Origin of the sequence: Sphaerisporangium sp. NPDC088356, assembly GCF_040685555.1 — a bacterium.
In the GTDB taxonomy this organism is placed as follows: domain Bacteria; phylum Actinomycetota; class Actinomycetes; order Streptosporangiales; family Streptosporangiaceae; genus Sphaerisporangium.
In genome coordinates this window covers 1-57273 of sequence record NZ_JBFBIK010000032.1, presented here as the reverse complement: position 1 = coordinate 57273, position 57273 = coordinate 1, and the positions used below count along the sequence as shown (strand labels likewise).

The 57273-nt window shown below is 70.2% G+C and carries 50 protein-coding genes and 1 pseudogene (1 of these 51 only partly in view); 23 read left to right on the top strand and 28 right to left on the bottom strand.

The genetic code is table 11. The features are described from left to right. Positions 1-596, top strand: the final stretch of a protein-coding gene (locus tag AB0O34_RS14925) for a sensor histidine kinase (protein ID WP_363915899.1). 1066 nt of this gene lie to the left of the window's left edge; the window shows 596 of its 1662 coding nt (coding positions 1067-1662); its start codon lies beyond the left edge, outside the window; it ends in the stop codon at positions 594-596. Next, complete coding sequence (locus tag AB0O34_RS14920; protein WP_363915898.1) at positions 593-1267, top strand: response regulator; 675 nt, start codon at positions 593-595, stop codon at positions 1265-1267. Before AB0O34_RS14925 ends, AB0O34_RS14920 begins: the two co-directional genes overlap by 4 nt. Before the next feature lie 48 nt (positions 1268-1315). Here AB0O34_RS14920 and AB0O34_RS14915 read toward each other — a convergent pair whose 3' ends face one another. The 4 genes from AB0O34_RS14915 to purN all read right to left on the bottom strand — a co-directional run bounded on the left by AB0O34_RS14915 (position 1316) and on the right by purN (position 5485). Next, on the bottom strand, positions 1316-2167 hold the full coding sequence (locus AB0O34_RS14915) for a bifunctional methylenetetrahydrofolate dehydrogenase/methenyltetrahydrofolate cyclohydrolase (protein WP_363915897.1): 852 nt from the start codon (positions 2165-2167) through the stop codon (positions 1316-1318). Positions 2168-2233: 66 nt separating this feature from the next. After that, the gene (locus AB0O34_RS14910; protein WP_363915896.1) at positions 2234-2959 is read right to left on the bottom strand and encodes a DUF899 domain-containing protein; all 726 of its coding nucleotides are present in this window, start codon (positions 2957-2959) and stop codon (positions 2234-2236) included. Positions 2960-3227: 268 nt separating this feature from the next. Continuing rightward, entirely contained in the window at positions 3228-4775 is a 1548-nt protein-coding gene (gene purH, locus AB0O34_RS14905; protein ID WP_363915895.1) for a bifunctional phosphoribosylaminoimidazolecarboxamide formyltransferase/IMP cyclohydrolase, read from the bottom strand. Beyond that, the gene (purN, locus tag AB0O34_RS14900; RefSeq protein WP_363915912.1) at positions 4772-5485 is read right to left on the bottom strand and encodes a phosphoribosylglycinamide formyltransferase; all 714 of its coding nucleotides are present in this window, start codon (positions 5483-5485) and stop codon (positions 4772-4774) included. The genes purH and purN overlap by 4 nt, the downstream gene beginning before the upstream one ends. 82 nt (positions 5486-5567) lie before the next feature. On the opposite strand from purN, the gene AB0O34_RS14895 reads away from it, so the two are divergent. Together AB0O34_RS14895 and AB0O34_RS14890 are read left to right on the top strand one after the other, a co-directional pair. Continuing rightward, entirely contained in the window at positions 5568-5975 is a 408-nt protein-coding gene (locus AB0O34_RS14895; RefSeq protein WP_363915894.1) for a hypothetical protein, read from the top strand. 140 nt (positions 5976-6115) lie between these two features. Continuing rightward, complete coding sequence (locus AB0O34_RS14890) at positions 6116-6412, top strand: UBP-type zinc finger domain-containing protein (RefSeq protein WP_363915893.1); 297 nt, start codon at positions 6116-6118, stop codon at positions 6410-6412. Between the two features lie 43 nt (positions 6413-6455). Here AB0O34_RS14890 and AB0O34_RS14885 read toward each other — a convergent pair whose 3' ends face one another. The 5 genes from AB0O34_RS14885 to AB0O34_RS14865 all read right to left on the bottom strand — a co-directional run bounded on the left by AB0O34_RS14885 (position 6456) and on the right by AB0O34_RS14865 (position 11500). Next, on the bottom strand, positions 6456-8180 hold the full coding sequence (locus AB0O34_RS14885; protein WP_363915892.1) for a DUF6350 family protein: 1725 nt from the start codon (positions 8178-8180) through the stop codon (positions 6456-6458). A gap of 266 nt (positions 8181-8446) precedes the next feature. Next, the gene (sucD, locus tag AB0O34_RS14880) at positions 8447-9334 is read right to left on the bottom strand and encodes a succinate--CoA ligase subunit alpha (RefSeq protein ID WP_363915891.1); all 888 of its coding nucleotides are present in this window, start codon (positions 9332-9334) and stop codon (positions 8447-8449) included. After that, positions 9334-10512, bottom strand: a complete 1179-nt coding sequence (gene sucC / locus AB0O34_RS14875; RefSeq protein WP_363915890.1) for an ADP-forming succinate--CoA ligase subunit beta — start codon at positions 10510-10512, stop codon at positions 9334-9336. The genes sucD and sucC overlap by 1 nt, the downstream gene beginning before the upstream one ends. A 290-nt stretch (positions 10513-10802) precedes the next feature. After that, entirely contained in the window at positions 10803-11069 is a 267-nt protein-coding gene (locus AB0O34_RS14870) for a zinc ribbon domain-containing protein (protein ID WP_363915889.1), read from the bottom strand. After that, positions 11066-11500, bottom strand: a complete 435-nt coding sequence (locus AB0O34_RS14865; RefSeq protein WP_363915888.1) for a MarR family transcriptional regulator — start codon at positions 11498-11500, stop codon at positions 11066-11068. The genes AB0O34_RS14870 and AB0O34_RS14865 overlap by 4 nt, the downstream gene beginning before the upstream one ends. A gap of 161 nt (positions 11501-11661) precedes the next feature. Between AB0O34_RS14865 and AB0O34_RS14860 the strand changes: the two genes are divergently transcribed. Next, positions 11662-12540: a hypothetical protein gene (locus tag AB0O34_RS14860; protein WP_363915887.1), complete on the top strand. Its 879-nt coding sequence runs from the start codon at positions 11662-11664 to the stop codon at positions 12538-12540. A 40-nt stretch (positions 12541-12580) separates the two neighbouring features. Further along, positions 12581-13465: a hypothetical protein gene (locus AB0O34_RS14855; protein ID WP_363915886.1), complete on the top strand. Its 885-nt coding sequence runs from the start codon at positions 12581-12583 to the stop codon at positions 13463-13465. 219 nt (positions 13466-13684) lie between these two features. Here AB0O34_RS14855 and pcrA read toward each other — a convergent pair whose 3' ends face one another. Continuing rightward, a complete protein-coding gene (pcrA, locus tag AB0O34_RS14850) occupies positions 13685-15925 on the bottom strand; it encodes a DNA helicase PcrA (protein ID WP_363915885.1) in 2241 nt (746 codons plus the stop codon). Positions 15926-16092: 167 nt separating this feature from the next. Here pcrA and AB0O34_RS14845 point away from each other — a divergent pair, with 167 nt between their 5' ends. After that, positions 16093-16821: a PIG-L deacetylase family protein gene (locus AB0O34_RS14845; RefSeq protein ID WP_363915911.1), complete on the top strand. Its 729-nt coding sequence runs from the start codon at positions 16093-16095 to the stop codon at positions 16819-16821. Here AB0O34_RS14845 and AB0O34_RS14840 read toward each other — a convergent pair. From AB0O34_RS14840 to AB0O34_RS14820, 5 genes are all read right to left on the bottom strand, one after another. Beyond that, complete coding sequence (locus tag AB0O34_RS14840) at positions 16785-17603, bottom strand: CPBP family intramembrane glutamic endopeptidase (protein ID WP_363915884.1); 819 nt, start codon at positions 17601-17603, stop codon at positions 16785-16787. The two genes, AB0O34_RS14845 and AB0O34_RS14840, sit on opposite strands and share 37 nt — an antisense overlap. After that, complete coding sequence (locus AB0O34_RS14835) at positions 17600-17866, bottom strand: WhiB family transcriptional regulator (RefSeq protein ID WP_363915883.1); 267 nt, start codon at positions 17864-17866, stop codon at positions 17600-17602. The genes AB0O34_RS14840 and AB0O34_RS14835 overlap by 4 nt, the downstream gene beginning before the upstream one ends. 110 nt (positions 17867-17976) lie before the next feature. After that, positions 17977-18663 carry a neutral zinc metallopeptidase gene (locus AB0O34_RS14830; RefSeq protein ID WP_363915882.1) on the bottom strand — a complete coding sequence of 229 codons (687 nt, stop codon included), beginning with the start codon at positions 18661-18663 and terminating at the stop codon, positions 17977-17979. Positions 18664-18708: 45 nt separating this feature from the next. Beyond that, the gene (locus tag AB0O34_RS14825; protein WP_363915881.1) at positions 18709-19341 is read right to left on the bottom strand and encodes a response regulator transcription factor; all 633 of its coding nucleotides are present in this window, start codon (positions 19339-19341) and stop codon (positions 18709-18711) included. Between the two features lie 37 nt (positions 19342-19378). Beyond that, positions 19379-20566, bottom strand: coding sequence for a PspC domain-containing protein (locus tag AB0O34_RS14820; RefSeq protein WP_363915880.1), 1188 nt, complete (start codon positions 20564-20566; stop codon positions 19379-19381). A gap of 202 nt (positions 20567-20768) precedes the next feature. Between AB0O34_RS14820 and AB0O34_RS14815 the strand changes: the two genes are divergently transcribed. From AB0O34_RS14815 to AB0O34_RS14790, 6 genes are all read left to right on the top strand, one after another. Beyond that, positions 20769-22355, top strand: coding sequence for a PspC domain-containing protein (locus AB0O34_RS14815; RefSeq protein WP_363915879.1), 1587 nt, complete (start codon positions 20769-20771; stop codon positions 22353-22355). Further along, on the top strand, positions 22345-22521 hold the full coding sequence (locus tag AB0O34_RS14810) for a hypothetical protein (RefSeq protein WP_363915878.1): 177 nt from the start codon (positions 22345-22347) through the stop codon (positions 22519-22521). The genes AB0O34_RS14815 and AB0O34_RS14810 overlap by 11 nt, the downstream gene beginning before the upstream one ends. 230 nt (positions 22522-22751) lie before the next feature. Next, positions 22752-23204: a nuclear transport factor 2 family protein gene (locus AB0O34_RS14805; RefSeq protein ID WP_363915877.1), complete on the top strand. Its 453-nt coding sequence runs from the start codon at positions 22752-22754 to the stop codon at positions 23202-23204. 208 nt (positions 23205-23412) lie between these two features. Further along, positions 23413-23901 (top strand): (2Fe-2S)-binding protein, encoded by a 489-nt coding sequence (locus AB0O34_RS14800; RefSeq protein WP_363915876.1) that lies wholly within the window; start codon positions 23413-23415, stop codon positions 23899-23901. Positions 23902-23951: 50 nt separating this feature from the next. Further along, complete coding sequence (locus tag AB0O34_RS14795; protein WP_363915910.1) at positions 23952-26303, top strand: xanthine dehydrogenase family protein molybdopterin-binding subunit; 2352 nt, start codon at positions 23952-23954, stop codon at positions 26301-26303. After that, a complete protein-coding gene (locus tag AB0O34_RS14790) occupies positions 26300-27301 on the top strand; it encodes a xanthine dehydrogenase family protein subunit M (protein ID WP_363915875.1) in 1002 nt (333 codons plus the stop codon). Before AB0O34_RS14795 ends, AB0O34_RS14790 begins: the two co-directional genes overlap by 4 nt. A gap of 5 nt (positions 27302-27306) precedes the next feature. Here the strand turns inward: AB0O34_RS14790 and AB0O34_RS14785 are convergent, their stop codons facing one another. Continuing rightward, the gene (locus AB0O34_RS14785; protein WP_363915874.1) at positions 27307-28548 is read right to left on the bottom strand and encodes an ATP-binding protein; all 1242 of its coding nucleotides are present in this window, start codon (positions 28546-28548) and stop codon (positions 27307-27309) included. Between the two features lie 360 nt (positions 28549-28908). Continuing rightward, positions 28909-30540 (bottom strand): hypothetical protein, encoded by a 1632-nt coding sequence (locus AB0O34_RS14780; RefSeq protein WP_363915873.1) that lies wholly within the window; start codon positions 30538-30540, stop codon positions 28909-28911. Positions 30541-30802: 262 nt separating this feature from the next. On the opposite strand from AB0O34_RS14780, the gene AB0O34_RS14775 reads away from it, so the two are divergent. The 4 genes from AB0O34_RS14775 (at position 30803) to AB0O34_RS14760 (ending at position 36494) form a co-directional block, all read left to right on the top strand. Continuing rightward, on the top strand, positions 30803-31339 hold the full coding sequence (locus tag AB0O34_RS14775) for an ATP-binding protein (protein WP_363915872.1): 537 nt from the start codon (positions 30803-30805) through the stop codon (positions 31337-31339). A gap of 134 nt (positions 31340-31473) precedes the next feature. Next, entirely contained in the window at positions 31474-32511 is a 1038-nt protein-coding gene (locus AB0O34_RS14770) for an SRPBCC domain-containing protein (RefSeq protein WP_363915871.1), read from the top strand. A 225-nt stretch (positions 32512-32736) separates the two neighbouring features. Then, positions 32737-35421 (top strand): CDP-glycerol glycerophosphotransferase family protein, encoded by a 2685-nt coding sequence (locus AB0O34_RS14765; RefSeq protein WP_363915870.1) that lies wholly within the window; start codon positions 32737-32739, stop codon positions 35419-35421. Next, the gene (locus AB0O34_RS14760) at positions 35418-36494 is read left to right on the top strand and encodes a glycosyltransferase (RefSeq protein ID WP_363915869.1); all 1077 of its coding nucleotides are present in this window, start codon (positions 35418-35420) and stop codon (positions 36492-36494) included. The genes AB0O34_RS14765 and AB0O34_RS14760 overlap by 4 nt, the downstream gene beginning before the upstream one ends. A gap of 90 nt (positions 36495-36584) precedes the next feature. Here the strand turns inward: AB0O34_RS14760 and AB0O34_RS14755 are convergent, their stop codons facing one another. Together AB0O34_RS14755 and AB0O34_RS14750 are read right to left on the bottom strand one after the other, a co-directional pair. Further along, positions 36585-37628, bottom strand: coding sequence for a sulfotransferase (locus tag AB0O34_RS14755; RefSeq protein ID WP_363915868.1), 1044 nt, complete (start codon positions 37626-37628; stop codon positions 36585-36587). Next, entirely contained in the window at positions 37625-38887 is a 1263-nt protein-coding gene (locus tag AB0O34_RS14750) for a CDP-alcohol phosphatidyltransferase family protein (RefSeq protein ID WP_363915909.1), read from the bottom strand. The genes AB0O34_RS14755 and AB0O34_RS14750 overlap by 4 nt, the downstream gene beginning before the upstream one ends. A gap of 236 nt (positions 38888-39123) precedes the next feature. On the opposite strand from AB0O34_RS14750, the gene AB0O34_RS14745 reads away from it, so the two are divergent. Continuing rightward, on the top strand, positions 39124-41046 hold the full coding sequence (locus AB0O34_RS14745) for a glycosyltransferase family 2 protein (protein ID WP_363915867.1): 1923 nt from the start codon (positions 39124-39126) through the stop codon (positions 41044-41046). Positions 41047-41141: 95 nt separating this feature from the next. Then, complete coding sequence (locus AB0O34_RS14740; RefSeq protein ID WP_363915866.1) at positions 41142-41867, top strand: polysaccharide deacetylase family protein; 726 nt, start codon at positions 41142-41144, stop codon at positions 41865-41867. Here the strand turns inward: AB0O34_RS14740 and AB0O34_RS14735 are convergent. Further along, positions 41864-42157 (bottom strand): hypothetical protein, encoded by a 294-nt coding sequence (locus tag AB0O34_RS14735; RefSeq protein ID WP_363915865.1) that lies wholly within the window; start codon positions 42155-42157, stop codon positions 41864-41866. The genes AB0O34_RS14740 and AB0O34_RS14735 overlap by 4 nt on opposite strands. Before the next feature lie 591 nt (positions 42158-42748). Between AB0O34_RS14735 and AB0O34_RS14730 the strand changes: the two genes are divergently transcribed. Then, positions 42749-42979: a DUF397 domain-containing protein gene (locus AB0O34_RS14730; protein ID WP_358546794.1), complete on the top strand. Its 231-nt coding sequence runs from the start codon at positions 42749-42751 to the stop codon at positions 42977-42979. A gap of 87 nt (positions 42980-43066) precedes the next feature. On the opposite strand, the gene AB0O34_RS14725 is transcribed toward AB0O34_RS14730, so the two are convergent. From AB0O34_RS14725 to guaA, 4 genes are all read right to left on the bottom strand, one after another. Further along, positions 43067-43549, bottom strand: coding sequence for a GDYXXLXY domain-containing protein (locus AB0O34_RS14725; protein ID WP_363915864.1), 483 nt, complete (start codon positions 43547-43549; stop codon positions 43067-43069). Next, the gene (locus tag AB0O34_RS14720; protein WP_363915863.1) at positions 43546-44244 is read right to left on the bottom strand and encodes a DUF2157 domain-containing protein; all 699 of its coding nucleotides are present in this window, start codon (positions 44242-44244) and stop codon (positions 43546-43548) included. Before AB0O34_RS14720 ends, AB0O34_RS14725 begins: the two co-directional genes overlap by 4 nt. A 154-nt stretch (positions 44245-44398) precedes the next feature. Next, the gene (locus AB0O34_RS14715) at positions 44399-45610 is read right to left on the bottom strand and encodes an acyltransferase (RefSeq protein ID WP_363915862.1); all 1212 of its coding nucleotides are present in this window, start codon (positions 45608-45610) and stop codon (positions 44399-44401) included. 110 nt (positions 45611-45720) lie between these two features. Next, positions 45721-47271 carry a glutamine-hydrolyzing GMP synthase gene (gene guaA, locus AB0O34_RS14710; RefSeq protein WP_363915861.1) on the bottom strand — a complete coding sequence of 517 codons (1551 nt, stop codon included), beginning with the start codon at positions 47269-47271 and terminating at the stop codon, positions 45721-45723. Between the two features lie 244 nt (positions 47272-47515). Between guaA and AB0O34_RS14705 the strand changes: the two genes are divergently transcribed. Beyond that, a complete protein-coding gene (locus AB0O34_RS14705) occupies positions 47516-49573 on the top strand; it encodes a beta-propeller domain-containing protein (protein ID WP_363915860.1) in 2058 nt (685 codons plus the stop codon). 119 nt (positions 49574-49692) lie between these two features. On the opposite strand, the gene glpD is transcribed toward AB0O34_RS14705, so the two are convergent. Together glpD and AB0O34_RS14695 are read right to left on the bottom strand one after the other, a co-directional pair. After that, complete coding sequence (gene glpD, locus AB0O34_RS14700) at positions 49693-51378, bottom strand: glycerol-3-phosphate dehydrogenase (protein ID WP_363915908.1); 1686 nt, start codon at positions 51376-51378, stop codon at positions 49693-49695. Between the two features lie 644 nt (positions 51379-52022). Then, entirely contained in the window at positions 52023-52793 is a 771-nt protein-coding gene (locus AB0O34_RS14695; RefSeq protein ID WP_363915859.1) for a DeoR/GlpR family DNA-binding transcription regulator, read from the bottom strand. Positions 52794-52912: 119 nt separating this feature from the next. Between AB0O34_RS14695 and AB0O34_RS14690 the strand changes: the two genes are divergently transcribed. Both AB0O34_RS14690 and nagA read left to right on the top strand, forming a co-directional pair. Further along, positions 52913-53812: a sugar isomerase gene (locus AB0O34_RS14690; protein ID WP_363915858.1), complete on the top strand. Its 900-nt coding sequence runs from the start codon at positions 52913-52915 to the stop codon at positions 53810-53812. Further along, complete coding sequence (gene nagA, locus AB0O34_RS14685) at positions 53809-54942, top strand: N-acetylglucosamine-6-phosphate deacetylase (RefSeq protein ID WP_363915857.1); 1134 nt, start codon at positions 53809-53811, stop codon at positions 54940-54942. The genes AB0O34_RS14690 and nagA overlap by 4 nt, the downstream gene beginning before the upstream one ends. 195 nt (positions 54943-55137) lie before the next feature. Here nagA and AB0O34_RS14680 read toward each other — a convergent pair whose 3' ends face one another. Together AB0O34_RS14680 and AB0O34_RS14675 are read right to left on the bottom strand one after the other, a co-directional pair. Continuing rightward, positions 55138-56256: a GuaB3 family IMP dehydrogenase-related protein gene (locus AB0O34_RS14680; protein WP_363915856.1), complete on the bottom strand. Its 1119-nt coding sequence runs from the start codon at positions 56254-56256 to the stop codon at positions 55138-55140. A gap of 98 nt (positions 56257-56354) precedes the next feature. Continuing rightward, positions 56355-57152, bottom strand: a pseudogene (locus AB0O34_RS14675) (IMP dehydrogenase); the annotation flags it as partial. Positions 57153-57273: the final 121 nt, after the last annotated feature.

Genomic DNA, 57273 nt, shown 5'->3' with positions numbered 1-57273 from the left:
ACGAGGCGATCGCCTACCTGCGAGAGCTCGCCGAGGACCCTCTGGCCACCGAGTACGGCGACGCCGGGCGGCTGCGCGACCCGTACATCCGGGGGCTGCTCGCCGCCAAGACGGCCGTCGCCTCCGAACGCGGGGTCGACCTGCGGCTGAGCGCCGACTCGTTCGTCCCCGCCCAGCTCAGGGCCCCGCTGGACGTCGTGACGATCCTCGGCAACCTGGTCGACAACGCGACGGCCGCCGCCCAGGCCGGCTCGCGGCGGCCCGCCTGGGTGGAGGTATCCCTGCTAGCCGAGGCCGACATCCTGCACATGGTCGTGGTCGACAGCGGCGACGGCGTGCCGGCGGAGGCCGTGGACCGGCTGTTCGACCAGGACTTCACCACCGCGGCCGACGACGCCCGTCCGCACGGCGTCGGCCTCGCGCTCGCCCGGCGGCTGACCCGCCGCCACTGCGGCGAGCTGTCCCTCACCCGCGCCTCGGGCGCCGACTGCGGGGCCGTCTTCGTCACCCGGCTCCCCGGGGCCATCGAGCCGCCGCCGCCCTCGCACGCGCCCGCCGAGCCCGGCTCCGCCCTCCCGTCCGGCGGCGCACCGTGATCGGCGTGCTGGTCGTCGACGACGACTTCCGGGTGGCGGACCTGCACGCGCGTTATGTCGGGCGCGTGCCCGGGTTCGAGGTCGTCGGCGTCGCCTACAGCGCCGCCGAGGCCGTCGAGCTGGCCGAGCGCCTGCGCCCCCACCTGGCGCTGCTCGACCAGTACCTCCCAGACGCCTCGGGCACGTCCATCGCCCCGCGCCTCGGATGCGACGTGATCATGCTGACCGCCGCCGCCGAGCGGGTCGTCGTACGCGAGGCGCTCCGCCGGGGGGTGGTGAACTACCTGGTCAAGCCGTTCTCCGAGGCCGACCTGGCCGAGCGGCTGCGCGCGTACGCGCGGTTCCACGGGCAGCTGGGCGGCGACCACGCCCTCGACCAGTCGGAGATCGACCGCGCCGTGCGGGTGCTGCACGAGGGCGACCGCGTGGACGCGGCGATCCGCAAGGGACGTTCGAGCCAGACGGCACGCCTGGTCATCGACGCCGTGCGCGACGCGGGCGAGCCCGTGACCGCCACGGACGTCGCCTCCCAGCTCGGGCTGTCACGCGCGACGGCCCAGCGCTACCTCTCCGACCTCGCTGCCGACGGCCGGATCACCGTGGCCCTGCGCTACGGCACCACCGGCCGCCCCGAACACCTCTACCGCTGGCCTGCCTCACCTCAGAAGTGAGCGGACTACCGGACCCGGCGGCCCGCTCTCATCCCGAAGGCGAGAGAGCTAGCGGGCGCGGCGCTCGGCGGCCTCCACGACGTTGGTGAGGAGCATCGCGCGGGTCATGGGGCCGACGCCGCCGGGGTTCGGGGCGACGAAGCCGGCGACCTCCCTGACGCCCGGCGCCACGTCGCCCGCGAGCTTGCCGTCGACCCGGGAGACGCCGACATCCAGCACGGCGGCCCCCGGCTTCACCATCTCGGGGGTGATCAGCCCAGGGACACCGGCGGCGGCCACGACGATGTCGGCCTCGCGCACCCGGGAGGGAAGGTCGTGGGTGCCGGTGTGGCACAGGGTCACGGTGGCGTTCTCGGTGCGGCGGGTGAGCAGCAGGCCGAGCGGGCGGCCGACCGTGATGCCACGGCCGATGACGGTGACGTCGGCGCCCTTGATCTGCACCCCGTACTCCTGGAGCAGCACCACGATGCCGCGCGGCGTGCACGGCAGCGGGGCGTCCACCATGTGGACGAGGCGGCCGAGGTTGATCGGATGCAGGCCGTCGGCGTCCTTCGACGGGTCCATGCGCTCGATCAGCGACTGGGTGTCGAGGTGGCGGGGCAGCGGGAGCTGCACGATGTAGCCCGTGCAGGCGGGATCGGCGTTGAGCTCGTCGATCGCCGCCTCCACCTCGGCCTGCGTGGCGGTGTCGGGAAGATCTTTGCGGATCGAGGCGATGCCGACCTCCGCGCAGTCGCGGTGCTTGCCCGCGACGTAGATCTGGCTGCCCGGGTCGTCGCCGACCAGAATCGTGCCGAGACCCGGAGTGATGCCCTGGGTGGCGAGCCTGCTCACCCGCTCCGCCAGATCAGCCTTGATCTTCGCCGCGGTGGCCTTGCCGTCGAGAATCTGCGCGCTCACAACTCGCCATCCTCCCATGCCGCCCCCTCGGACGACGCTCTGAGGGGGCGGAGCTCGGTCGAGGGATCAGTGACAGGCGGCCGGCTCCTCGCCGTCGTACCGGTCGTGGTGGGGGAACTCGTTGACGTACTTCTGGCGGCCGAGCGGCGTCAGGTCGAGGTAGTTGTAGGTGTTCAGCAGCGCCTCGGGCCCGCGCCCGTACGTCGAGTAGGTGTGGAAGACGCGGTCGCCGTCCCTGAGGAAGACGCTCAGGGCGTGCCCGTCCCCCTGCGTGAAGAACTCCATGCCCTTGCTCTCAAGGGTGGCCTTGTCCATGTAGTTGTACTCCACCGGAGCGACGGCCTCGTCGTTGCTGGCGTGGAAGTCGTAGTTGAAGTCGCCGCCCTCGGAGGAGTACCACGGCACGCTCCAGCCCATGCGCCCCCTGAACCGCTCGATGCTCGCCAGCGGCGCCCGAGAGACCAGCGCCAGCGAGGTGTCGCAGCTGTGCAGGTGCCGCAGGTCGCCGACGCTGTCGACCAGGAACGAGCAGCTCGTGCACCCCTGGTCGGTGTCGTGGAGCCACATGAAGTGGTAGACCATTAGCTGGCGGCGGCCGTCGAACAGGTCGATCAGGCCCGCCTTGCCCCCCGGCCCCTGTAAGACGTAGTCCTTGTCGATCTCGACCATGGGCAGTGCCCGGCGCTCGGCGTGGAGGGCGTCCCTCGCCCGGCTGGCCTCCTTCTCCTTCACGAGCAGCGCCTTGCGTGCCTTGAGCCATTCGTCGCGTGAGGTGATCGTCGGCAGTTCCACGGGGTTCTCCTTCGGACGTGAGTCGAACGGCACCGGCGCCATCTGTACGGGTAGACCCTGCGGACGGCGCGAACTCGTCGCCGCCCCGCTCTATAAGGTAAACCGGCCGCCCCTCGCCCTAGGGGCACCCCTGAAACGGGCGCCCCCGGGCCATGTCCTTCGACAGGCACGGGGGCGCGGATGTTGTCCCGCGACACGTTTGACCACGTAAGCCCACACTCGCTTCCAGGGGGCGGGCGGCGGTCCGCGCCCCCTGGAGCGGACACCATCAGTGGAAGAAGTGGCGGGTGCCCGTGAAGTACAGCGTGATCCCCGCCTTGGAGGCGGCCTCGATGACCTCCTCGTCGCGGATCGACCCACCGGGCTCGACGACGGCCGTGACCCCGGCGTCGATGAGCACCTGAAGCCCGTCGGCGAAGGGGAAGAACGCGTCGGAGGCCGCCACGGACCCCCGGGCGCGGTCACCGGCGCGCGACACGGCCAGATGAGCCGAGTCGACCCGATTGACCTGGCCCATGCCCACGCCCACCGTGGCACCGTCGCGCGCGAGCAGGATCGCGTTCGACTTCACCGAGCGGCAGGACTTCCACGCGAACGCCAGATCGGCGAGCGTCTCGGGCGAGGCCGCCTCCCCCGCCCTGAGCTCCCACGTGGACGGGTCGTCGCCGGGGGCGTCCACCCGGTCGACCGTCTGGACGAGCAGGCCGCCGTCGACGCGGCGGAACTCCGCCGGGTTGGACGGGCCGGCGGGGCAGCGCAGCAGCCGGATGTTCTTCTTCCTGGTCAGCACGGCCAGCGCCTCGGGAGCGAACGAGGGCGCCACGACGACCTCGGTGAAGATCGGCGCGATCTGCTCGGCCAGCGCCTCGGTCACCTCGCCGTTCACCGCGATCACACCGCCGTACGCCGACACCGGGTCGCACTCGTGCGCCTTGCGATGGGCCTCGGCGACGTCGGCGCCCACCGCGAGCCCGCACGGGTTGGCGTGCTTGATGATCGCGACGGCCGGCTCGGAGAAGTCCCACGCGGCCCGCCAGGCGGCGTCCGCGTCGACGTAGTTGTTGTAGGACATCTCCTTGCCGTGCAGCTGCTCGGCGTTCGCGAGGCCGTCCCGGCCGCCGGAGTACAGCGCGGCGCCCTGGTGAGGGTTCTCGCCGTACCGCAGCACGGCCCTGCGCTTCCAGGCCGCGCCCATGAAGGACGGCCAGGCGCTCTCGTCGTCGGTGGCGTAGACGCCGGCGAACCACGAGGCCACGGCCGTGTCGTACGACGCGGTGGTCGCGTAGGCCTGGGCGGCGAGACGGCGGCGCTGGGTCTCGGTGAAGCCGCCCTCCTCGATGGCCCTCAGCACGTCGCCGTACCCGCGCGGGTCGACGACCACGGCGACCGTGCCGTGGTTCTTGGCCGCCGCGCGGATCATGGCGGGACCGCCGATGTCGATCTGCTCCACGCACTCCGGCGCGGACGCCCCGGAGGCCACCGTCTCCTGGAAGGGGTAGAGGTTGACCACGACCAGCTCGAACGGCTCGATCTCCAGCTCTTCGAGCTGCTTGACGTGGGAGGGGTCCGAGCCGTCGGCCAGCAGGCCCGCGTGCACCCTCGGGTGCAGGGTCTTGACCCGGCCGCCGAGGCACTCGGGGAAGCCGGTCAGCGACTCGACGGGGGTCACCGGCACGCCGAACGAGGCGATCTTCGACGCCGTGCCCCCCGTGGACACGATCTCGACGCCCGCGGCGTCCAGAGCCCGGGCCAGCTCCTCCAGCCCGGACTTGTCATATACCGTGATCAGCGCGCGCCGGATGGCGATGCGGCTCACTTCGTGCTCCTCCCTGTTTCCGGGACGTCCAGGGCTCCTGGACGGGCCGGAGATTGCGACTGGCTCAGCGAAACCGGCTCGCCCGGAGCTTCCGGCACCGGGTCGGCGGCCGGGCCCAGGCGGGCGTGACGGCCCGCCACGGTCCAGCCGTCCCGGGCCATGCGGCCCACGACCTCGACGAGCAGGCGGCGTTCGACGATCTTGATGCGCTCGTGGAGCGCGTCCTCGTCGTCTCCGTCCAGCACGGCCACGGCCTCCTGGGCGATGACCGGGCCGGTGTCCACGCCCGCGTCGACGAGGTGGACCGTGCACCCGGTCACGCGCACACCGTACGCGAGCGCCTCGGCGACCGCGTGCGCGCCGGGGAACGCCGGCAGCAGGGCCGGATGGGTGTTGACGACCGAGAAGGCGTGGAGCACCTCGGGGCCGAGGATCTTCATGAAGCCCGCCGAGACGACGAGGTCGGGCTCGTGGGAGGCGATCTCCGCACGGAGCGCCTCGTCCCAGGCCGCTCGCGACGGGAAGTCGGCCAGCTTGACGACGAAGGTCGGGAGGCCCGCGCGCCGCGCGCGGGCGAGGCCCTCGATGCCGTCACGGTCGGCGCCGACGGCGACGACGCTAGCGCCGTATGCGTCAGCAGCGGCGGCATCCATCAGGGCCTGTAGGTTGGTCCCCGAACCGGAGACGAGGACGACGAGGCGAGCCGACAGGGCTGCACTCCTTCGGGGCGACGTTGACGGGTACGGCTGTCAGCGTATCGGCCCGCTCGCTCCAAGACGCAGAGGAGGTCAGGTGCTACCACCCGCGGAGACTTCGGGGGTCGAGGTCGGGCGCCGGGCGCTACTGCTTTCGATAGGCGCGCTGGCGCTGACACTGCTGGTTCCCGTGATGGGCCTGGCCCTGGGCGTCTTCTCGATCATCGTGTGCTTCCGGGCGTGGCGGACGCAGTCCGCGAAGCGCCGGCCCGTGATCATGCCTGCGGTGGGGTTACTGGTCTCGATCGTCTCGATCGTCATGGCGGCGTCGGTGGCGTGGTTCCAGATGTACTTCAGCGGCGAGCTCACCGCCTACACCGAGTGCATGAAGGGCGCGGGCACGGCGACGTCCCAGCAGGCGTGCGTCACCGGGCTCGAACAGGCGATGGAGCGCAGGCTCCCGTTCATCCCAAAGGGCAGCCTGCGATTCCCCTTCGCTCCATAAATCCTCGGATCGGGCCACCGCCGAGACGGACGCATCAGCCTTTATATGGAGATATCCCGGTAACGAGTGTCGGCATCCGCCGGGTCGCTCCAGGTCGACCACGTGACCCGTGCGCATGCCCGTGAAGCCAAGGAGAACCTGTGAACGTCTGCACGCACCTCGAACTCATCCGCGACGTCGAGCCGCACACCGTCCTCGGCTGCGAGGAGTGCCTGGCGACAGGGTCGCGATGGGTCCACCTGCGCACCTGCCTGACCTGCGGGCACGTCGGCTGCTGCGACTCCTCGCCCAACCGGCACGCGACCCGCCACTACGCCACCATCGGGCATCCGATCGCCGAGTCGTTCGAGCCCGGCGAGGACTGGGCGTGGTGCTACCCCGACGAGATCCTGTTCGAGCCGTCCCCGAGCGGCGAGGGATCACGCGCCCACGCCTAGCCTGCCCGGTGGTCGCGGGCCGTACTCCGGCCGCGTCCGGCGATCAGGGGTCGCGGTCCCACGCGTACGGATCGACGTAGATGATGTGACCGCCGCGGTCGTCGGACTCGTCCACGATGTCGCGGCGCGGCGGCCGCGGCTCCTCGCGCTTGCCGTCCGCCTTGCCCTTCGCGGCGGCCGGCCTCGTGCCCGGCGGCCCCTTCTTCGCCGGGCCCTTCCCCGTGACGAGCCCTTTGCCCGCGGGAGCCTTCCCCGGTATGGGCTCGAAGGTCTCGGCCGCGGCGGAGGCGTGCTCGTCGGCCCAGTCGGCGCGGATCACCGGGATGGGCTGGGTGTCGGCCTCCGTGGCGTCCATCCAGTGGCCCGGAAGCCTGCTGGTGGCCGGGGGTGTGGCCAGCTTCACCTTGCTCGCCACCTTGACGATGGCGTCCCCGGCCTTGCGTACGGGTGCCGGAGCGGGGACCCGGGCGCCGTGGAAGATCAGCCACCAGTTGGCCAGCCCTGCGGAGATGCCCGCGGCGACGCCGACCTCCAGGGCGACAGACAGCGCCACCTCCCAGGCGGAGGGCCCCACGGCCGACAGGCGAGCGCCCCCGAGCGGGCCGCCCGCGAGCGCCGCGAGCGTCCCGGCCGACAGCCCGGTGGCGAGCCCGCAGACGAACCCCCACAGCGGCGCCGACTCGAAATGGGGGGTCGGCGCGATGCGCGCCACGACCACCCCCGCGACCGCCCCCGCCAGGAACGGGATCGCGAGCACTCCCATGATCCACGGAGACGTCACGCCCGAGTCGGGCAGCCCGCCGAGTATCGGCAGGGCCGGCATGGTGCCGAGCTGGACCCCGGTGGGCGCGACGAGAGTGCCGGTGCCGAGAGCGAACCCCGGCCCGCTGATGTACGCCACGCCCCAGATCACGAAGTTGATGAGGTAGAGCGTCTGCACGAGCAGCAGGAGCAGCCCGCCGATGAAACCGGGTGCCAGCAGCTCCGACAGCCGCTGGATCTGCCCGAAGTTCATGACGACCGCCGCGAGCACGAGCACCAGCCCCGCCGCGAGCATCGTCGTGAGGGCGACGGCCGTGCCGACGACGACCGACCTCGCGCGCTCGGGAAGCAGCCGGAGCATCGAACGCCAGGGACCGATGGTCCGCGCCGTCGCCAGCGACCCCGCGACGAACGCCAGCACGAGGTGGCTCAGCAGGGCCTCTCCCACGAACGGCTGGGTGACGTTGTTCTGCGCCACCAGCGCGATCACCCCGGCGAGCAGCGCGTACGGCGCGGCCAGCGAGATGCCCGCCTGGGCGATCAGCACGAGCTGGGCACGGCGCCGGGCGTTGGCGAGATCCTTGGGGCTTCCCTTCGGCAGCCGGGCCGGCAGGCGCAGCCGCAGGTCGGCGTCCCGCGCCATCCAGATCGCCGCACGGTACAGCAGGGCGGCGGGCAGCACCATCAGGCCGAGGGGCAGCAGGCCGACCCGTCCGCCGGGAATGGCGAACCCGGCGTGGTGCGCGGCCAGCCACACCTGGCAGGCCGCCCTGAACACCCCGGGAAGCCCCTGCCCGAACGCCCCGCGGGGCGCGGCGATCCACCCGATGAGGGTGAGCGTGGTCAGGACGGCGAGGCCGACGCCCAGGGTCCAGGCGGCGGCGAGCATCCCGGAGACGGGCAGCGGACGGCGGGCCTCGTCGTCGTCACTCCCGCTCCCCCCGAGGGGGATGCGGCTGAGCACGGTGCGGGGGGCCGCCCGGAGCTGGTCGAGAAGGGCCGTCACAGTAGTCGATGTTCTCAGGATGTACGGCCCCGGCGGGCCTAGCGCGCCCGCGTGTCGCCCCCTTTGTCCCCGGAGTGATCGACCGTCCCCTCTCACCACTCCGTTCGCGCCCAAGACGCGAAGAACGCCCGGCCGAGATGGCCGGGCGTTCTTCGCGTATCGCTTGCCGCGTGCGGGCTGAGCCCCTCATTTGCCGCGTGCGGGGTGAGCCGCTCATTTGCCGCGTGCGGGGTGAGCCGCCCGCTTGCCGCCTGCGGGGTGAGCCGTCAGCGGGAGCGCATGACCTCGCGCATGAGGCGGGCGGTCTCGCTGGGGGTCTTGCCGACGCGGACGCCGACCTTCTCCAGGGCTTCCTTCTTGGCCTGGGCGGTGCCCGCCGAGCCGGACACGATGGCCCCGGCGTGACCCATGGTCTTGCCCTCAGGAGCGGTGAACCCCGCCACATAGGCCACGACCGGCTTGGTCACGTGCTCCTCGATGTAGGCAGCCGCGCGCTCCTCGGCGTCCCCGCCGATCTCGCCGATCATCACGATCGCCTCGGTCTCCGGGTCGGCCTGGAAGGCCTCCAGCGCGTCGATGTGCGTCGTGCCGATCACCGGGTCGCCCCCGATGCCCACCGCCGTGGAGAACCCGATGTCCCGCAGCTCGTACATCAGCTGGTAGGTCAGCGTGCCCGACTTGCTCACCAGGCCGATGCGGCCCGCCGAGGTGATGTCGGCCGGGATGATCCCCGCGTTGGACGCGCCGGGAGAGGCGATGCCGGGGCAGTTCGGCCCGATGATCCGGGTCTTGGCGCCCTTGGAGATCGCGTAGGCCCAGAACTCGGTGCTGTCGTGGACCGGCACGCCCTCGGTGATGACGACGGCGAGGGGGATCTCGGCTTCGATCGCCTCGATGACGGCGGACTTGGTGCCCGCCGGCGGGACGAAGATCACGGTGACGTCGGCGCCCGTGGCGGCCATGGCCTCGGCCACGGTCGCGAAGACCGGGAGCTCGACGCCGTCGAAGTCAACGGTCGTGCCGGCCTTGCGGGGGTTCGTACCCCCGACGACCTTGGCACCGGCCTTGAGCATACGACGGGTGTGCTTCGACCCCTCGGACCCCGTGATGCCCTGCACGATGATCTTGCTGTTCTCGGTCAGCCAGATTGCCATTACGCACCTACCGCAGCGAGCTCGGCGGCGCGCTTGGCCGCTTCGTCCATCGTGTCGACGAGTTCGACGCGGGCCAGTGCCGCGTCGGACAGGATCTGCCGCCCGAGGGTGGCGTTGTTGCCGTCCAGCCGGACGACGAGGGGGTGGGTCACGGTCTCGCCCCGGTCGTCGAGCAGCTTGAAGGCCGAGACGATGCCGTTGGCGACCGCGTCACACGAGGTGATGCCGCCGAAAACGTTCACGAACACCGACTTGACGCTCGGGTCGGAAAGAACGATCTCCAGGCCATTGGCCATGACCTCCGCCGAGGCGCCGCCGCCGATGTCGAGGAAGTTGGCCGGCTTCTGCCCGCCGTACTGCTCGCCCGCGTAGGCGACGACGTCGAGGGTCGACATGACCAGGCCCGCGCCGTTGCCGATGATGCCGACGGAACCGTCGAGCTTGACGTAGTTGAGGTCCTTCTCCTTGGCCCTGGCCTCCAGCGGGTCCTCCGCGGCCTTGTCGGCGTAGGAGCCGTGCTCGGCCTGGCGGAAGGAGGCGTTGTCGTCGAGGGTGACCTTGCCGTCGAGCGCCTTCACCTGACCGTCCTCGGTCAGGATCATGGGGTTCACCTCGACCAGCGTGGCGTCCTCGTCGACGAAGACCGCCCAGATCTTCTCGATGATGTCGGCGGCGCCGTCGAGCGCCGCCTCGGGGAGGCCGCCCGCCTGCGCGATCTCACGAGCCCGGTCGCGGTCGACGCCGGTCAGCGGGGAGACCGGGATCTGGGCGACCTTGTCGGGCGAGGTGTGCGCGACCTCTTCGATCTCCATGCCGCCCGCGGCGGAGCAGATGGCGAGGAAGGTGCGGTTCGCGCGGTCGAGCAGGAAGGAGAAGTAGTACTCCTCCGCGATCGCGCTGGCCTCCTCGACGAGGACCTTGTGGACGGTGTGGCCCTTGATGTCCATACCGAGGATGTCGGTGGCCTTCTGCTCGGCGTCAGCGGCGTCGGAGGCGACCTTGACGCCTCCGGCCTTGCCCCTGCCCCCGGTCTTGACCTGGGCCTTGACGACAACGCGACCGGTCAGCTGCTCTGCTGCCGCGCGTGCCTCCTCCACGGTGTGCGCGACGACGCCGCGCGGCACCGGGATGCCATACTCCGCGAAGAGCTCCTTCGCCTGATGTTCGAACAGGTCCACGAGGGTCCGTCCTTGCTTGTCCGGCTGACTTCTTCTCTACGTTGAGGGCCAGACCTCGGGGCACCCGCGATCTGCCGGAAGCCTGGCCTCAGAAGCCTAGCCGCCACCGGGACCTGGAACGCTCGCCGGGGGGCCTTTACCCCGTGGCCCCGGGTAATGAGATACGGCGAATTTTCACAAATTTCACAAAAGGCGGCCCTGACCCGCTTTTGTCATGACCGGTCGCACTTACTCCCGAGCCGGCGTCGGGTCACCCCCACGCCGGCCGGGATGTGGCCCCGCTTTCGCCGCTATCGCGCCTCTTCGCGAAGCGCCGGATGGTCGCGCCAGGCGGGCAACGTGCGCATGTACGCCTTGGTAGCCGTCTCGGCCTCGGCGCGCGACTGGCCGGTGCGCTGGGTCTGCCACTGCACCATCCGCTCGAACCGCTCCTCGAACGGCTGCAGGGCCCCCTCGGGCGCGCAGCGCGCGCACCAGGCGCCGTCCGGGTGGCCGGGCGCGTGGTCCTCCGCGGTCGCCATCGTCATCCCGCAGCTCTCGCAGGTCTCGACGCTCATCGTTCTTCCTCTCCGAGAAGGGCCCGCAGTCCTTCCACGAGCCCTCGCCTTTCCTGTTCTGTCATCCGCCTCACCGCCCGCGCCAGCGCGTCGTCCTCCAGGACCCTCGGACGCACGGCGGCAGCCGCCGTGCGTCCCTCGTCGGTCACCCAGACGAAGACGCGGCGCCGGTCGCGCTCGTCCCGGATCCGGGCGACCAGGCCGCGCTCCTCGACCCGGTCGACGAGCTCGGTGGTCGCGGCCTTGGACAGGCGCAGGTGCTCGGCCAGCTCTCCCACGGTGAGCGGGCCCGAGGCGGTCAGGTGCCCGAGGACGGCGTGCATCCGGGCGGTCAGCCCCGATCCGGCCACGGGCCGGGCCGACGCCTTGAACCGCCGATAGACCGCCGGGTACAGCCGGGCGATCTCAGCGGCCGCCTCTTTCTCCTCCATGGCCCCACAAAGTTCGTACCTTGATATTTCGTGCACGAACCTTAATTCGCCTAGAAGCCATCTGTCCAGTACGAGTCGTGATTTTCCCGTGATCTTGACTCGCGAGAATGCTCGGACCCTCGACGACGGGGAGAGGGTCTTGTAACGGGAGGAACCCCCCAATGAGGCGATTGATCGCCCTAGCCGCGACCGCTCTGGTGGCACCCGCGCTGGCGATGGCCGCGCCGTCCACCGCGCACGCGGCCCCTACGACCGCGATGGCCGCCCCCAAGAACCCGGTGGACGCCCTGCGGCTGCAGTTCGCGAAGAAGACCACCGTCCGCATGGACGAGGACACGCGCATGAAGCTCGACGGCGAGGACCTGTTCCGGTACCGCCAGGTGGGCGTCCTGCGCTTCGGGAAGTCGGGTGTCGACGCCTACGACACCAAGACCGTCTCGAACTTCGGCGGCGAGGGCGGCGCCTCCACCGTCCGCGTGATCGTGCTGAACGGCAAGGCCTACCTGAAGAGCCCGCTGTACGACGACCTCCTGCCCGCCGGCAGGACGTGGGTGCGCACCAGCGCCGCCGCGGCCGGAACCACCAGCAGCATGATCGACATCCTCCAGCCGAAGGTGCTGAAGGCCGTCCTCGGGAGCACGAAGACCAAGGGGAACGGCGGCACGGTCGGCGGTGCCAGGACCACCCTGCTCCGCGGCTCGATCACGCTGGCCCAGCTCGCCAAGGTGTCGCCGACGGTGGCCGGCCTCGCCAAGTCGCTCAAGGCCAAGAAGACCGTCACGCTGCCCTGGAAGCTGTGGGTCGGAGGCGACCAGTTGCCCCGCCGGTTCCAGACCGTCTTCCCGCTGTCCACCAGCCCGCTCGTCGGCGACATCTCCATCACCACCGACGCACGCTTCACCTCCTGGGGCGGCAAGGTCGCCATCAAGGCGCCCCCTGCCGACCTCGTCGTCGACGAGAACGACCTCGACAGCGACCTTCCTGAGACGACCCCCGACTTCACCACCACCATCACCGGTGCGGCCACGCGGGAGCGCTGAGCGCTCGCCCCCCAGCCATCCAGCAGAGGAAGAATTGTCCATGAGGCGATTGATCGCCACACTCACCTGCGTCGCCGCGGCCGTGCTGATCGCTCCGGCGACCGCTGCCACCGCGAACGCGCAGACCAAGGCCGCCACTCCTCTCGACGCGCTCACCCAGCGGCTCGTCAAGGACCACGGCATCAAAGTGACCAGCCGCTACGCCCTCGGGTGGGAGGGCAAGACGCAACTCGACTGGCGGGAGAGCGGCAGCGTCCAGCTCGGCGCAGCCGGGATCGTCGCGTCGGACACGACGGGCAGGTACACCCGTTACCCCGACCCCAAGCAGGCCAAGGAGATGGCGAAGCCGGGCCGCGCCCTCACCCTCAAGAACGCCACCTACGTCTCAGGCCCGTACTACGAATCCTGCCTGCCCGAGGGGAAGACCTGGATCCGGTACACGGGCAAGGACGCCCTCGTGCCGGGCCCATCGACCTTGGTGGACATCCTCGACCGCCGGTCGTACAAGGCCCTGCTCGCCACCACCTCGGTCAAGCGTCCCGGCGGAAAGGTGGACGGAACGGCGACCACGCTGTACACCGGCTCCATCGCCTACGGCACGGTGTACAAGGTTTCCCCGGTGCTCCAGAAGATGCCGGGCTGGAAGCCGAACGCCGCCCTGGCGAAGGTCAAGGTGGGCTGGAAGCTGTGGGTCGGGAAGGACCTGCTCGCCCGTCGCCTCATCACCACGTTCGAGGTGAAGCAGGGCCGCGGCTCGTCGTGGAAGAACGTCGTGGACACCGAGTACTCGTCCTGGGGGGCGAAGGTCTCCCTGACGGCACCGCCCGCCGGCGACGTGGTCGACGCGGACGACCTCGGCACCGACCTTCCGGACAGCCGTGACCTCACCACGATGGTCCCGAGCATGGCCTCGCCCGAGCGCTGATCGCCCCACAGGAGTGAAGCTCATGATCAAACGATCGGGCGCCCGGCAGGTACATCGCGATCAATAGGACCACGGTGTCGAACGGAGGCCCGGTGAGAATCCTCACCGGGCCTTTCCGCGTCAGCGCCGATCGACGGCGGTCTCCGGACGACAGCGTCAGAACTTTCGAGGGGTGCGTAGGCGAGCCTCAGAGCTTTCGAGGGTGCGTAGGCGAGAGCCTCAGAGCTTTTCGAGGGGGGCGTAGGCGAGGAGGAGGGTCTTCTCGCCGCCCGAGCCGAAGTCGATTTTGACCTTGGTCTTCTCGGCCATGCCGTCGACCGTGACCACGGTGCCGAGCCCGAAGGTGTCGTGGGAGACGCGGTCGCCCGGGCTGAGGTTCGGGATCACCCGACCGCCGGCCTTCTTGGGGGCGGGAGCCGTGCGGCTCTGGCGCGAGGTCGCGGCGCTCCAGGCGCTCTTCTCGGGGTCGCTGCGCCAGTCGAGCAGGTCGGACGGCACCTCGGCGAGGAACCTGGACGCGGGGTTGAACGCGGGAGACCCCCACGAGCTGCGGACGGCGGCACGCGAGACGTAGAGCCGCTGCTGGGCCCGGGTGATGCCGACATACGCCAAGCGGCGCTCCTCCTCCAGCTCACGCGGCTCGCCGAGGGACCGCATGTGGGGGAAGACGCCGTCCTCCAGGCCGGTGAGGAACACCACCGGGAACTCCAGCCCCTTGGCGGTGTGCAGGGTCATCAGCGTGACGACGCCCTGGTGGTCCTCGCCCTCGGGGATCTGGTCGGCGTCGGCCACCAGTGAGACCTGCTCCAGGAAGTCGACGAGCGTGCCCTCGGGGTTGGCCTCCTCGAACTCCTGCGCCACGGAGATCAGCTCGTTGAGGTTCTCCAGGCGGCTCTCGTCCTGCGGGTCGCCGGAGGTCTCCAGCTCGGTGCGGTAGCCCGTGCTGGACAGGACCTCCTCGGCCAGCTCGGAGATCGACAGCTCCTTGCCGCGCAGGTCGTCGAGCAGCGCGACGAACTCCCTGATCGCGTTGAGGGAACGGGTGGCCAGGCCGGGGGCCTCGTCGGCACGCCGGAGCGCCTCCCAGAAGCCGACGCGCTCGCGGCCGGCGAACGCCTCGATCATCGCCTCGGCCCGGTCGCCGATGCCGCGCTTGGGGACGTTGAGCACGCGCCGCAGCGACACCATGTCGGTGGGGTTGGCGAGCACCCGGAGGTAGGCCAGCAGGTCGCGGACCTCCCTGCGCTCGTAGAAGCGCACGCCCCCGACCACCTTGTAAGGCAGGCCGGTGCGGATGAAGATCTCCTCGAACACGCGGGACGCGGCGTTGGTGCGGTAGAAGACCGCCACCTGGCCAGGCGTCACGTCATCTTCGTCGGAGAGGCGGTCGACCTCCTGAGCGACGAACATGGCCTCGTCGTGCTCGTTGTCGGCGACATACCCGATGATCTTGGGCCCGGCGCCCTGGTCGGACCAGAGGTTCTTGGGCTTGCGGCTCTCGTTGCGCGAGATCACGGCGTTGGCGGCCGACAGGATCGTCTGGGTGGAGCGGTAGTTCTGCTCCAGCAGGATCGTGTGGGCGTCCGGGTAGTCGCGCTCGAACTCCAGGATGTTGCGGATCGACGCGCCCCGGAAGGCGTAGATCGACTGGTCGGCGTCGCCCACCACGCACAGCTCGGCGGGATCGACCGTGCCCCGGACGAGGTCGCCGTCGGCGGTGCGCACCTCGGGACGGCCGACCAGCTCCCTGACCAGGATGTACTGCGCGTGGTTGGTGTCTTGGTACTCGTCGACCATGACGTGGCGGAACCTGCGGCGGTAGTGCTCGGCCACCTCGGGGAAGAGCTGGAACAGGGTGACCGTGAGCATGATGATGTCGTCGAAGTCCATCGCGCCGGCCTCGGTGAGCCTGCGCTGGTAGGCACGATAGGCCTCGGCGAGCGTGCGCTCCAGATGCGTCTGCGCCTTCTCGGCGGCCGTCTCGTAGTCGATCAGCTCGTTCTTGAGGTTGCTGACCTGCGCGGAGAACGAGCGCGGCGGGTAACGCTTGGGGTCGAGGTCGAGCTCGCGGCAGACCATCGCCATCAGCCGCTGGGAGTCGGCCTGGTCGTAGATGGAGAAGCTGGAGGTGAACCCGAGCCGCTTGGCCTCCCTGCGCAGGATGCGGACGCAGGCGCTGTGGAAGGTCATCACCCACATGGCCTTGGACCTCGGGCCGATGAGCTTGTCGACCCGCTCCTTCATCTCCCTGGCGGCCTTGTTGGTGAAGGTGATCGCGAGAATCTCCTGAGGCTGGACGTCGCGCTCGGAGAGCAGGTAGGCGATGCGGTGGGTGAGCACCCGTGTCTTCCCGGAGCCGGCACCCGCGACGATCAGGAGCGGGCCGCCCGCATGGACGACGGCGTCTCGCTGCTGCGGGTTGAGCCCGTCGAGCAGCGGATGATCAACGGTGGGATTCATGGCTCGGGTCGACACGCCCCTAGATTATGGCCGCCCACCGACAATGGGAGCCTCTTCGGGCATCGCCCCAACCGCCGGTACGGCTCGACCGGCCAGGCATTGCCACTTCAAGCTGGAAATATCGAGAGATGGTCATTTGTTCACCGCCCTATGAACCGAGGAGGACGATCGTGACCGCACTGGACGACGCCGATATCAGCACGATTCTCGTGGTGACCGCGCACCCTGACGACGTGGACTTCGGGGCAGCGGGCACGATCGCGACGTTCACCGACAAGGGTATCCAGGTCGTGTACTGCATCGTGACCGACGGCGACGCCGGCGGATTCGACCGCGCGCTGGACAACGGCGGCATGGCCGCGCTGCGGCGGGCCGAGCAGACCGAGGCCGCCAGACGGGTCGGGGTGAAGGACATCCGCTGGCTCGGATACGCCGACGGCACCGTGGAACCGACCCTCGGCCTGCGCCGCGACATCGCGCGCGTGATCCGCCAGGTCCGTCCCGACCGGGTCATCACCTCGACGCCGGAGCGCAACTACGCCCGCATCGGGCCGAGCCACCCCGACCACCGCGCGGTCGGCGGCGCGACCCTCGACGCCGTCTACCCCGACGCGCGCAATCCGTACGCCTTCCCTGAACTCCTGGTCGAGGAGGGGCTGGAGGCGTGGTCGGCCCGCGAGGTGTGGCTGACGGGCGGCCAGGCGAACGACCACTACGTCGACGTCACGGCGACCGTGGACCGCAAGATCGCGGCTCTGCGAGCACACGAGAGCCAGACCGCCCACCTGGAGACCCTGGAGGACTTCGTCAAGGGCTGGCTCGCGATGAACGCCCAGGCGGCCGGGCTGCCCGAGGGCAGCTACGCCGAGGGTTTCCAGGTGGTCCCCACCGGCTGAGGGCTCCGGCCGCTCAACCGGTCGAGCCGTCTGGCGGACCGGGCGGCGAGGAAGCCGAGCGAGTTGGTGGCCAGGTGGAACAGGGACGGCGCCGTCAGTCCCCCGCGCCGCCGGAGCTCGTGGAAGAACACCCCCGCCAGGCCGGTGGAGACGACGGACCCCGCGACGAGCCGCGCGGCCGCGCTCCCACCGGCCCCCTCGCCGTTCCCGCGAGAGCCCGCCACGGTGCCGTCCGTACGCGAGCCCGCGTCGGCGAGGCCGCTGAGCGCCGGGTTGGCCGCCGCCATGTCCAGGGCCGGGAGGATGTGCCAGAGCCCGAAGAGGGCCGAGGAGCCCGCGACCGCCACGCCAGCACCATACGAGCGCCGCAGCACGGCCGGCAGCACTCCCCTGAACGCGACCTCCTCCAGCAGGACCGTGCCCAGCGGGACCTGCACGAGGACCTCCTCCGCGAGGCGGGCGCGCGACAGCCCAAGAGCCCGTTCGTCGCGGAAGAAACGCCGGGTCGAGGGCAGCAGGACGCCACAGGCGTACACCGCGGCGACGGCGCCGGCCAGCGCCCCTCCGAGTTTCACTCCCCCGCGCCCGTCCTGGAACCCCATCTGTGCCAGGGACAGGCCGGACCGGCGGGCCAGGACCACCAGCGTGCCCGCCGCCAGGGCCGAGGTCACGGGCGCGAGCCGGCGGGCTACGCGGTTGTTGAGCACGTTGACCGCCACGAGCACGGCCACGGCCGCGGGCAGGGGATCACCGGACACGGGGGCGGGGGCATCATGGGTCATGAGGCGGCGCGCTGCCTCCAGCCGCGGGGAAAGCGCAGCCGGCGGCGCTCGGCCGTCGTGAGGCCTCCCCAGATGCCCTCGGACTCCCCCGCACGCACGGCATAGGCGCGGCACTCCACGATCACCGGGCACGTGGCGCAGATGGCCTTCGCCCGTGCCTCCTGGTCGGGGAACGGGGCGTCGGGGAAGAACAGCTCCGGATCGGCCCCCCGGCAGGACCCCCGGGCCGCCCAGCCGGCCCCGCGGACGGTTTCCGTACCCATGACCACCTCCCTGGCCTGCGCCTACACCGTCAGGCTATGGGCTGCGCCGTGACGGCACATCCATCTGGCGGTGTATCCGGGAATTTCGCCCGTCCCCGTCTCGGCGTATGTCAGCATGCGTCGACGCCGGTGTTGAAGCCCCCGGCGAACGCCTGCTGGCGCTGGATCGGGGTGCCGTGGGCGTCCTCACGCCACCACGCCTCGCTCGGGTCCCCCGCCGCGGCGAGGTTGGTGAGCAGCTCCGCGTCATCGCCGCTCTCGGCCTCCAGCATCTTGGAGTCGATCATGCCCCGGAGCGCGCCACCGGCGTAGCAGTCGGCCTGGAGCTCCCGCTGGATGCTCAGGCCGAAGTCGCGCATGAGCTGGGCCTGGACGGCGTGGCCGACCTCGTGAGGGATGATCACGTACACCGCCCCGTCGCCCATCTTGTCGTAGAGCGAGCGCATCCACGCCTCGTCGTACGCGATGAAGTGCCCGACCGGGCAGTAGAAGGCGTTCTCGGGCACGGAGGGCTGGCCGCCGCAGGCGGGGCCGTTCTCCCCGGAGTACGGCACGAAATCCTGCAGGGGGCGGTATGCGCGGCCCGTGGCCTCGAACTTCCGCTGCCAGTAGCGCTCGGTGAAGGTCCGCGCGAGCTGGACGTCCTCCTCGAACGTCTGCCCGAGGGCCTGGGGCGACCGGGAGGCCTCGGGCCGTGGGCTCGGCGCGGAGAACTGGTCCTTCCAGAAGTCCACGGACGAGCAGCCGGCCGCCAGCACGGCCGCGAGGAGGATCGGCAGAAGCGCGCGAGTGGTCACACGACCAATCTTGGCCGACCCGTCACGCACCCGCGTGGGCATTGCTCAGACGAGACGCCGGGCGGTGGCCCAGCGCGACAGCTCGTGACGGTTGGAGAGCTGGAGTTTGCGCAGGACGGAGGAGACGTGGGTCTCCACCGTCTTCACCGAGATGAAGAGCTCCTTCGCGATCTCCTTGTACGCGTAGCCCCGCGCGATCAGCCGTAGCACCTCGCGCTCGCGCGTCGTCAGGGAGTCGAGCTCGGGATCGATGGAGGGCGCCTCGGTGGAGGCGAAGGCATCCAGCACGAACCCGGCCAGGCGCGGCGAGAACACCGCGTCGCCCTCCGAGACCCGCACGATCGCGTCGGTCAGCTCGCGGCCGCTGATCGTCTTGGTGACGTACCCGCGGGCGCCGCCGCGGATGACGCCGATCACGTCCTCGGCCGCGTCGGAGACCGACAGCGCCAGGAACCGGACGGAGGACCCCGAGCCGAGCACCCGGCGCAGCACCTCCTGGCCGCCACCCCCGGGCATGTGGACGTCGAGCAGGATCACGTCGGGCTTGAGCGACTCGATGGCCGCCACCGCGGACTCGACGTCCTCGGCCTCACCGACCACCTCGATCTGGGAGCCCAGCTCGGCGCGCACTCCCGACCGGAAGAGCCGGTGGTCGTCCACGATCAGTACCTTGACCATACTCACGGCTCCCTCGAACACCGGGCCAGATCGTGGATCACGACTGCTCCCGCTTCATCGTCAGCATTACTTCGGTTCCCTCGCCCGGTCCAGTCTTGATGCGGGCGCTGCCGCCGTGACGCTCCATCCGGCCGATGATCGACTGGCGGATGCCCATGCGGTCGTCGGGAACGTCCTCCATATTGAAGCCCTTGCCGCGATCCCTGACGAACACGGTGATCTCGCCCGCCTCCACCTCGGCGTAGACGGAGATCACCGGCGCCTCGGCGTACTTGGCGGCGTTGACCATGGCCTGCCGCGCGGCGTGCAACATCGCGCGGAGCCCGTCGTCCAGGTCGCAGTCGCCCACGCACACGATCTCGATGGGGACGCCGTGCTCGTCCTCGATCTCGGCGGCCACGCGGCGCACGGCGGCGGCGATGGAGGCGTCGGCGTCCGCCTTGGGCTGGTAGAGCCAGTTGCGAAGCTCGCGCTCCTGCGACCGGGCCAGCCGCGTGACCTCGAACGGGTCGCCCGCGTTGCGCTGGATCAGCGTGAGGGTGTGCAGCACCGAGTCGTGGACGTGCGCGGCCATCTCGGCGCGCTCCTCCTGGCGGATGCGCTCGCGGCGCTCCTTCTGGAGCTCCTTCCACAGGCCGGCGAGCCAGGGAGCCATGATCAGGGCGATGCCCCCGACGACGACGGCGGTGAACACCAGCCCCGGACCGGCGTCGGCGAGCTTGCCCTGGGCTGCCAGGAACCCGATCGCGCCGATGACCACCAGAAGCAGCCCAAGCGCGGTGCGGATCCACGACCGCCGCACCTGCCGTACCGCGTCGGTCATCCAGCGCTGGCGCCGGCCGGGCTCGGCCTGCTGCCAGAGGATCAGGGTGCCGATGCCGCCCACGGCGATCGACCAGGTGCCGATGCCTCCTGTGGAAGCGCCCGTGAGCCAGCCGAAGGCCGTAAGGGCCATCCCGAGCACGCCGTACGCGGCGACCTGCCCCCAGTCGCGGCCGGGCGGCTCCCCTTCGTACTGCTCACGCGGCGTGAACATCCACAGCGCGGCGTACGCGAGGAGGCCCAGCCCGTCCAGGACGCTGAGCAGCACGAAGGCCAGCCGCAGCACGACCGGGTCGAGCCTCAGCTGGGCGGCGGCGCCTTGGGCGACGCCCGCGACGAGCCGGCCTCGCATCGGCCGGACCATGCGCGGGTACGCCTCGGGAATGGTGGGGGTCTCAGACATCTCCCGAGCATCGTCACACGTGAAAGGGTGTTCACGCATCAGGGCGCTCCCTGACTCCTGCCCTGATGGCTCGGGGACGAGTCAGGGGTCTCCCGGATGGTGAGCGGGGTGGGTTCGCGGCCACGATGGAGCCATGACCGAAGCAGGCATTCCCGACACGACGCTGGAGCCAGGTAGCTTCCCATCTGTGGATGAGGAGCGCGTGCTCAAGCGTAGTGACGACGGGCGCATGCTCACGGGGGTGTGCGCCGGGCTCGGCCGCTACACGGGGATGGATCCGGTGATCTTCCGCGTGGGCTTCGCCGCCCTCGTCGTGGGCTCCGGCATCGGCATCATGCTGTACGTCGCGGCGTTCCTGCTGATGAGGAGCCCGAACGGCGGCCCCGGATACGCCGAGCAGTGGAGCCGCAGGGTCTTCGAGACCGAGACCGTGATGGCCTTGCTGGCCGCGGTCTTCGCGGTGGGCCTGATCATCAACCTGGCGGCCGACGGCATCAGCACCGCGACGGTCGTCGTGGGCACGCTGCTGGCGATCGCCCTCCTGGCGGCGCACGCCCGGGGCGTCGATCTGCTGGCCCTGACCAGGAGCCTGCCTGAGCGCCTTCGGGGGAAGCGGGGCACGCGGCCGGTCCCGGAGCAGTGGGCGAACGCTCCAGTGGGCGGCGCTCCGTTCTCGCCGCCGCCCGCCTCGCCCTACACCTCGTCGTTCGCCGCGCCGCCCGCCGGTACGGCCTCACCCGCCTCGCCCGCGGACACGGTGACCGACGCGGTCCCGAGTTCCGGCGCGGTGGCCGACACCGTTCCACCCGCCGGCCCTGTTCCGCCCGCTGACGCGGTCCTGAGTGCGGACGCGATCCCGAGTGCCGACGCGAGGCCCACCGTGGGGCAGGAGTACCGCCGCCTGTCGGACCTGGCCCGGGAGGCGCGCGACGCCGCAACCGACACGCCCGCGCCCGCTCGCATGGCCCCGCCTCCCGCCGCGCCGGCGAGTCCGGTGGCACCGGCTTCGTCGCGGTACGGGCCCGTGCGACTCGGCGGCGCGGGGTTCGACTCCTCAGGCGAGCCGTTCGCGCCGCGCGGCCCCTACAGCAGGTACACCCCGCCCTCGCCGTACGAGCCGCACGACTGGGGTTACGGCAGAGGGGTCACCGGCCCCGTATGGCCGGACCGCCCGAAGCGGCCGAAGTCCTTCATCGGCGCGCTCACCATGTTCGTCGCGCTCGTGGTCGGAGGGATCATGGTGGCCACGCAGTCGTCCTCCAGCACGTTCAACCTGCCCCTGGTAGGCGGGGTCGTACTCATCACGATCGGCGCGGGGCTGCTGGTCGCGACCTGGTTCGGCCGGGGCGCGGGCCTGGTGGCGACCGGCACGATCATGTCTCTTCTCCTGGTGGCGGGGTCGACGGTGAACGGTATTCCGAAGAAGATCGGCAGCTATACCTGGGAGCCGGTCGACAGCTCGCAGGCCGTGCGCTCGTACTCGGTGGGCATCGGCGACGGCACTCTCGACCTTCGGGAGACCAAGCTCGCCCCCGGGTCGCGCACGCGGTTCGACGCCTCGGTGTCGATCGGAGAGCTCAAGATCATCGTGCCGCGCACGGCCCGCGTCGAGGTGTTCGGCTACACGAGGCTGGGTGACGTGAAGATCGAGCACACGGTGCAGGGCGGCGCCGACGTCCACCACAACAGGGTGCTCGAACCCGACGTCACCTCCTCCGGCACCGTGCCGGTCATCGAGTTGCACATCAAGGCCGGCATCGGCGACGTGGAGGTGCACCGTGCGGCATAAGACCGACTGGCTGTCGCTGCTCGCCGGTCTGCTGTTCATCGGCATCGGCATCCGCTACCTGACCGCGCCCGCGCCCGACACGCTGATCATGGCGCTGATCCTGGTCTTCGGGCTCGGCTTCGCCGGCTTCGTCGGCATCATCGCCAAAGCGGTGCGCAAGCGCTGACCCTAACCGGATCCAGGCCGCGAGCGCGATGGATGGACGGATGTCCGAGCCCTCGGCCCGGGCCAGGCCCGAGATCCCTTCCGCGTCGGCCCTTCTGCGGGCGCGGCGCATGCTGGTCATCGGATGCCCCGACGGCCGGGGGCGGAGCCCTCACCGCTCAACCCGCCGGTTGAGGAGGTTTGGGCCTCCCCCGAGTCCGGTATCGACCGAGTCCAGGGGGAGGACTACTGATGGCATCTCTGACACCGCCGTTCACGGACGAGACCGCGCCGATGAAGGTCCAGGCGGCCGAGGACGCGTGGAACACGTGTGACCCGCACCACGTGGCCCTCGCGTACACCCCGGACTCCGTCTGGCGTAACCGGTCGGAGTTCGTGACCGGGAGGGACCAGATCAACGAGTTCCTCACCCGCAAGTGGTCCAGGGAGCTCGACTACGCGCTGCGCAAGGAGCTGTGGGCGTTCACCGGCGACCGCATCGCCGTGCGCTTCCAGTACGAATGCCACGACGCGAGCGGGCAGTGGTGGCGGAGCTACGGCAACGAGCTGTGGGAGTTCGACGAGAACGGCCTGATGCGGCGCCGTGAGGCCAGCATCAACGACCTGCCGATCGACGAGAACGAGCGCCGGATCTTCGGCCCCCGCCCTGCGGAGCAGTACGGCCGGCCGTTCCCCCTCACCTGAGGCCGTCCGAGAGGGTTTTACCGGCACGGGGGTTGACCCGGGATATCAGGAGCGTACTTTCGCATTTGTCGGTTCTCACCATCCACTCCACTCACCGTTGGTGCGCTAACCACTCTCATCCTCATTACGCGGAAAGGTCACCTCCAGCGAGGTTCGCACTGGTCAGCGCACGGCAACAGAACAACCAGCCTGCGCGTCTGGAGGGCCAATGACCCGGATCACCGTCACCGTCGACGGCGTCAAGTACGAGGAGGAGGTGGAGCCACGCCTGCTCCTCGTCCATCTCCTGCGTGATCGGCTGGGAAAGACCGGCACGCCGATCGGCTGTGACACCAGCAACTGCGGCGCCTGCACGGTCATGCTGGACGGCAGGAGCGTGAAGAGCTGCTCCGTCCTCGCCGTCCAGGCTGACGAGGGGGACGTCCTCACCGTCGAGGGGCTGGCTTCCGGTGGCCGATGGCATCCGATGCAGCAGGCCTTCCACGAGGAACACGCGCTGCAGTGCGGCTACTGCACCCCCGGCATGATCATGGCGGCCATCGACCTGCTGAAGGACGATCCCGACCCCTCCGACGAGGCGATCCGCGAGGGGCTGGAGGGCAACCTCTGCCGGTGCACCGGCTACTGCAACATCGTCCGCGCCGTACGGCGGGGCGCGCAGACCATGAGCGGCGAAGAAGTGGTGAGCGGCCGATGACCGAGGAACTCGACGCCGGTTTCGTGGCGCGGCAGATCGCCGAGAGCGACATGCTCAGCGAGCCCGCCCCCGGCAAGCACGAGGTCGGCTCGGCACGCCGGCGCAAGGAGGACGCGCGGCTGGTCACCGGGCGCACCCAGTGGACCGACAACATCCAGCTCCCCGGCATGCTGTACGTGGCGTTCCTGCGCAGCCCGATGGCGCACGCCCGTATCACCCGCGTGGACCCCTCCGCGGCCCTGAGCAGGCCCGGGGTCGTCGCGGCGTTCAGCGGCCGGGACCTCGCGGACGAGCAGGGCAGCCTGCCGTGCGCCTGGCCCGTCACCGAGGACATCGTCATCCCCGACCACCCGCCGATGGCGGTGGACGAGGTCCGGTACCCCGGGGAGGCGGTGGCCTGCGTCGTCGCGACCGACCGGTACAAGGCGAGCGACGCGCTCGAAGCCATCGAGATCGACTACGAGCCCCTGCCCGCCGTGCTCGACATGACCGAGGCCCTGAAGGAGGGCGGCCCCAAGGTCCACGAGGAGGGCAACCGGGCGTTCGTCTGGAAGTTCGCGCAGGGCGACATCGAGGCGGCGTTCCGCGACGCACCCGTGGTCGTCGAGCGCACGTTCGTCCAGCAGCGGCTCATCCCGTCGGCGATGGAGCCAAGGGCGGTGGTGGCGCAGACCGACGGCGACTCCTTCACGCTGCACTCGGCCACGCAGATCCCGCACATCCTGCGGATCATGCTCGCCCAGGTGACGGGGATCCCCGAGCACAAGCTCCGCGTGATCGCGCCCGACGTGGGCGGCGGGTTCGGCTCCAAGCTGCAGGTCACCGCCGAGGAGGTGCTGCTGCTCCTGCTCACGAGGCGGCTCGGCAAGCCGGTCAAGTGGACCGAGTCGCGCTCGGAGGGCAACCTGACGGTGCACCACGGTCGTGACCAGCTCCAGCGCGTCTCCGTGGCCGCCGACGCCGAGGGCCACATCAAGGGCCTGCGGGTCGACCTCCTGGCCGACATGGGCGCCTACCTGATGCTGGTCACGCCCGGCATCCCGATCCTCGGCGCGTTCATGTACAACGGCATCTACAAGATGGACGCCTACGACTTCACCTGCACGGGCGTGTTCACCACCAAGATGCCGACCGACGCCTACCGCGGCGCGGGCCGCCCCGAGGCGACGTTCGCCATCGAGCGGCTCATGGACGAGCTGGCCGCCGAGCTGTCCCTCGACCCCATCGAGATCAGGCGGCGCAACTGGATCGCCCACGAGGAGTTCCCGTACACCACGATCGCCAACCTGACCTACGACTCGGGGAACTACGAGGCCGCGACCGACAAGGCCCTGTCGCTGTTCGGCTACGACAAGCTGAGAGCCGAACAGTCCGACCGGCGTGACCGGGGCGACCCCGTCCAGCTCGGCATCGGCGTCTCCACCTTCACCGAGATGTGCGGCCTCGCGCCCAGCCGGGTGCTCGGCTCGCTCAGCTACGGCGCGGGCGGGTGGGAGCACGCGTCCGTACGCATGCTGCCGACCGGCAAGGTGGAGGTCGTCACGGGCACCAGCCCGCACGGGCAGGGCCACGAGACCGCCTGGAGCCAGATCGTCGCCGACGCGCTCAGCGTGCCCTTCGAGGACGTCTCGGTCCTGCACGGCGACACCTCGATCTCCCACAAGGGCATGGACACCTACGGCTCCCGCTCGCTGGTGGTCGGCGGCGTCGCCGTGCTCCAGGCCTGCGACAAGGTCAGGGAGAAGGCCAAGGTCATCGCCGCCCATCTGCTGGAGGCGTCTCCGGACGACATGGAGTTCGCCGGAGGCTCGTTCAAGGTACGCGGAACCGAGGCGGGCAGGACCATCCAGGAGGTCGCGCTGGCGGTGTTCGCCGCCCATGACCTCCCCGACGGCGTCGAGGCGAGCCTGGACTCCGACGCCACCTACGACCCGGACAACTTCTCGTTCCCGCACGGGACGCACCTGTGCGCGGTCGAGGTCGACACCGAGACCGGGGCCACGAAGATCAGGTCGTACGTCGCGGTGGACGACGTGGGCAAGGTGGTCAATCCGCTCATCGTGGAGGGACAGGTCCACGGCGGCCTCGCCCAGGGCATCGCCCAGGCGCTGTTCGAGGAGGCCGTCTACGACACCGAGGGCAACCTGCTCACCACGACGATGGCGGACTACCTGCTGCCGTCGGCGTCCGACCTGCCCGACTTCGTCACCGACAGGACCGAGACGGCGGCCACCTCCAACCCGCTCGGCGTCAAGGGCGTCGGCGAGGCGGGGACGATCGCTTCGACGCCCGCCGTAGTCAACGCGATCGTCGACGCGCTCCGCCCGTACGGCGTGAACGACGTGCGAATGCCGTGCAGCCCCGAACGAGTGTGGCGAGCGATCCAGGGAGGCACCTCATGATCCCCGCTTCCTTCGACTATGTCCGGCCGTCGTCGCTCGGTGAGGCCGTACAGGTCCTCGCGGACTTCGGCGAGGAGGCCAAGGTGCTCTCCGGAGGGCAGTCGCTGCTGCCGCTGCTCCGGCTGCGGCTGGCCTACCCGAGCCTGCTCGTCGACGTCGCGCGGCTGGAGGAGCTGCGCGGCATCCGCGACGAGGACGGCCACGTCCGCATCGGGGCCGCCACCACGCACGACGAGGTGGTCCGCTCGCCGCTCGTCAACGCCGAGTGCCCGCTCGTGGCGCTGACCACCGCGACCGTCGCCGACCCGGCCGTACGGCACCGGGGCACGTTCGGCGGCTCGCTGGCCCACGCCGACCCGGCCGGCGACCTGCCCGCCGTGGCCGTCGCGCTGGACATGGAGTTCGTGATCCACTCCTCGTCCGGGGAGCGGGTCGTGGCGGCGCGGGACTTCTTCGTCGACTACCTGGAGACGGCTCTCGAACCGGGCGAGATCCTCACCGCGATCCGGGTGCCCAAGCTGGGTGAGGGCTGGGGCTTCCACTACGAGAAGTTCCACCGCACCGCCCAGGCCTGGGCGATCGTCGGCGTCGCGGCGGCCGTACGCGTCTCCGGCGGGACGAACGGCGCCCTCCGCCGCATCGAGGAGGCCCGCGTGGGCCTCACCAACATGGGACCCACCCCCGTGCGGGCCACTCAGGTCGAGTCGGCGGTCGCCGGCGCCGAAGTGAACGGCTCCCACGGCCTGTACGGCTCCATGGCCAACGGCTCGGCCGGTGCGAGCGGCTCGGGGAAGGTCAACGGCTCCGGCTCGGGGGCGTACAGCACCTCAGGCGCGCACGGCGGGTCGAGTGGCGGGGACGCCGTGCGGCAGGCCGCCGCCAAGGCCGACCAGGACACCTCACCCTCCGGCGACCTCCACGCGGCCCCCGACTACCGCAGGCACCTGGCCAGAGTCCTCACCCACCGCGCCCTCCTGTCGGCCGCGACGACCATCTAGCCCATTCACTCGGCTGGAGCGGCCGTGGTCCACAATGCGGAGATAGGCAGACATGTCAGGCCGTCGCCGAAGCTCAGTGACTCTATGCCGCAGTAGAGAACAAACCCGGCACGAAACCGTGGACCGAGCCGCCGTTGCAGGAGCTTCAGGCCGCGAAAGTCGTCTGCCCGCACCGTTTCCGCCGCCTTGACTTCGATGCCAACGATCTGGCCGGCGTTGTCTTCGAGTACCCCGTCCACCTCGTACTGGTCGCGGTCGCGGTAGTGGTACAGCCGCGCGGGTGTCTTGGACCAGGTGAGTTGGCGGGCCAATTCGCTCAGCACGAAATTCTCCATCAGACCGCCGAACGGCGCGTCGGTGGCGGCCCCCGCGGTCAGATAGTTGGCGAGGCCGGAGTCAATGAAGATGACCTTGGGGGTCGCGACGGCCCGAGTCGTCAGGTTCGATGACCAGGCCGATATCAGCCGTACAAGATAGATCGTCTCCAGGATGTCGATATAGCTGCGGACGGTTGGCGCCGAGACGCTCAAATCAGAGGCGAGACGGTTGATGTTGAGTAGTCCGCTTGTCTGGGCAGCCAACAGCGAGATGAGCCTGCGCATATCGCCGGCCTTCTCGATGTCTGCGACCTGCTTGACGTCACGGCTCAGCAGATCCGCGACGTAACCCTCGTAAAACCGCTGCCGCCGGCGCGGAGTCTCTCGGCGCGATGCTTCCGGATAACCTCCCCGAGCCATCCTCGCGAGATAATCCTTACGTCGCAGTGTCGATGGTTCGCCACGCACATCAGCGCCCAGAGCGAAGGCCGCGTCAACGAAACCGTCGAAGGCACCATCGATCTCACCTTGGGACAATGGCCAAAGTTCGACGGTCTCGGAGCGGCCGGGCAATGTGTCCGGCAGGCTCCGCAACGCGAGCAGTCGGGCGGATACGGTCAGCAAGAACCGACCGGGGCGTGGCTCACGGTCGACCAGATGCTTGATCGCCAGCCATAGGTCAGGCACTCGCTGCACTTCGTCGATGAGCATCAAGCCATCGTGGCGGACGAACCGGACCGGATCTTCGATCGCAGCCGCCCGGGTGACCGGATCATCGAGGAACCGCGCCACCCCGTTCGACCCCTGCCTCAAGACGAGCTCCGCCAAGGTGCTCTTGCCCACCTGGCGAGCCCCGTTGACGACAACGACCCGCGTGTCAGCCAGCGCCTCTGTGATCAGGTCGGCTGCCCGCCTGGGAACGTAGTCCATCGCGTTACGCACCGGTCGATTATAGCGGCTGCTTTAGATTTGCCGAAGGAGTACCTTTCGATCTGCCGTAACACGATCTTTATTTCTGCCGAACTATCCTACTTCGATCTGCCGAACCCTTGACCCCTACCGATCCACCATTGCCTCCTCGCCGGCGGGTGAGGTGGCGCAGCAGGCGGAGGGCGGGGACGCCGTCCCGGGCGACGAGAGCTGAACAGCCTGTCGCGGATCGTCTCCAGCACCAGCTTGAGCTGATGTCGACGCGCTGGCGGACCTCTGCCTTCACGGTGAAGAGGCGCGAGGACAGTAGGGCTCTGGAGGATGCCCGGCGACACATGACGCTGTCGGAGGACTGAGCCGCTACGCCGGGATTCCTGGTGTGACCCCGAGTGCGCGAAGCTTCTCGTCCAGGTCGCGTACGTAGGTGTTCGTGGCCCACGGCTGGAGGTCTCGCCGGGCCGTACGGAGGCTGTGGACGAGGCGGGCCGAGCTGTGCTGGGTCGCGATCATTGCGGCGTCGCCCAACTGGCGAGCGGCCTCGGCGATCTCGCGTTTCTGGGTCAGGGCGCTCCCATACTCCACAAGCACAAAGCCGCGCTCCCGGACGAAGCTTCCATCAAGCACGGCAAGTGCTAGCTCCAGCGCTTTGACAGCTTCAGCCGTCCGCTTGAGCGTAACGAGACAGTAGAGCGAATGGCGTTGAATCAATGCGGGGGTGCACCAGTACAGGTGCGCGGGATCAGCTTCGTTGCGGGGTCTACCGGCGATGCCGTATGCACGATCAAGCGCTTGCAAGCTGGCATCGCCGTTCCCTACGTCCGCGAGTACTCGCGCGCGAACCAGAGCTGACGCTGCGTGCTGAAGCGGGCTGGCGCTGCTCTTGAGCCACCCCTGAGCGGCGAAGATGTGGTCGAGCGCCTTGGAACGCTGACCTTGGAAACAGGCGATATCTGCCAGAAGACCATGCATGTGTGCGAGGAGGGTCGCATCCTCCAACTGGTGAGCGGCTTGCAGGCCGTCTTCGTATCGGCTGACGGCACCCGCATAGTCCAACACGTCGTAGTGAAGCCAGCCGCCCAGATGTGACACCGCCCAGTAGGCCCGGAGAAGGCGGTCGCGTAGGACAGGCGTGAGGGATTCGCGGTGCAGGAGCCGACCGACCAGATCACGTTGGGCGTCCGCGATGGGAAGCAGCCTCCGTGGGCCGAGCGATTCATCAAGCTGCCAGCAGTGGGCGATCAGTTTTTCGATGGCGGTTACCGTCTGGGCGTCTACGCGGCCCGATCCCTGTACGGCTTGCGCGAGCCGTACCTCCTCGTCGGCGGTGAGGTGGCGCAGCAGACGAAGGGCGGGGACGCCGCCGAGGGCCAAGGCAAGATCGAAGAGCAGTTCGCGTCGCTTCACATCGGCCTCCTCGGCGGTGAGGGCTCGGAACAGGGCGGCACAGTCCCCGGGCCGTACCCCAGACGTCGCGACGGAGGTGCGCACCGGCCAGGCTCCAGCGGTCGATTCCATGCTCGCATGGGATATCTCGGGCATGGCAGCCCTGAGGCGGATGCGCTGGCAGGGATCAAGGTGACGATAGTCGGCCGCGTCGATCAGCTCACGTTCGTACGAGCCGTAGGTGCTGTAGGTCTGGTCGGTGACCAGACGGCGGGCCGTTGTCTGGTAGATCCGGGCCAGCAGATCGAGCACACGCGGCGAAGGACGACGCCTGCCCTCGGGCCACCCCTCCAAGTCGTACAAACGAGCGGTACGCATTGAGGCCGTACCCGCAGGATCCAGATCGTTGAAGGCCGCCACCACCTGAGCGGCGGTCAACCCATGGGCATACCGATGCAGCAGCAACGGGCTGTCATCAAGATCGAGGCCAAGCACGTCGGCGACCTGGTCGTAGGTGAACCCCTTAGCCCGCAGGGCCTCACTGCGCTTCCGGCAGGTGAGCAAGACGCGGTGCCCCTCGGTCATATCCGCCCCTTCGACGATGGTCAACGCGAACGCGTGTTCGTCATACGCTCACCATCCTAGTCGCGGAGCGTATGCACACAGTTACGAACTCGGAGAGCCGTGGAGTCAAAGCGGAGCGCGCGCAAGGGTCGTCGGCGGGCCTTCGGAACGAGAGTGACCAGGCACAACGATTGACGGCAGGCGTCCTACCGCAGGCTGTCGCGGGGATGGGGGACGGCTACGGCGCCGGGCGAAAGTACTCCTCGGCGCGGGGTGGTCCCGCGATGACCGCAAGGAGGTGGCCGCCATGGCCGATCCCATCGTCGACATCACGGCCCTCCCCCGTACCCAGCGGGAGGGGGCTTCAGGCGACTGCGTCGTTCCCAGCGGGAAGATGGTGTGGCGCCGGGCGTTCACCGGGCTCGCCGAGGAGGCGCCCAAAGCCCGTGACTTCGTGCGCTGCCTGCTGGCCGGCACCCGCTGGGCGGACGACGCCGAGTTCGCCGCCGCCGAACTCGTCAACAACTCGCTGTTGCACAGCCGCTCGGGCAGGCCCGGCGGCTACTTCGTCGTCGAGATCACCCGCCGGCCTCGGCGCGTACGCGTCGGCGTGTACGACCTGGGCGGCGGCGGTGTGCCCGATCTCAAGCACCTGCCACGGGAAGAGCCCATGGACGGCTTGTCGGACGAGGTGCTCCGCGAGCATGGCCGTGGTCTCGATGCCGTCATGAGGCTGGCCTCGGTGGTGGGCTGCCGAGGCAACCCGGCCACCGGCCACCTCGTGTGGGCTCTGTTCGCCGACATCACACCGAGTGGGCGCCGGAAAGTCACTGAACCCCTGTAAGAGATTCGCATGACCCTGGCGTGAGGGGTACGAGAGTAGAAAGAGCACCTCGAGCGGTCATAATGTCGCAAGAGCGACAAGGGCCGTCCTGCCGTCCACGCGGCGGGCCGTCACCCTGGAAGAGGAGCGGGTCGATGACGATGCGATTCGAGCACGAGTTCACGGTCCCCGTGCCGATCGAGCAGGCGTGGTCGGTGCTTCTCGATGTCGAGCGGGTGGCTCCCTGCCTGCCGGGGGCGACCCTCGACACCGTGGACGGCGACGCCCTCACCGGCCGGATGAAGGTCAAGGTGGGTCCGATCACGGTGACCTACCGGGGCCAGGCGTCCTTCGAGTCGGTCGACAAGGACGCGCACGCCCTCAGCATCAAGGCGTCGGGCAAGGAGGCGCGCGGCACGGGCACCGCCAGTGCGATCGTCAACGCGGCGCTGACCGGCGAGGGGGTGCGGACCAAGGTCACCGTCGAGACCTCGTTCAACGTGACGGGCCGTCCGGCGCAGTTCGGGCGCGGGGTGATGGCGGAGGTCGGGGCCAAGCTGATCGACCGGTTCGCCGCCAACCTCGCCACGTTACTACGCGAGACGCCCGAGGAGCTGACCGCGACCGCCGTGTCCGAGGGGGCCGTCCCTCCGCTCTCGGAGGAGCCCGCCGCCACCCCGTTCAACCAGTCCGCCGCCAGCCCCCTTGGCGAACCGGCCACACTGGAGCTGGTCGAGCCGATCCCGACCGGCGAGCCTGTCCTTGGTGGCGCGCCTCTACATAGCGGCGAAACCTCGCCGGCGGGCGAGCCCGTAGGGACCGACCGGCCCATAGAGCCAGTAGAGACTGAGCCCGTGAAGGCAGACCGGCCCGTAGAAGCGGTGCGGCCGGTAGCGACGGCGCAGGCGGGTGAGCCCGTACAGGCCGACCAGCCCGACCAGCCCGCGCAGCCCGAGCGGCACCTCACGGCGGTGCCGGACTCCTACGACGCGCCGTACGCCGAGGAGGCGGCCGGGCGGGAGGCACATCCCGCCGGGACGGCACGCACGTCGAGGACCGCCGACGAGGAGGCGCTCGACCTGCTGGAGATCGCCGGCATCCCGCTGCTCAAGCGCGTCGCCCCCGTGGTCGCCGGTCTCTCCCTCGTGATCCTCATCGCCTGGCTGGTACGACGCGTCGTGACGCGCCGGTAACCCCGGGGACGACGCACGCGCACACGCCCGTACCCGCCCGGACGGTTTCGCATGGCGGCACGGGGCGTTGACGATAAGTGATTCGGGTGGTGATATCACCCCTGGCCGCGGCGATAAGCGCAAAAGTCGGGCAAGAGGAGGTCAGCACTCCCCCGAGACGGGCGGCATGACTACCCCGCCTGGGCATACCGGAGTCAGCGTCAATGCCGACTCGGGGGATCAAGCATGCAGCCGGATGTCAGCGTTGTGCTCATCACGTTCAACGATTCCGCCCGACTGCCGCGCGCCATCACATCCGTACTGACCCAGTCCCTCCACAACCTCGAAGTGATCGTCGTGGACGACGCGAGCACCGACGACACCGCCCGCGTGCTCGCCCAGTTCAGCGACCCGCGCGTGAGGTACATCCGCAGGGAGACCAACAGCGGGGGGTGCGGGGCGCCGCGCAACGCCGGGCTGGACGCGGCCCGCGCTCCGCACATCATGTTCCTCGACAGCGACGACGAGCTGACCAGGCACGCCTGCAAGAGCCTGCTGCACGAGGTGGAGCGGACGGGTGTGGACTTCGCCGCCGGGCAGATCTCGCGCCTGTTCGAGTCCACCGGCCGCACCCAGCGGTACTACCCATCGCTGTACCGTCCGCGCAGGGTGGTCGAGGGCATCCGCAGCGAGCCCCGCCTGTTCCTCGACGGGTTCGCGACCAACAAGCTCTACCGCACCGCGTTCCTGCGCCAGCACGGGCTGCGCTTCGCCGAGAACATCCACTACGAGGACCACGTCTTCACGGCCGCCCTGTTCTGCGCGGCCCGGCGCTTCGCCGTCGTGCCGTGGGTCGTGTACCACTGGCGCCGCGCGGTCGACGCGACCTCCATCTCGCTCTCGATCCAGGAGATGGACAACGTCCGGCACCGGGTGCGGGCGGCGCAGATCAGCGACGCCATCCTGCGGGACAACGGCTGCTCGGACCTGGTCGGTGACAGGCAGCAGCGCTTCCTGGTCCAGGACCTGCGCGTCTACCTCAACAAGCTGCCCCACCACACCACGGTCTGGATCAAGGATTTCGCGGCGGTGGTGCGCCCGTACCTCGACGAGCTGGAGCCCGGCGTGCTTGGCAGGGCCGAGCCGATGACCAGGGTGTGCTGCCACCTCATCCGCACCGACAGGCCCGAGGACCTGGTGGTGGCGGCCCGTTCGCTGACCGGCCCGAAGGCCGCGCCACGCCACGCCATGCGGGTCGACGGCCGGACGTACTGGGGCACCCGCGCCGACCCCGGCCTGGAGATCACCGGCCTTCGCCTGGCCGAGCTGCCGTTCACCGCGTCCAGGATCCGGCACGAGATCGCCGAGATGTCGTGCGAGGGGACGGTCGTGTCGATGACCGTGCGCACCTACGACCCGTTCGCGGTGCTCCGCCGCTGGAAGACCGTGGCCGACCTGACCGTCAAGGGCATGACCGTACGGCTGGCGCCGCAACGGCAGGCGGACGGCAGCTACCTCTCGCAGGTCGAGATGGACCTGTCCGAGGCGAGGCTCGGCAGGCTCGGGTTCGAAGGCCGGCGGGACGTGCGTATCAGGTTCACCCGTTCCGACGGGCACCGGACGAGCGACCGGCTGCTGATCGAGCCCACCGCGCCCCGGCTGGTGCTCACGGCGGGCCGGCACGTGGTCACGGTCGGCCCCGAGGGTGACAGCGCGTTCCTGCGCGTCTCCTGGCGGCCCGCCGCGCCGCTGCGCCGGGCGTCGCGGCTGCGCGCCCTGCGCGGCATCGTCGGCCGCGCCGACCTCAAGCTGTGGGTGTACCGGCGCCTGATCCACGTGGTGCCGCGCCGTCGCGACCTGGCGCTCTTCGAGTCCGACATCGGCGCGGCCTACACCGGCAACCCCAAGTACATCCACGAGGAGATCCGGCGGCGCGGGCTGCCGCTGGAGGTGTGCTGGTCGGTACGCGGAGAACGCACGGACTTCCCGTCCGACGTGCCCCTCGTGCGGCGGATGAGCTGGCGGTACATCTGGGTGATGGCCCGCGCGGGCTACTGGGTGGACACGCACGGCTTCCCGCTCGACTTCCCCAAGCCGAAGGGGACGCGCTACCTGCAGACCTGGCACGGGCAGACGCTCAAGACGGTCGGGTTCGAATCCCCCGACCTGCGGGGGGACTTTCCCGGCCCCCGGGAGCAGTGGCGCTCGGCCGTGTCGCGGTGGGACGCGCTGGTGTCCCCGGGCCCGGAGTTCGAGCGGGTCTTCGTCCCGTCGAACGAGTACACCGGCACCGTGCTCGGCTTCGGCTCACCGCGCTGCGACGTCCTGGTCAACGGCGACCCGGCCGCCGGGCCCCGCGTGCGCGAGGCGCTGGAGATCCCCGAGGACCGCAAGATCCTGCTGTACGCGCCCACGTACCGAGACCTGTCGAAGCGGAGCGGGACGTCGGTGCGGGTGGACCTCGACGCGCTCGCCGGGGTGCTCGCGGACGAGTGGGTGCTGGTGCTCCGCACGCACCCGGCCGAGCGGTTCAGGGTGCCCGAGCGGGTGCGTCACTTCGTACGGCCCGCGGGGGCGTACCCCGAGGTGAACGACCTCATCCTGGCCTCGGACGCGCTGCTCAGCGACTATTCGTCGATCATCTGCGACTACGCCTGCACCGGGCGGCCGATCCTGCTGTACGCCGACGACTACGAGGAGTACGTCCGGGTGGAGCGCGGCCTGAACTACGACCTGCGCGAGATCGCCCCCGGGCCCGTGCTCGCTACCACCTCCGAGCTGGTCGCGGCGCTGCGCCGGCTCCCGGCGATCACCGCGGAGTACGCCGAGCGGTACGCGGACTTCATCGGCCTGTTCTGCTCGGAGGAGACCGGCAAGGCCGCGCCAAGGGTGGTGGACGCCTTCTTCCGCGGCTTCGGAGCCCGTCCGTGAACACCGTCGTCTTCGCCTGCATGGACGCCGACACGCTCGGCGGCATCCAGCAGGTGACCCACACGGTCGCCCAGGGCCTCGCCCTGCGCGGCCACGAGGTGCACGTGGTCGGCCTGCACCAGGCACCCGACCCGTTCCGGTACGTCGAGCGGCCCCTGTATGAGCACCACGTGGTGCAGAGCAAGCCCCTCGGCGAGGGACGGCGCCGGGTGGCGCGCAGGCGCGTCTCCCGACTGCTGTCCTCGCTCGGGCCGGGGTACGTGGTGCTGACCTCCCCCGGGGTGGTGTCGTGGATCGCGGACCTGCTGCCGCCCCGGCTGCACTCCATCGGGCAGTACCACGGCTCGTTCGACCACGCGCGCGGGACCGCGCACTTCGCGTCCGTACGCAGGGACTACGGGGACCTCGGCCAGGCCGTCTTCCTGAGCCCCGACGACGCCTGGCGGTTCGCCGAGGAGGCGCTGCTGCCGAACACCGCCGACCTGCCCAACCCGTTGCGGGCCTGGCCGGAGAAGACGTCCTTCCTGGACGTGCCGCGGGTGCTCGGGGTCGGCCGCCTCGCCGCGGTCAAGCGCTTCGACCGCCTGATCACGGCCTTCGCCCGCGCCGCCCGTACCCAGTCACAGTGGGAGCTGCACCTGATCGGTGACGGGCCCGAGCTGGGCCGCCTGCGCTCGCACGCCGCCTCCGTCGGGGTCGCCGGGCGCGTGGTGTTCCGAGGGCGCGTTCCGGCCTCGGAGATCGGCCAGGAGTACCTCAACGGCTCGATCCTCGGGCTCTCCAGCGAGCACGAAGGGTTTCCGCTGGTCGTGGGCGAGGCCGCCTCGTACGGGATGCCGGCGGTCGCCTTCGACGTGTCGGGGGGGGTGCGGGCTCTGGTGCTGGACGGCACGACCGGCGTGCTGGTGCCGCCCGCGGACGTGGACGCGTTCACCGGCGCGCTGAGCGGGCTGATGGCGGACCCGGCCAGGCGGCGGCGGCTCGGAGCGGCGGGCCGGGTCCACGCGGAGTCGTTCCGGCTCGACAGGGTGCTGGACCGCTGGGAGGACCTGTTCGCCCGGACCCGCCGCTGATTCGCCAACGTGCCACTGATTCGCGGAGCCGCCGCCGGTTCGCGGAGCCGCCGCTGAATTGTGGAGCCGCCGCTGAATCGCGGGCCCGCCCTATCCCCTGATGAGCTCCTGCGACGCGGGACGCGGCTGCGGAATCCGCGCGCGCGAGAGCTGGCCGGAGGTGAGCATGGCCGGCAGCGGGCCGGGTTCGCGCAGGCGGTTGACCCAGTCACCGCCCTGCTGCTTGTACCGGGACAGCCTGCGCCGGGCGGCCGTCTTCCGGTAGGTGAGCAGATGCTGGGCGGAGGGTTTGGAGCCGGCCGGCTCGTAGCCGTGGGCCCGGAGACGGCTTCCCAGCACCTGGTCGCAGAGCGCGATCTCCCAGGGTTCGAGCCGCGTGGCCCAGCCTCCCACCCTCGCCCCGGTGACCTCCCTGTGCGTGTTGCTGTGCCATACCTTGTGCGCCGGCACCGCCAGATCAGCGACCCTCCGGGGCTCGCACATCGCGGGGTCGAACTCCTCCCCGAGGAACCCGCACAGCTTGGTGAGCTCTGTCTCGGGGTCGGCGGTCAGGTCCTCATAGCGCATCTCGTAGTAGCTGGCGGGCGGCAGCCGCTCGGCGTAGTGCCGGCCGTGGTCGATGGACTCCGCCCAGTTGGCGATCGCGTGGAAGACGTCGAGCCTGTACCAGGGCATCTCCTTCAGCGAGGCCACGCAGTCGCGCCCGTCCCTGATCAGGTTGACGAACTGGGCGTCGGGAAAGAGCCGGAGCAGGGCGTTGACGTGCTTGACGTAGCAGGGCCGTTTGTCTCCCCATCGCGGCTTGCCGAACCGCTCGGCGTACGCCCGGAAGGCCTCGCCCATGACCGACCCCAGCGACCCGGGGCCCTCGACGGCCCTGCGCACGTACGTCGCGCGATCGATGCCCAGCTCGCGGAACTTGGTGGCCTTGTCGGTGGCGATCCACTGGGCCAGCCTGCGCCGGTTCTCGGCGTCGCACATGTCTCCGTAGAGGCGGCGGCGGAAGTACGCCGAGAGCAGGAAACGGGTCTCCGGCGGCACCGCGATGCGCTCGTGCGAGTGCAACATGAGCTGAAGCAGCGTGGTGCCGGAACGCGGACATCCGATGACGAAGATGGGCCTGTCGGGACTCATGACTGCGCCCCCGTGAAGAATGGGTCGGTCCGCACGTGCTGGTCGTCCTGGCCGGGCACCGAGGGCAGGGGTTGTCCCGCGAGCGCCCGGGTCGAGAGCCACATGCGGTAGACGAGGAAGATCTCGTTGAGGACGAGCAGGGCACCGGCGCCGGTCGTGACGGGAAGCAGTGCCGACGGCCCGAGCAGGGGCGCGACCACGAAGACGGCCGCGTGGAACTCGATGCCGCTCATCAGGTGGGTGCGCACCCGGTGCCGGGCGAGGCGCTCGGCGACGCGCTCGCGCGTGCTCAGCGGGACCTCGGCCTCCCCCGGCGGGCGCTCCAGATCCTGGTCGTACGGCTCGCGGCCCGGCGACGGGGGGGCATGGGAGATGGGCTGGGTGGAGGTCAGGGAGTCGCCGGGGACCGAGGCCTGCCTGGGGATCGTGGCACCGTGACCCGCGATCCCCTGGAGCCCCTGGTCATGACCGACCGGCTCGCGGGACTCGCCGGGGCGGACGTACTCGCGGGCGCCGGCGTCCTCGTCGCCCAGCTCGCGCGAGCGGGCGTCGCGTTCGGCGACCTCGTACACGGCCGGCTCGTACGGCGCGGCCATCTGGTCGTAGGGCTCGTAGGGCCCGTATCCCTCATAAGGGTCGTACGCGTGGTCGGGAAGGTCTTGCGGGGAGCTGTAGGTCACGTCGTAACCCGCGCCCCGCCCCAGCGACTCGACCGCCATGGCGTCGCGCACCGCCGACAGCTCCTCGCGGCGCGCGATGCGCCTGCGGGCCTTCACCGTCTGGCGCACCCGCTTCATCTGCGGGGCGTTGACGTACCGGAACAGGTCGAGGATGGCGATGCCGGCGCCGAGCAGCACGAAGGCGAGACGCCCGGTGGCGGCGTACTGGCCGTAGGCGATGCCGAAAGCGCAGCAGACGACCCGGATCCGGTCGCCGACGTAGTCGAGCCAGAGGCCGAACGGGGTCCCGGTGCCCTTGAGACGGGCGATCTTCCCGTCGACACAGTCGATCATGAAGCTCACGTAGAACAGCACCGCACCCAGCACGAGCTGGTTGGCCGCGAAAAGGCCCGCGGAGACCATGCCCAGGACCAGCGAGAAACGCGTAAGGGCGTTGGGGGTGATTTCCGTGCGATTCGCTACGAACAGTGCCACCCGGCATGCCACCGGGTCGACCATGAACACCGTCCACCATGAGTCTCTGCGTTTGCGCGTCGCGCGGACGTCATCCAGCGAATAGGACCTCATGGCTGCCAGCATGGCCACGTGAAGCCACCTAAAACTCACCGTCTGTAACTAACATGAGATCTCTAGATGCTTTCTTGACCGCTCCTGGCGACTGATCCACACGCCTTGACCTCCGGTCGCACGAAGGCGAGCCGCCGGCCGCCCGGCCGTGTGACCGGACTGTGGGCAACACGCATTTCCAACCACGTTCCGCACGCGGTCGAGCACATATCGTGGTGACCATGACCTCGATGCGCGGGAGGGAGCATTTGACGCAGCTGAGCGTCATCGTCCCGATCTACAAGGTGGAGCCCTACCTCGCCGCGTGCCTCGACTCGCTGGCGTCGCAGACCTGGCGCGACCTGGAAGTCATCATGGTCGACGACGGCTCCCCGGACGCCAGCGCCGCCATCGCCGCGCGGTTCGCCGCCCGTGACTCCCGGTTCCGGCTGGTCAGCCAGCCGAACATGGGCCTGGGCGGTGCGCGCAACACCGGTGTCCTGCACGCCTCCGGCGAGTTCCTCGCCTTCGTCGACAGCGACGACCTGCTTCCCGAATACGCCCTTGAGTACCTCGTGGCGAGCCTGCGCACCACCGGGTCCGACTTCGCGACGGGCAACGTCGACGTGCTCACCTCCCGTGGCAGGAGGCGGTCGCCCATGCACCGCCCCATCTTCCGCGGTTCGGCGGCGCGGACCCATGTCACCCGCAGGCCCGTCCTGCTGTACGACCGGCTCGTGACCAACAAGCTGTGGCGCCGCTCCTTCTGGGACCTGCACGGCCTGCGCTTCCCCGAAGGCGTCCTTTACGAGGACATCCAGGTGGCCATCCCCGCCCACTTCCTCGCCGCGAAGGTGGACGTGCTGGCCGCCCCCGTGTACGTCTGGCGCCGCCACGCGAGCTCCATCACCCGTAACCGCGTCAACATCAAGAGCATGGAGGACCGCTTCTCGGCCGTCGCGTCCGTACGCCGTTTCCTTGAGGAGCACGGGGCCCGGCGGCACCTCCGTGAGTGGGACCGCGTGGCGCTCGACTCCGACCTGCGAATCTTCATGCACCTCCTCGACCGGGCCGACGAGCCGTTCCGTGAGCGCTTCCTCGAACTCACCGCCGCCTACCTCGGCCAGGTCCACCGGGCGTCGACCGACCACCTCACCGCCGTCAGGCGCCTCCAGTGGCACCTCGCCGGGCGGCGGATGCTTCCCGAGCTGCTCGAAACGGTGAGCTTCGAGCGGACCAACACGGACGAGCACGCGCTCGCCGTGCGCCACGGGCTCCGCCACTACGCGAGGCTTCCCTTCCTGGACGACCCCCGGTACGCCGTGCCGCGCGAGGTCTACCGGATGCGCGACGATCTCGCACTCGAACAGGAGGTGCGCGCGGTGGCCTGGCGCGCGGGCAACCTGGTGCTGTCAGGCCGTGCCCGCGTCCTGCACCTGCGCGCCACCCGGCGCCGCGACCAGCAGCTGGTCGCCTGGCTGGTGCAGAAGGGCACCCGTCGCCGGCTGCCCCTCGGCGTCGTCCTCGGGTCCCGGGGCCGCTACCGGCTCACGGTCGATCCGAGACGGCTCCACCTCAAGCGGGCGTCGTCACCGGCCATCTGGACGGTGGAGCTGTGGGTGCTGAACCACGGCGTCTTCCACCGGGCCGAGCTCGGACCACCTGCCCACATCAAGGCACGAGGCTTGGTGAGCAAGCAGATCGAGCCGGGGGTGTGGGCGCGGCCTCACTGGTCCGACCAGAAGACCCTGCGGATCACCGTCGGCCCGTCCGAGGCCCGCCTGACCGGCCACCGCCTCGCCGGGGAGGCACTGGAGCTCTCGCTGGAGGTGTCCACCCGGCTCGGCGACGACGCCCGCCTGTGCCTGACGCCCCGACCCGGCGGCCTCACCAGCCACCACCCGCTCGTACGGGGCGACGCGCCCGCGTCGTTCGTGGCCCGCGTTCCCTTAGCCTCGCTGAAGCGGAGCACCACGGGAAGGCAGTCCGAGTGGCGGGCGCACGTCATGGGGAGCGCGCTTCGCGAGCCGATCGCGGTCACCCTTACCGGCACCAAGCCCCGGCCTCGCCACGTCACCGCGGACCAGGAGATCGCCCTGCGCCGGGCCGCCGCCGACGAGCTCGCCATCCGGGTACGCAACCCGCGTGCCACCGCGACGATCTTCCCCGCGGAGCGCCAGTCGATTGTCTGAAAGTCGGCTGAATGATGCCGATATTGTGTGATTTTTCCGTCTGTGCGAGGGCTGGGGATAAGGTGGCGCGGCGCTGACGGAAAAGGAGAACAACGATGCGGCGATGGATCCCGATCGTGCTCGCGGCCACCGTGACGCTGACGGCCGCACCGCCCGCCTCCGCCGAATCGTCAGCCACGGCCAGTGCGGCCAAGGGCGCCGTCAACTGCGCGAAGGTCAAGTGCATCTCCCTCACCTTCGACGACGGCCCGGGCCCCTACACCGCGAAGCTGCTCGACCTCCTGCGCGAGCACCACACGAAGGTGACGTTCTTCCTGGTCGGCCAGCGCGTCCGGAAGTACGCGAAGACCGCGCGCGGGATGGCGCGGGAGGGCCACGAGATCGGCAACCACACCTACACCCATCCGCACCTGACCTCCCTGTCCGACGACGAGGTACGGGACGAGATCGTCCGCACCCAGGACGCCATCCGCAAGGCCACCGGCAAGGAGCCCGACATCATGCGCCCGCCGTACGGCGACACCGACGAGCGCGTGGGATCCATCGCGGCCGAGCTGGGCCTCTCGCAGATCGTCTGGAACGGCTCCTCGCGTGACTGGGAGCTGCGGAACACCGCCGCCATCACCAAGAAGGTTCTCGGCCTCGCCAAACGCGACCGGGTGGTCTTGATGCACGACGTCTGGCCCGAGACCGTCAAGGCGATGCCGAAGATCCTCACCACGCTGGAGAACAAGGGCTACCACGTCGTCCCGGTGAAGACGCTGCTGCGCGGCAGGGAGCTGAACGCCGGCGAGGTCTACCCCATCGGCGGCTGGAACTAGCCTGGGGCGCTGCCGGGGCCGGGGTCCGTGGCGGCGGGCACGGGGTGGCAGGTGTGGAGGCGCCAGTGGCTGATGGCCGGGTCGGTGAGGGCTTCGGTGACGGTTCGCTGGATCTGGGCGGTCGTGGTGGTGTCGTCGCCGGTCTCGACGCGGATGGTGATCTCGCCGTTGGCCTGCGTGAGGTCCTTGCTCCATTGATCGGGCAGCAGGGCCAATATCCGGATGCCGTCGATCGGTGATTTACCCGATGGGTGCGCCGGGGTGGTGTGCATCGTTAATTCGACCAGCATTGTCTCGCATCCTCATTCAGTCCCAGGTGGTGCCGTTCGTGCCTGCGGGGGCCGAGTCCCAGGTCGTGCCGTCGTCAGCCGGGACCGAGTCCCACGTGGTGCCGGCCGGGGCGGAGTCCCAGGTGGTGCCCATGGCCGAGACGCGGGGTGCCGAGTCCCGGGTGGTGCCGGCGGTGAGGGTGGTGAAGCCGCCGATGGCGATGCTACAAGCGCGGCGGCCGAGACGGCGGCGGCCGGCGCTTTCGCGACGAAGTTGAAATTCACCTGTAAGGCGGCGGAGCCCGTCATTTCTGTTTCTCTTTTCCTGCGGGTCGTGTATTCGTTCTCGGCCGAACCACTCTGCCGGCTTCATAACCCGCAAACCAGACGAACCGGAGGCGGTAAGATGCTCACCGATGACCGCTTCGCGCCGACCTGGTCCCCGCATGCGTGCGGGCCACCTGTCATCGCAGGTCAGAGCCGCGCTTAATGGCCATCGAGTTGGATTAGACGTCGGCATTACCGGGACGCCGGCTGCTAACGTTGTTCCGTAACCTTTTGAGGTTGCGTTCAGCGCCAATGACGGTCCACGCCAAATTCGAAAGAAGGAACATGAGCGGTGTGCACGAAAAGGCCGAGCTGTACGCGCTCGACATCTCGGATGTGACCTGGCTCAGCGCCCCGGGGAGCAGTTCTGAAGACCGCATAGAGATCGCGTACCTCCCCGGCGGCGCGGTCGCGCTCCGCAACCCCTCCGACCCCAACGGCACGGTGCTCAGATACACCGCCGCCGAGTGGCACGCCTTCGTGCTGGGCGTCCAGGACGGGGAGTTCGACGACTGACCACCGTCCGGCTGGTCACACCAGGCCTGGTCAGAGCAGGCAAGGGCTCCCGAGCCCGATCGGGAGCCCTTCACCCGCGCGGTGGCCTTACCGCGGCACGACCTCGACCACGGCGGCGTTGCCGTTGCGGTCGATCTTGACCACGGCCGCCGCCCGGTCGCCCATCAGGTCGTCCTGGACACGGTGAGCCTCGTCCTGGGGGAGGAACAGGCTGTCGATACCGCACGAGAGCGACCCGTACCCCCATGTCCGGCACGCCAGGTACGGCTGGGCCGCCGGGCGCTGCCGTGCGATCCCGGTGCCCTTCCACAGGCCGCCGTCACGCGTGAGCGGCACGAACACCTCCCCCGCCTTCTGGCCGTCGGCGGTCGGCAGCCCCGGATAGTGCAGCCTCACGTACGCGCCCCGGAACGGGTCGATCGGGTCGACGGGCCCCGCCGCCAGGCGGTACTCCGTTCCGGCCAGCCTGGCCGAGAGCCGGGGGGCGACCGCCACCACGAGCAACACGGCCTGCAGGAGCAGCGCGGCGGCCACCAGCACCGGGCGCGAGAGCAGGACACGGCGGTTCATCGGGTCGCCTCCATCAGGCGGCGACGCCCGTAGAAGACCAGCGTTCCGGTCAGGATGAAGACCACTCCGAGTACCAGGAAGAGCGCGGCCCCGGCGAACAGCGACTGGAACACCGCGAAGCTCTGCGCCGTGACGAACACCACAAGGGCGGCCGTCGCTAGGAAGACCAGGTACGACAGGTCGCGCCGGGCCGCGACGACGGCGAACCAACTGGCCGCCAGGATGTAGACGAGGGTGCCCGCCACCGCCCGTGCCGTCTGCCCGGCGGTGAACGTGCCCGTGTACCCGTAGTCGCCGCCGGGCGACCACATCACCAGCAGCAGCGCGAGCCCGATCATGAGGCCCACGGCGAGCACCTCACGGCGTCCGTCCACGTCGCCGAAGACGATCGCGGCGCCCGCGACGACGGCGGCCACGGCCAGCCCGGACCAGAGCGCCAGGGCGATCCCGGCGAGGCGGGCCAAGGGCGAGAGTTGGTCGAGATTGGCGGACACGAGCCAGATGAGCCCGACGCCGAGAAAGCCGCCACCGAGCACCAGCACGAGCCGTTCGAGGCTCAACCGTCGGCCGACGGCGTAACGGCCCCCGATGCGCCGCGCCGTGTCGGCGTCGATGACCCCCTCCGCCTGCCACTGGGCCAGTTCCCCGTGCAGCCACGCCAGGCGTCGAGCCGGTACCTGCCGGATCGATTCCATCCCGCGTTGCCTCCTGTCATCCCCGGCCAGGTGCGGCCGATTGCCCTAGTTTGGCGTGAGACAGGAGCTACGAGCATGAGCATCCGTACTCAACTCCGGGAAGTACCTTCACCTCATCCGTCCGGCATTTCCCTTGATCCTGAGGCGGGCCGCTTCATGGCAAGCGGGTGGCCGGCACGGAGCGTGCCAGGCGGCGGCCCAGGCGCTGCATGGGGCGTTCGACGAGGCGGTAGCCGAGCCACCCGCAGCACAGCACCACGGCGACGAACGCGACGGCCAGCAGCGCCTGCGTGACCAAAGGTCGCTCCCGGGGATCACCGAACAGGGTCACGAAGAGCTTCAGCAGCGGATGGTGCAGCAGGTAGACCGAGTAGCTGATCACGCCCAGCCAGACCAGCACGCGCGGCACCGTCCGGTTCCGCAGGGCCATGCCGATCGCGAAGGTCGCTCCGGCCAGCACCAGCGTGGTGATCCACACGCGCGGGTACCCCCACCAGCCGTACCTGAAGGCGAAGAAGGGGATGATCCCCAGCAGGACGGTCACCACCGCGACCGTACGGAGGCCGGAGATCTGTCCCCGCTCCCAGCGGTGGAGCACGGTCCCGGTGAACATCACCGCGAGGATCGCGGCCCCCAGCCAGGGCGTACGGCTGCCGAGGAGCAGGAGCGTCACGGCCAGGCCGCCGAGCAGGAGCGCACCGGCCGCGCGCACCCTGCCGGAATCGGTGACCACGCAGGCCAGCCCCGCGACGAGGACGCCGAGCGCGACGAAGCCAGCCGGGCCGCGCGCGAGGACGGGAGCCGCGAGCAGCACCCCGAGGGCGAGCGCGGCGACGGCGAACGTCACGGCCCACATCCCGCTGCGCCGGTGGACCCCCGCGACGAACAGCGCCGTGATCAGGAGGTAGAAGACCATCTCGTACGAGAGCGTCCACATGGTGTCGGCGACGCCGGCCGACCCGACCACGTCGACGAGCATGGTGGCGTGCGCGGCGGCGGTGGACAGATCGGGCACGACCGCCGGGCGGAGCGGCACGAGCGGGCTCATGGCGAGCACGAGCCCGATGACCAGCAGATAGAGCGGGTAGAGCCGGAAGAACCTGCCCACCCAGAACGACCGCACATCACCCCGGCGTTCCAGCGACGCGGGAATGATGTATCCACTGACCAGGAAGAACACGAGCACGCCGTACATGCCGAGGTTGAACCAGTGCGGCCGCAACCCCGGCAGGAACCGGTAGAACATGTGCTCCAGCAACACGGCCGTCGAGCCCACGCCGCGAATCGCGTCCAGCCAGGCGAGTCTTCGCCCCGGAGAATCCGCGGAAGTGGGGGCCGTTCCGGTACGCGGCTGAGCCGTAGGCATTTGACAGAACTTACCGGCCCAGCACCCAACAAACCGTCAACCCGACTATTTACGCCATTTGCCCTTTTTGTAGGGCTATGTAGGTATAAGCGACAATAGCGGTAGCCCGGTCACTCCCATTCGATGGTGCCCGGGGGCTTGCTGGTCACATCGAGGACGACGCGGTTGATCTCGCGGACCTCGTTGGTGATGCGCGTGGAGATGCGGGCCAGCACGTCGTAGGGAACGCGGGACCAGTCGGCCGTCATGGCGTCCTCGCTGGTCACCGGCCTCAGCACGACCGGGTGGCCGTACGTGCGGCCGTCGCCCTGGACGCCGACCGAGCGCACGTCGGCGAGCAGCACGACCGGGCACTGCCAGATGTCGCGGTCGAGACCGGCGCGGGACAGCTCCTCGCGGGCGATGGCGTCGGCCTCGCGCAGGATGGCCAGCCGGTCGTAGGTGACCTCACCGACGATGCGGATGCCGAGCCCGGGGCCCGGGAACGGCTGGCGCCAGACCATCGCCGAAGGCAGGCCGAGCTCCTCGCCCGCCCGGCGGACCTCGTCCTTGAACAGGGTGCGCAGGGGCTCGACCAGGGAGAACTTCAGGTCGTCTGGCAGGCCGCCCACGTTGTGGTGGGACTTGATGTTGGCCGTGCCCGTGCCGCCGCCCGACTCCACGACGTCGGGGTACAGGGTGCCCTGGACGAGGAAGTCGACGGGGCCGTCGGCCAGGATGGCGCGCTGCTCGTCCTCGAAGACCCGGATGAACTCGCGGCCGATGATCTTGCGCTTCTCCTCGGGGTCGGACACCCCGGACAGGGCCTTCAGGAACCGCTCGGCGGCGTCCACGACCCGGAGCTTCACGCCCGTGGCCGCGACGAAATCGCGCTCGACCTGCTCGGCCTCGCCCTTGCGGAGAAGCCCGTGGTCGACGAAGACACAGGTGAGCCGGTCGCCGATGGCCCGCTGGACGATCGCGGCGGCCACCGCGGAGTCGACACCGCCGGACAGCCCGCAGATCGCCCGCCCCTCGGGCCCGACCTGCTCGCGCACGGCCTCGATGGCGTCCTCGACGATATTGAGCATGGTCCAGGTGGGGCGGCAGCCCGCCGCGTCGAGGAAGTGCTTCATCACGGCCTGGCCGTGCTCGGAGTGCAGCACCTCGGGGTGGAACTGCACGCCGTACAGCCCCCTCTCGGGGGACTCCATGGCCGCGACCGGGGTGTCCTTGGTCCACGCGGTGACCGCGAAGCCCTGCGGAGCCGCGGCGACGCTGTCGCCGTGGGACATCCAGACCGACTGGGCCAAGGGGAGCCCGGCGAAGAGCACACCCTCGCTCCCCACGGTCAGCGGCGTGCCGCCGTACTCGGCGATGCCGGTCTGGGCGACCTGGCCGCCGAGGACCCGGGCCATCTCCTGGAAGCCGTAGCAGATGCCGAAGGTCGGCACGCCGGTCTCGAACAGCCCTTCGGGGGCCGCCGGGGCACCCTCGGCGTACACCGAGGAGGGGCCGCCGGACAGGATGATCGCCTTCGGGTTCTTGGCCAGCATCTCGCGCACGGGCATGGTCGAGGGAACGATCTCGGAGTACACATGGCACTCACGGACCCGCCGCGCGATCAGCTGCGCGTACTGCGCGCCGAAATCGACGACAAGCACCGTGTCGAACTCAGACACCGAAAAGACCCCCCAAAAGACGCCGCGGTCCCCACAGTCTATCGGCGACCACCGCCGCCGGGACGCCGCCCAAGATCCCCCTCGGACGGCGGCTCGCGATCCTGAACCGCGCCATCCCGATATGCGTCGTAGGGACATGAGGACTTCACTCGGTACGGCTGCGGCCGTCGCGCTCGCCGTAGGGCTAGTGGCGGCTGCCTGCACGAACGGCGGGAGCGGTACGGCGCCCAAAGCCGGGGAACCCGTGGCATTGGGCAATATAAAGCTCGTCTCGTACACCGGCTGTGACGACATGCTGGCGGGCCTGCGCGAGGCCACGGCGGAGAACGTCGGGCCGTACGGCCTCGGCGGGAACATGATCTTCTTCGCCACCGGCGGGGCGGACGACGCCATGGCCAAGTCCGAGGCGCGGTCGTCCGGGCCCACCTACTCGACGACGAACGTCAACGAGGCGGGCGTCGACGAGCCGGACCTGGTGAAGACCGACGGCAAGCGGATCATCACCTACGGCCGGGGCCTGCTCCGCGTGATCGATGTGCCGTCGAAGAAGGTCACCGGCACGCTGCGGCTCATGCCGGCCGATCAGGGCTGGTCACCCGGCGACCTGCTGGTCGACGGCGACCGCGCGCTCGTGCTCTTCTCCCAGGGCGGCGCCGTCCCGATGGGCGCCATGGCCAAGCGACCCGCGTTCGTGGGCCCGAAGTACGTGCTGGTCGACCTCAAGGACCTGAAGGTCCTCGGATCGATCACCCCGTCCGGGAGCCACGTGGACGCCCGCATGACCGGCTCGTCCGTGCGGATCGTGGTCAGGTCGCAGCCCGACATCACCTTCCCCGAGGCGCGCCCGGACGAGCCCGAGGCGAGCCTGACCAAGCGCAACCAGGACGTCGTACGGGCCGCGCCGATCGACGCCTGGCTCCCGAAGTACGAGGTCGCCGGGCCCGACGGCGCCCCCCGAACGGAGAAGGTGAAGTGCGAGCGGGTCAGCCACCCGGAGGAGTACACCGGCACCTCGATGCTGACCGTGCACACGATCGACCTGCGCGCCGGGCTCGACGCCGACGACCCGATCAGCGTGGCCGCCGACGGTGACACCGTCTACGCCACCCCCACCAGCCTCTACGTCACCAGCAATCCCCGCTGGTGGATGCGGCGCGTGGTGGACGACGTCTCGCGGCCGGAGACGCCCGCCGCGAGCTCGGAACCCTCCCCCGGGAACGCGGAGGCGTCCCCCTCCAGCACGGTCATCGCCCCGAAGGACCCGCCGAGCTCGCCCCCGGCCGAGAAGGTCGAGCCGAGTGACGACCCGTCGATGCCCACGCTGCTGCCCGAACCCACGGCGACCGCGACGGTCACGGCTACGGTGACGGCGACGCCGACGGGCACCACGGGATCGCCGAGCGCCGGGAGCACCCCGCAGTTCAAGGCGCCGCCGGAGCAGACAGAGGTGCACCGGTTCGACATCACGGCCGCGGGAGCTCCCAGGTACGTCGCCTCCGGGGTGGTCCCCGGGCGCCTGCTCAACCAGTACTCCCTGTCGGACTACGAGGGGAACCTCCGGGTGGCCACCACCTCGTTCGGCGACGACGGGGTGGCATCGGCCAGGAGTTCGAGCGGGGTCTACGTGCTCGACGCCGGCACGCTTTCCAGGACCGGCGAGATCACCGGCCTGGGCAACGGCGAGCGGATCTACTCGGTGCGCTTCATCGGCCCCGTGGGGTACGTCGTGACGTTCAAGCAGGTGGACCCGCTCTACACGCTGGACCTGCGTGACCCGTCGCGGCCCAAGGTCACCGGCGAGCTGAAGATCACCGGGTACTCCGCCTACCTCCACCCGGCCGGCGACGGGCGGCTGATCGGCATCGGGCAGGAGGCGAGCGACAAGGGCCGCACCCTCGGAGCCCAGGTCTCGCTGTTCGACGTCAGCGACCCGGCCAAGCCCGCCCGGCTGTCGCAGTACCACCAGAAGGACTCCGGTTCGGAGGCCGAGTGGGATCCGCACGCGTTCCTGTACTGGCCCGCTTCCGGGCTCGCCGTGCTGCCCCTCAGCACCTGGGGCGTTCAGGCACAGGACAGCCAGACGGCCGCGCTGGTGCTGAAGGTCGCGGACGGCGCGATCACGAAGACCGGGCTGATCACCCACCCGAAGCCGAAGAACTCCGGCGAGCCGATGCCGCCCGACGCGATGATCAGGCGCTGCCTGGTCATCGGCGACACCCTGTGGACGGTCTCGGACATGGGGCTCAAGGCCAGCGACGCGAAGACCCTGGCCGACGAGGGCTGGATCCCCTTCACCGCCTGAGGTCCATCCGGCCGACATGCTTCCGGGCCGTATCGCGCAGTACGGCCCGGGAGTGCCGGGCCGCACGTCCCTGTCCCGATATGACGGGACGGGGGCGCGCGGCCCAGGGCACACTCGGCTCAGACGCGCTTGGTCTCCGGCTCTCCCGAGGGGACGATCTCGGGGGCGCCGAGGCGGATGGCGTCGGCCTCCTGGTCGGTGTCCTGCTCCTGCGACGCCCGCTCGGCCTCCACGCGCTTGGTGTAGTACTCGACCTCGCGCTTGACCTGCTCGGCGTCCCATCCGAGCGGCCCGGCCATCAGCTCGGCCGCCTCCTCCGCCACGGCGGTGCCCCGGTGGAAGGTCTCGATGGAGATGCGCGTGCGGCGGGTGAGCGCGTCGTTGAGATGGCGGGCGCCCTCGTGGGTGGCCGCGTAGACGATCTCGGCCCTGAGGTAGTCGTCGGCACCCGTCAGCGGGCGCGCCAGCGAAGGATCGCGCTCGATCAGCGCCAGCACCTCGTCGATCAGCGAGCCGTACCTCTGCAGCAGATGCTCGATGCGGGCGACGTGGAGACCCGAGGCACGCGCCAGGCGGTGACGGGAGTTCCACAGCGCCTGGTAGCCCTCGGCGCCCACGAGCGGGATCTTGTCGGTGCAGGACGCCGGCACGCGCTGGTCGAGCCCGTGCGCGACCGCGTCCACCGCGTCCTTGGCCATGACGCGGTACGTCGTGTACTTCCCGCCCGCGATCATGACGAGGCCGGGCACCGGATGGGTGACGACGTGCTCCCGCGACAGCTTGGAGGTCTCCTCCGACTCCCCGGCCAGCAGCGGGCGCAGCCCGGCGTACACGCCCTCGACGTCGTCACGGGTCAGCGGCACCGAGAGCACCGCGTTGATGTGGTCGAGCACGTAGTCGATGTCCTGGCGGGAGGCGGCCGGGTGGGCCTTGTCCAGCTCCCACTGGGTGTCGGTGGTGCCGATGATCCAGTGCCGTCCCCACGGGATCACGAAAAGCACCGATTTTTCGGTGCGAAGGATGATTCCGGTGAGCGAGTGGATCCGGTCGCGCGGGACCACGAGGTGGACGCCCTTGGACGCGCGCACGTGGATCTGGCCGCGCCCGCCGACCATCTCCTGGATCTCGTCGGTCCATACGCCGGTCGCGTTGACCACCTGCCGGGCGCGGACGTCGAACTCGGTGCCGGTCTCCAGGTCACGCACCCGCACCCCGGTCACCCGCTCGCCCTCGCGCAGGAAGCTGACGACCTTGGTACGCGACGCGATCTGCGCGCCGTACGCGGCGGCGGTGCGCAGCATCGTGGTGACGTGCCGCGCGTCGTCCACCTGGGCGTCCCAGTACTGCACGGCGCCGGTGAGCGACGACCTGCGCAGCGCCGGGGCGAGCCGCAGGGCCCGGCGGCGCGACAGGTGGCGGTGGCCCGGCACGCCTCGGGACAGGCCGGTCGAGAAGCCGAGCGAGTCGTACATCGTCAGGCCAGCGCCCACGTACGGCCGCTCCCAGATGTGGTGGGTGAGCGGGAACAGGAACGGCACCGGACGCACCAGGTGCGGGGCGATGCGCTGGAGGAGCAGCGCCCGCTCCTGCAACGCCTCGCGCACGAGGTCGAAGTTGAGCTGCTCCAGGTAACGCAGGCCGCCGTGGATCAGCTTGGAGGACCGGGAGGAGGTGCCGGAGGCGAAGTCACGCGCCTCGACCAGACCGACGGAGAGCCCGCGGGTCACGGCGTCCAGCGCGACGCCGGAACCGACGACACCGCCACCGACCACGATGACGTCGAGCTCCTGGTCGGGGTCGGCCATGCGCGCGAGGGCCGCCGATCGCTCCGCCGGGCCTATGCGGGCCGAGTAGATCCCGCCGCCCCGGGACTGCACATCAGCGCCATCCCACTGGACCTGTCCGTCACCGCGCTGACCGTCCACAGCCCCACCATCCCGACCGACCGCACCGTGGCCATGCCCGGCGTTCACGCTCACATGCTCGACGTCCATACTCACACCATCTCGTGGAGCCTCGGCGTCGCCGTGCCCGGTACCGGGCATCCGGGCCTTCTCGGCACCGTCCGGGGTGACGTCGCCGGTCTCGCTGGGCCGGGGCTCCGGGCCGGTCTCGCCCGGCTCGACCCCGCTGGCTGTGTGCGCTGTCATTGCGATCCCCCTGGGGTGCGGCTTGTCGCGTTGTGTCCTATTTCTACCCGCGAGTAGATACCTGCATGCCGTGAGCGGACCTCGCCGGGGATGAGCCTCCTCACAGCGGGCGACTCATGAGTCGTCCGCTACCACGTCGCCCTCTCCCGTCACTCCGGTCACCCGCTCGCCGCGGGTAGATCTTCTCCGGCGCCCCGAAGCGTAGATCTTCACCCGGCGCGCGAGGACCCTCCTGCGGATACCCCGGGAATCGGCGATCACGCTCTTCGGACGGGGCCCGCGTCTTTTCCCAGCCCTCGTCAGACCCGCACCACCTCGACGCCGGCCTCCGTGAACGCCTCGGCGGCGGCGTCGGAGAGCCCGGCGTCGGTGATCAGCACGTCGATGCGGTCGATGGAACAGATCTTCGCGAAGGCCCGGCGGCCGGCCTTGGAGGCGTCGGCGACGGCCACGACCCGGGCGGCCCGGCCGATCAGCTGGTTGTTCACGCTGGCCTCACCCTCGTGGTGCGCGGACGCGCCCGCCTCCGCGTCGATGCCGTCGACCCCGAGGAACGCGATGTCCAGCGTCACCTGCTCCAGCACCCCGGAGGAGAGCGGGCCGATCAGCTCGTACGACTGCGGCCTCGCGACCCCGCCCGTGACGACGAGCTTGACGTTCTGCCGCACGGTCAGCTCCGAGGCGATGTTGAGCGCGTTGGTCACGACGGTGAGCCTGGCGCCCGGCTCCGCCCGCAGGGCGAGCGTCCTCGCGACCTCGGAGGTCGTCGTGCCGCCGTTCATGCCGACGACGGCCCCCGGCGAGACGAGCTCGGCCGCGGCCTCGGCGATGCGGTGTTTCTCTCCGGCGTGCCTGGCCGTCTTGTAACGAAGGGGGAGGTCGTAGCTCACGCTCTGGGCGACCGCGCCACCACGCGTGCGCATGAGCATCTGCTGCTGGGACAGCTCGTCGAAGTCGCGCCGGATCGTCGCCGTCGAGACCTCAAGGGTCTCCGCGGCCTCCTCGACCGTCAGGCGCCCGTGCTGGGCCAGCAACTCCAGCACGGCATTCCAGCGTTCATACCGGCTCATGGTCCCAAAGCGTGGCACAAGACCCGACTCGCACACCCGGATACCCGGCACCTGATGCACAATCGTGCTTATTAGTGCTATAAAAAGTGCAGAACAAATCAAATGGGAGGAACCGGCCCGTGACGACGCACACCGAGACCGAGATCGCCTCTCAGCCGGACTGCTGGGGCCGCGCGGCGGAACTGGCCGGGACCGCGGCCCTTCCCCGGTCCGGCGAGCGGGTCGCCGTCGTCGGCTGCGGCACCTCCTGGTTCATCGCGCAGGCCTATGCCGTCCTGCGCGAGGCGGCCGGGCACGGCGAGACCGACGCGTTCGCCGCGTCCGAGGCCCCGCTCGGCCGGTCGGACGGCGGCGCGCCGGGCCGGCCGTACGACAGGGTGCTCGCGCTGACCCGATCCGGCACCACCACCGAGGTGCTGGAGCTCCTGCGCCGGCTCGACGGCACGAGGACCACGGCCATCACCGCCGACCCGAACACCCCCGTCATGACGCTCGCGGACGAGGTCGTCGTGCTCGGCTTCGCCGACGAGAAGTCCGTCGTCCAGACGCGCTTCGCCACCACGCAGCTCGCCCTGCTCCGCGCCCACCTCGGCGAGGACCTCACCGGGGCCATCGCCGACGTCGAGCAGGCGGTCTCCGAGCCGGTTCCCGCCGAACTCGTCGACGCCGAGCAGTTCTCCTTCCTCGGCCGGGGCTGGACCTGCGGGCTCGCGCAGGAGGCGGCGCTGAAGATGCGGGAGGCCTCGCGCTCGTGGACCGAGGCGTACCCGGCCATGGAGTACCGCCACGGCCCGATCAGCATCGCCGGGCCCGGGCGCGTCACCTGGATGCTCGGCACCGCCCCCGAGGGCCTGGCCGACGACGTACGGAAGGCGGGCGGCACCTTCGTCACTCGCGACGCCGACCCGATGGCCGAGCTGGTACGGGTCCAGCGGGTCGCGGTGGCACGCGCGCACGCCCAGGGACTGGACCCCGACCAGCCGCTTCACCTGACCCGATCTGTGATCCTGTCCTCATGAGCATCACACTCGCCGACGCCCGCGTCGTGACCCCCGACGGTGTGCACGAGGGCTGGATCACCATCGAGGACGGCCGCTTCACCCACATCGGGCAGGGCCAGGCCCCCCGCGACGGGCACAGCCTGGCCGGGCGGTACGTCGTCCCCGGCTTCGTCGACATCCACACCCACGGCGGAGCCGGGGGTTCCTTCCCCTCCGGCGACCAGGAAGAGGCGCGGCGAATCGCGGCCTTCCACGCCGGGCACGGCACCACGACGATCATGGCGAGCCTGGTCACCGCGTCGCTCGCGGACCTCGCTCGGGCCACCGCCGCCCTGGCCGACCTGTGCGACGACGGGGTGCTGGCCGGGATCCACTTCGAAGGGCCCTACATCGCCCGGTCACGCTGCGGCGCGCACGATCCCACGCTGCTTCGCGACCCCTCCGCCGGCGAGCTGTCGGACCTGCTGAAGGCCGGACGCGGGCACGTGCGGATGCTGACCATCGCCCCCGAGCTGCGCGGCGGCCTCGACACCATCCACGCCGCCGTGTCCGAGGGCGTCATCGCGGCCCTCGGCCACAGCGACGCGACGTACGAGCAGGCCATCGCGGGCATCGAGGCGGGCTGCACGGTGGCCACCCACCTCTACAACGCCCTGCCCCCGCTGCACCACCGCGAGCCCGGGCCGATGGCCGCGCTGCTGGAGGACGAGCGGGTGACGATCGAGCTGATCAACGACGGGGTGCACGTGCACCCGGCGATGATGAGGCTGGCGGGCACGGTCGCGGGCGCGAGCCGTACGGCGCTGATCACCGACGCGATGGCCGCCGCCGGCATGGGCGACGGCACCTACCGGCTCGGCTCCATGGAGGTGGAGGTGTCGGACGGCGCCGCCAGGCTCGTGGAGGGCGGCACCATCGCGGGCAGCACCCTGACCATGGACGTGGCCTTCCGGCGCGCGGTCCAGGAGGTCGGCCTTTCGGTGTCCGAGGCCTCCGAGATGGCGTCGCTCACTCCCGCCCGCGTCCTCGGCGTGGACGGCCGCACCGGCTCGATCTCCGTCGGCAAGGACGCCGACCTCGTGGTGCTCGACGACGACCTCACCCTCCACGGCGTCATGCGCCGCGGCACCTGGCTCACCTCGCCATGACCCGGCACGACGGGGCGGCACCGTAACTCTCACGGTCACGCTGGACGCGGCGCGGCTCCTGGCGGGCCCGAACGCCGTACCAAGTCTCCGGCAACCCGACCTGGTCGCCGGGGAGATCGACGCCACGCAAGAGCCGGGCAGGTGGACGGGAGGACGGCCCCTTCCCTCGGTGGTCCGGCGGGGGAAGGGCCCGCGTCAGTGGACGTGGGGGGCTACGACGACCTCCACGCGCTGGAACTCCTTGAGGTCGGAGTAGCCGGCAGTGGCCATCGTGCGCCGCAGCGCGCCCATGAGGTTCATCGAGCCGTCGGCGACGCTGGACGGGCCGTGGAGGATCTGCTCCATGGTGCCGATCGTGCCGACCTCCACGCGGGCGCCTCGCGGCAGCTCGCCGTGGTGGGCCTCGGAGCCCCAGTGGTGACCGCGCCCCGGAGCCTCGGCGGCGCGGGCCAGCGGGGAGCCGACCATGACGGCGTCGGAACCGCAGGCGATGGCCTTGGCGATGTCACCGGAGCTGGTCATGCCGCCGTCGGCGATCACGTGGACATAGCGGCCGCCGGACTCGTCGAGGTAGTCGCGGCGGGCGGCGGCGACATCGCCGATCGCGGTCGCCATCGGCACCGCCACGCCAAGCACCGTGCGCGTGGTGTGACCGGAACCACCGCCGAAGCCCACCAGGACACCCGCGGCGCCGGTGCGCATCAGGTGGAGCGCCGCGGTGTAGGTGGCGCAGCCGCCGACGATGACGGGGACGTCGAGCTCGTAGATGAACTGCTTCAGGTTGAGCGGCTCGGCCCGGCCCGAGACGTGCTCGGCCGAGACCGTGGTGCCCCGGATGACGAAGATGTCGACCCCGGCGTCGATCACGGCCTTGTAGTGCTGCGCGGTGCGCTGGGGCGACAGCCGCGCGGCGGTCGTCACACCGGCGGACCTGATCTCCTCGATGCGGCGCCCGATGAGCTCGTCGCTGATCGGCGCGGAGTAGATCTCCTGGAGCCGCCTGGTGGCGGCCTCCCCCCGCAGCTCGGCGACCTCCGACAGCAGCGACGCCGGGTCGTCGTAGCGGGTCCAGAGCCCTTCGAGGTCGAGCACGCCGAGGCCGCCGAGACGCCCGATGTCGATCGCCGTCTTGGGCGAGACGACGCTGTCCATGGGGCTCACCACCACGGGCAGGTCGAACCGGTAGGCGTCGATCTGCCAGGCGATCGAGACCTCCTCCGGGTCGCGGGTGCGTCGGGACGGCACGATGCCGATCTCGTCCAGCGCGTAGCCCCGGCGCCCGCTCTTGCCGCGCCCGATCTCTACCTGAGTCATTCTCTTGTCGTTCCCGTCGCTCGGAGAAGCCGCTTCGCTCGTAGGTCCTTACCCGCGCAGGCCGTGATGTCGCCGCCGGACGATGCCCGGCCGCGACCTCAGCGGCCGTGGTAGTTGGGTGCCTCGACCGTCATCTGGATGTCGTGGGGGTGGCTCTCCTTGAGACCGGCGGAGGTGATCGGCATCAGCATGCCGTTCTCATGGAGCTCGTCGATGGTGCGGGAACCGGTGTACCACATGCCCTGGCGCAGGCCGCCGACGAGCTGGTGGGCCACGGCGGCCACCGGGCCGCGGTAGGGCACCTGGCCCTCGATGCCCTCGGGGATGAACTTGTCCTCGCTGGTGACGCCCTCCTGGGAGTAGCGGTCCTTGCTGTAGGAACCGCCGCGCTCGCGGTTGCGCACCGCGCCGAGCGAGCCCATGCCACGGTAGGACTTGAACTGCTTGCCGTTGATGAAGATCAGCTCACCGGGCGACTCCTCGCAGCCGGCCAGCAGCGAGCCCAGCATCACGGTGTTCGCCCCGGCCGTGAGGGCCTTGACGATGTCGCCGGAGTATTGAAGGCCGCCGTCGCCGATCACCGGGACCCCGGCGGGGGCGCAGGCCAGCGACGCCTCGTGGATGGCCGTGACCTGCGGCGCGCCGACTCCGGCCACGACGCGGGTGGTGCAGATGGAGCCGGGGCCCACCCCGACCTTGACGGCGTCGGCACCGGCGTCGACGAGCGCCTGGGCGCCCGCCCGCGTGGCGACGTTGCCCGCGATGACGTCGACCCGGCCGTTGGCCTTGATCTTGGCGACCATGTCGCAGACCCCGCGCGAGTGGCCGTGGGCGGTATCGACGATGATCACGTCGACCCCCGCCTCGATCAGGGCCATGGCCCGCTGCTCGGCGTCGCCGGCGAGGGGGGCCCCCCCCCCCCCCCCCCCCCGGCCCGCGGGGGGGCTCGGGGGGAGGGGGGATTTCGCGGGCGTGGGGTTGTGGGTTTTCGTGGTGTTGGCGGGCGCGCGGCCCCCC

What these genes read in the sequence shown, in the direction of transcription:
- sucD (WP_363915891.1), bottom strand. Translation starts at nt 9,334, where the DNA reads ATGGCAATCTGGCTGACCGAGAACAGCAAGATCATCGTGCAGGGCATC.
- AB0O34_RS14870 (WP_363915889.1), bottom strand. Translation starts at nt 11,069, where the DNA reads ATGAGCGTCGAGACCTGCGAGAGCTGCGGGATGACGATGGCGACCGCG.
- AB0O34_RS14865 (WP_363915888.1), bottom strand. Translation starts at nt 11,500, where the DNA reads ATGGAGGAGAAAGAGGCGGCCGCTGAGATCGCCCGGCTGTACCCGGCG.
- AB0O34_RS14860 (WP_363915887.1), top strand. Translation starts at nt 11,662, where the DNA reads ATGAGGCGATTGATCGCCCTAGCCGCGACCGCTCTGGTGGCACCCGCG.
- AB0O34_RS14855 (WP_363915886.1), top strand. Translation starts at nt 12,581, where the DNA reads ATGAGGCGATTGATCGCCACACTCACCTGCGTCGCCGCGGCCGTGCTG.
- pcrA (WP_363915885.1), bottom strand. Translation starts at nt 15,925, where the DNA reads ATGAATCCCACCGTTGATCATCCGCTGCTCGACGGGCTCAACCCGCAG.
- AB0O34_RS14840 (WP_363915884.1), bottom strand. Translation starts at nt 17,603, where the DNA reads ATGACCCATGATGCCCCCGCCCCCGTGTCCGGTGATCCCCTGCCCGCG.
- AB0O34_RS14835 (WP_363915883.1), bottom strand. Translation starts at nt 17,866, where the DNA reads ATGGGTACGGAAACCGTCCGCGGGGCCGGCTGGGCGGCCCGGGGGTCC.
- AB0O34_RS14825 (WP_363915881.1), bottom strand. Translation starts at nt 19,341, where the DNA reads ATGGTCAAGGTACTGATCGTGGACGACCACCGGCTCTTCCGGTCGGGA.
- AB0O34_RS14820 (WP_363915880.1), bottom strand. Translation starts at nt 20,566, where the DNA reads ATGTCTGAGACCCCCACCATTCCCGAGGCGTACCCGCGCATGGTCCGG.
- AB0O34_RS14805 (WP_363915877.1), top strand. Translation starts at nt 22,752, where the DNA reads ATGGCATCTCTGACACCGCCGTTCACGGACGAGACCGCGCCGATGAAG.
- AB0O34_RS14800 (WP_363915876.1), top strand. Translation starts at nt 23,413, where the DNA reads ATGACCCGGATCACCGTCACCGTCGACGGCGTCAAGTACGAGGAGGAG.
- AB0O34_RS14795 (WP_363915910.1), top strand. Translation starts at nt 23,952, where the DNA reads ATGCTCAGCGAGCCCGCCCCCGGCAAGCACGAGGTCGGCTCGGCACGC.
- AB0O34_RS14790 (WP_363915875.1), top strand. Translation starts at nt 26,300, where the DNA reads ATGATCCCCGCTTCCTTCGACTATGTCCGGCCGTCGTCGCTCGGTGAG.
- AB0O34_RS14785 (WP_363915874.1), bottom strand. Translation starts at nt 28,548, where the DNA reads ATGGACTACGTTCCCAGGCGGGCAGCCGACCTGATCACAGAGGCGCTG.
- AB0O34_RS14775 (WP_363915872.1), top strand. Translation starts at nt 30,803, where the DNA reads ATGGCCGATCCCATCGTCGACATCACGGCCCTCCCCCGTACCCAGCGG.
- AB0O34_RS14770 (WP_363915871.1), top strand. Translation starts at nt 31,474, where the DNA reads ATGACGATGCGATTCGAGCACGAGTTCACGGTCCCCGTGCCGATCGAG.
- AB0O34_RS14765 (WP_363915870.1), top strand. Translation starts at nt 32,737, where the DNA reads ATGCAGCCGGATGTCAGCGTTGTGCTCATCACGTTCAACGATTCCGCC.
- AB0O34_RS14755 (WP_363915868.1), bottom strand. Translation starts at nt 37,628, where the DNA reads ATGAGTCCCGACAGGCCCATCTTCGTCATCGGATGTCCGCGTTCCGGC.
- AB0O34_RS14750 (WP_363915909.1), bottom strand. Translation starts at nt 38,887, where the DNA reads ATGCTGGCAGCCATGAGGTCCTATTCGCTGGATGACGTCCGCGCGACG.
- AB0O34_RS14740 (WP_363915866.1), top strand. Translation starts at nt 41,142, where the DNA reads ATGCGGCGATGGATCCCGATCGTGCTCGCGGCCACCGTGACGCTGACG.
- AB0O34_RS14735 (WP_363915865.1), bottom strand. Translation starts at nt 42,157, where the DNA reads ATGCTGGTCGAATTAACGATGCACACCACCCCGGCGCACCCATCGGGT.
- AB0O34_RS14730 (WP_358546794.1), top strand. Translation starts at nt 42,749, where the DNA reads ATGAGCGGTGTGCACGAAAAGGCCGAGCTGTACGCGCTCGACATCTCG.
- AB0O34_RS14725 (WP_363915864.1), bottom strand. Translation starts at nt 43,549, where the DNA reads ATGAACCGCCGTGTCCTGCTCTCGCGCCCGGTGCTGGTGGCCGCCGCG.
- AB0O34_RS14720 (WP_363915863.1), bottom strand. Translation starts at nt 44,244, where the DNA reads ATGGAATCGATCCGGCAGGTACCGGCTCGACGCCTGGCGTGGCTGCAC.
- AB0O34_RS14715 (WP_363915862.1), bottom strand. Translation starts at nt 45,610, where the DNA reads ATGCCTACGGCTCAGCCGCGTACCGGAACGGCCCCCACTTCCGCGGAT.
- glpD (WP_363915908.1), bottom strand. Translation starts at nt 51,378, where the DNA reads ATGGCCGACCCCGACCAGGAGCTCGACGTCATCGTGGTCGGTGGCGGT.
- AB0O34_RS14695 (WP_363915859.1), bottom strand. Translation starts at nt 52,793, where the DNA reads ATGAGCCGGTATGAACGCTGGAATGCCGTGCTGGAGTTGCTGGCCCAG.
- nagA (WP_363915857.1), top strand. Translation starts at nt 53,809, where the DNA reads ATGAGCATCACACTCGCCGACGCCCGCGTCGTGACCCCCGACGGTGTG.
- AB0O34_RS14680 (WP_363915856.1), bottom strand. Translation starts at nt 56,256, where the DNA reads ATGACTCAGGTAGAGATCGGGCGCGGCAAGAGCGGGCGCCGGGGCTAC.